Source organism: Prevotella aff. ruminicola Tc2-24 (genome assembly GCF_900110895.1).
In the GTDB taxonomy this organism is placed as follows: Bacteria; Bacteroidota; Bacteroidia; order Bacteroidales; family Bacteroidaceae; genus Prevotella.
In genome coordinates this window covers 288,358-346,028 of the sequence record NZ_FOIQ01000001.1, presented here as the reverse complement: position 1 = coordinate 346,028, position 57,671 = coordinate 288,358, and the positions used below count along the sequence as shown (strand labels likewise).

The window sequence follows — 57,671 nt, the reverse complement described above, 5'->3', positions numbered from 1 at the left end:
GTGGATTCTACAACGGTAAGAGCGGTTCAGAGCTGCTGGGCAAGAAACTCGGTATCCTTGCTTTCGGAAATGTAGGCCGCAATGTAGCCCGCATCGCCAAGGGCTTCGGTATGGATGTCTATGCCTTCGATGCTTTCTGTCCTGCAGAGGTGATCGAGAAGGCCGGTGTTCACGCCGTTGCTAATCAGGACGCTCTCTTCGAGACCTGTGATGTTGTCTCACTGCATATCCCCGCTACCCCTGAGACCAAGCAGAGCATCAACTACGCTCTGGTGGGTAAGATGAAGAAGGGTGGTATCCTTGTGAACACAGCCCGTAAGGAAGTGATCAACGAGCCCGAGCTGATCAAACTGATGGCCGAGCGCGAGGATCTGAAGTTCGTTACCGACATCATGCCCGATGCCAACGACGAGTTCGCGAAGTTCGAGGGGCGTTATTTCTCAACCCCGAAGAAGATGGGTGCTCAGACAGCCGAGGCAAACATCAATGCCGGTATCGCTGCCGCCAAGCAGATCAATGCCTTCTTCAAGGATGGCGATACGAAGTTCCAGGTGAACAAGTAAAAACACTCCTAAATAAAGAAGCCTCCCAAACCGGGAGGCTTTTTTTTTATTTCATCACGACCTTTCGTCCGTTTTGGATATATATTCCTTTCCGAGGATTCGAGACACGCTGGCCATGGAGGTTGTAGATGGCATCGTCGGCCTCGGCCTTTTGGAACCGGATGCCTTGGATGGCGGTGGTCTTAGGGGTAGACTCTGAGCTGACGGTACATCCCCAACCTACGGTTACTGATCCGGAAACCTCCGTATCATCCGTCTTAATCAGTTTCACATCATTCAATTTGGCTGTCAGGGCTGTTCCTTCAAGCGCCTGGAGTGTGATGCGATAGACGCTTGATCCCAGTTTGGTGGCGTCGAAGTCGAGTGTCGAGGTGGCGGAACCAGCCTGCAGAGCAATGTACTGTTCATTGTGCTTGGCGCTACCGTCGTCGTTTTTGCCAATGATGTCACCATACACCTTGATCTGTAGCTTGTCAGAATAGTCGTTGTCTAATTCCACGCGAATACTCTTGTAGTCGCTCAGTTTGAACGAGGTGGTATTGTTCCATCCGCCATAGAGAAACAGCTCTCCCCACTGACTGTTATAGTTGATGGTATATACCGTCTGATAGTCATCAGGCGTGGGATACTTATAACCGTCGGTACTGCCATAGTAGGCCTTGATGAGGGTCTGGGCGAGATCAGCTTGATGGAAAGCGGGTAGGGTGCGGTAGGTGCCATCTGAGAGTCCCATCCAGTAGAAGGTCCCGACACCATTCTCCTTGGCCTTCTTGACGAGATAGTCCATGGCATAGAGAGCCACCTTACGATCCGTATTGTAATAGTCGATATTCGAAGGCCATGTGGTGAATGTCGCATATTCTCCGATGATCACAGGAGCCCTGTTCAGCAGATTCTTCTTGATATTATTGAGCAGGTTGTCGATCTCATTCTTCGCATTGCTCTCACTCGTCCAGTTAGGATAGCTGTGCAACTGGAAGATGATATGCCCTGTTTCTTCTGGCAGCTCCAGTTGTTTCATGGCGTCACCGGTGCTGCTGGCAGAGTAGGTGTTCACGACCAGATTGCGATCCTTGTTATTGCCACCAGTAGCACGGACGATGGTCACGAAACTCTTGGCATAGTCGTTGATGGCCTTATAGCCATCCGTCTTGTCAACAGGCTCGTTCCAGGTGTTCTTCTCGTCAAGCATCTCGTTGAATGCCTCGAAGAGCAGCTTCTGGTCATAGTCCTTGAATGTCTCGGCAATCTGTTTCCACAGACCTTCGTATTTTGCCTTGTTCGTGTTGTAGTTGTTGCCTGATGCCTTCAGCCACGACTTGTAGGTGTTGCTGTCCGCACCTGTATCGTGATGTACATTGAGGATGCAGTACATGCCCTGGTCGATCACATAGTCTACCACCTCTTTGACGCGATTCATCCATGCGGCGTTCACCTTGCCGTTGCTATCCATCTCCTGATACCAGGTCACGGGCACACGGATGGCACTGAATCCTGCCTCTTTCATCATCTTCAGGAGCTCAGGCTTTGTAACGGGCTGTCCCCAGCAGGTCTCATGCTCAGCCGTGGTCGTCCAGGTCTTCGAAGCGTCATTTGCATCAAGGGTGTTGCCAAGATTCCAGCCCACGCCCATGTTCTTCACGGCATCTTTGGCCGTCTCGAAATCAGCGGCCTGTGCATACGAACACATCACCAGGCCACACAGTAATAGTAGAGTTTTCTTCATACAAAATGTTTTTGGGTCATATTTATAGTTTTATCTCCCGCAAAGATACCATTTATTTGTGAAGTGGGCAAATAATATTCCGAAGATTTTGAGAATTCGGAACTTTTGAGTAATTTTGCAGTCCTATCTATCAGTAACTTCATTATAAATATTAGAATATGGCAATTATCAAACCTTTCAAAGGTATCCGTCCACCCAAGGAACTGGTGGAGAAAGTGGAAAGCCGCCCCTACGACGTCCTTAATTCCGAAGAGGCACGCGCAGAGGCCGGCGACAACGAGATGAGTCTGTATCACATCATCAAGCCTGAAATCGACTTCCCTGTAGGCACTTCAGAGTATGATCCCCGTGTCTATGAGAAGGCCGCCGAGAACTTCCAGAAGTTCCAGGACAAGGGTTGGCTGGTGCAGGACGCTGGCGAACATTATTATATATATGCCCAGACCATGAACGGCAAGACGCAGTACGGTCTTGTGGTATGCGCCCATACCGATGACTATATGGCCGGCCGTATCAAGAAGCACGAGCTGACACGCCGCGACAAGGAGGAGGACCGCATGAAGCATGTGCGTGTGAACAATGCCAACATCGAACCGGTGTTCTTCGCTTATCCCGACAACAAGGTACTCGATGATCTGATCATGCGCTATGCCGCTACCGAGCCCGAGTACGACTTCATTGCGCCCATCGACGGTTTCCGTCATCAGTTCTGGATTGTCTCTGATGATAAGGATATTCAGATTATTACCGAAGAGTTCGCAAAAATGCCTTCTCTGTATATCGCAGATGGACACCATCGTAGTGCTGCTGCTGCTCTTGTTGGCGCAGAGAAACAGAAACAGAATGCCAATCATAAAGGAACCGAAGAATATAATTTTTTCATGGCAGTATGCTTCCAGGCTTCTCAACTTACTATTCTCGATTACAACCGGGTTGTGAAGGACCTCAATGGTCTTTCGTCAGAAGAGTTCCTCGCATCACTGCAGGTTAACTTCGAGGTTGAGGATAAGGGCATCGAGATTTATAAACCTCAGCAGTTGCACGAGTTCTCGCTTTATCTTGACCAACATTGGTATAGTCTGAAAGCAAAGGAAGGAACATATGACAACAATGACCCCATTGGAGTTCTCGATGTGGACATTTCCAGTCGATTGATTCTTGATGAGATTCTGAACATTGGCGATTTGCGCTCATCTCAGCGTATTGATTTTGTGGGAGGTCTGCGTGGTCTTGGAGAATTGAAACGTCGTGTAGATTCTGGTGAGATGCGTGCAGCTTTGGCACTTTATCCTGTCTCTATGCAACAGATTATGGATATTGCCGACAGTGGAAAGATTATGCCGCCGAAGGCTACATGGTTTGAGCCGAAACTTCGTTCTGGCTTAGTCATTCATAAACTCAGCTAATTATAATATGGAAGAAGGGAACCGCACGGGTTCCCTTCTTTTTTTATGCGGAGAGTGAGGGATTCAAACCCCCGATACCCGAAAGGGGTATACCGGATTTCGAGTCCAGCGCGATCGATCACTCTGCCAACTCTCCAAATGCGAATGCAAAGGTACTACAAATATCTGAATCCACCAAAATTATTCGAAAGAAAGTTTATTCAGTCTATTTTGTAGTTGTTCTGCCTCACTTTTACGGATGCTAAGTCTAATTTCACAGGTATTATCATAGGTTTGCGAGATAATGCGTGGTTGCATCTCTTTAACGATACGCATTACTTCGTTCATTAATGGGTAGGCAAAAGAATATGTAATTACCTCTTCGACCAAACGGGTCACGATCTCAGAGTGGGCTATAGCGTCGGAGGCCGCCTCTCGATAGGCAACAATGAGCCCGCTTGTGCCAAGGTTTACACCGCCATAGTAACGTACTACTACAACAAGAATGTCAGTAAGTTCATGACTGTTAATCTGTCCTAGAATAGGCTTACCTGCAGTCGAAGAAGGTTCTCCATCATCGTTTGCGCGGAAATCTGTGCGTTCAGGACCAAGCATATATGCATAACACACATGACGGGCATCATAATACTTTTTTCGATATCCCGCCAGTATTTCCTTGATTTCATCGACAGTTGAAACATGATGAGCGAAGGCGAGAAACTTGCTACGCTTATCAGTGTAGTAGCCCTCGCCCTCGCTTTTGATCGTTTTATACTCGTCGAGCATATTAATTGTTATACTCCTGCCAAGATTTTATCTTTACATCCTCAAGGTTCATGGCTGTGAAAGCTTCGATGAAAGCTTTGGCCAAACGAACGTTGGTCATCAGGGGGATGTTGTGGTCAATAGCGCCACGACGAATCTTATAACCATTGGTCAGTTCGCGACTAGTATGGTTTTTGGGGACATTGATAACAAGACCAACCTTGTGCTGACTGATAAGATCCATCACGTTATTGTTGCCATCCTCGTCGGGCCATGCCACAGCTATGGCCTTCACACCATTGTCGTTAAAGAACTTAGCTGTTCCTGCAGTCGCATATATTGTATAACCTTTCTTGGCTAATTGCTGAGCTGGCTCAAGCAGGGAGACTTTTCCTTTTGCTCCACCAGAAGATATAAGAACAGCTTCCTTTGGAATACTATAACCTGTTGCAATCAAGCTATTTAAAAGAGCCTCGTTCAAGTCATCTCCTAAGCAGCCAACCTCACCTGTTGAACTCATATCAACACCTAATACCGGGTCTGCATTTTGAAGACGGGCGAAAGAGAACTGTGATGCTTTTACACCGATTCTATCGATATCGAACTCACTCTTATCTGGTTTCTGATAGGGTGCATCAAGCATGATTTTTGTGGCAGTCTCAATAAAGTTCCGTTTAAGAATCTTCGATACAAACGGGAACGAGCGAGAAGCGCGGAGATTACATTCGATAACCTTTACTTCGCGATTCTTCGCCAAGAACTGAATATTGAACGGGCCGCTGATGTTCAGTTCGGCAGCTATCTTACGTGCAATCTTCTTAATCTGTCGAATGGTTGAGAAGTAGATGTTTTGAGCAGGGAAGACCATTGTAGCATCTCCAGAGTGCACACCTGCATATTCAACATGTTCTGAGATGGCATATTCAATCACCTCACCTTTATCAGCAACAGCATCGAACTCTATCTCCTTAGTCTCTGTCATAAACTTAGAAACTACCACAGGGAACTCCTTTGAAACTTCCGTGGCCATGTTAAGGAATCGATGTAACTCTTCCTCGTCGTAACAAACGTTCATCGCAGCACCTGAGAGAACATAAGAAGGACGGACTAATACGGGATATCCTACTTTAGCCACAAAACCTTTTACGTCGTCGAAGGATGTTAGGGCCTGCCATGCAGGCTGGTCAATTCCCAATTTGTCGAGCATAGCCGAGAACTTATCACGATTCTCTGCACGATCGATATTTACAGGTGATGTTCCTAATACGGGTACACCCTGACGATGTAACTTCATGGCGAGGTTATTGGGTATTTGTCCACCAACAGAGACAATCACGCCACGAGGCGTTTCCAAATCGATGACATCAAGTACACGCTCCAATGACAGTTCGTCAAAATATAAACGGTCACACATGTCGTAGTCGGTTGAGACGGTCTCTGGGTTATAGTTGATCATTATTGACTTATAACCTAATTTACGGGCGGTATTGATGGCATTCACCGAGCACCAATCAAACTCAACGGAAGAACCGATGCGATAGGCTCCCGATCCAAGCACGACTACTGACTTTTCATGAGAATAATAGTTTATATCGTGTGCTGCAACATATTTTTCACCTTCGGGATTACCGAAAGCAGGGATATGCGTGTAGGTGAAATAGAGATAATTGGTCAGCTCTGGGTGCTCAGATGCAACAGTCGGTATACGCTTCACACTTGGTACAATACCACGTTGTTTACGATACTTACGTACCTCCAGATTCTCCTTCTCCATATTTGTTGCTTTTGATTTTAGAACAAAACGAGCAATCTGGAAATCGCTAAATCCACAGCGTTTTACCTCTAGCAACAACTCATCAGGCAACTCTTCAAGTTTATTATATTTCTGAAGTTCCTGTTTTAAATCTACGATATGTTTCAGGCGCTCCAGGAACCAGACGTCAATCTTTGTGAGCTCTTCAATACGTTCTATAGCATAACCTTCTTCAAGAGCCTGAGCGATAGCAAAGATACGAAGATCAGTTGGATTTGCCAACTCCTCCTCAAGTTTATCAAACTTCGTATGATCGTTGCCGACAAAGCCGTGCATGCCTTGTCCAATCATGCGGAGACCTTTCTGTATCATTTCCTCAAATGAACGTCCGATAGACATGATTTCACCGACAGATTTCATCGAAGAACCAATCTGACGACTTACACCGGCAAATTTAGTAAGGTCCCAACGCGGAATCTTGCAAATCATATAATCAAGACTCGGAGCAACGTAGGCACTTGAGGTCGTACCCATTTCACCAATCTGGTCAAGTGTATATCCGAGCGCTATCTTGGCAGCAACAAAGGCGAGGGGATAGCCTGTTGCCTTTGAAGCCAAAGCGGAAGAACGTGACAGACGAGCATTAATCTCAATGATACGGTAGTCGTTAGTCTCTGCATTGAATGCGAACTGAATATTACATTCACCAACAATACCAAGGTGTTTTACACACTTAATGGTAATTTCTTGTAACATCTTCACCTGCTCTTCTTTTAAAGAACATGTCGGCGCTACAACAATTGATTCGCCCGTGTGAATGCCTAAGGGATCAAAGTTCTCCATCGAGGCAACAGTGAAACAACGGTCGTTTGCATCACGAATACACTCGAACTCGATTTCTTTCCATCCCTTCAGTGATTCCTCAACCAAAATCTGGGGAGCGAAAGTGAAGGCCGACTCAGCCAGTTCAATAAACCTTTTCTCGTCGGGACAGATACCCGAACCAAGACCGCCGAGCGCGTAGGCAGAACGAATCATGATCGGGAAACCAATCTCGTGAGCTGCCTTCAAGGCATCTTCCATCGACTCTACAGCATGTGATACAGGTACTTTCAGATTAACTTCTGCCAGCTTTTTAACAAAAAGGTCGCGGTCCTCAGTATTCATGATGGCCTCGACGCTTGTACCTAAAACTTCAACTCCGTACTCCTTAAGTGTGCCATTTAAATAGAGTTCTGTACCACAGTTTAAGGCAGTCTGGCCTCCGAATGCCAATAGAATACCATCGGGACGTTCTTTTTTGATAATCTCAGTTACAAAATGGGTATTTACCGGTTGGAAGTATACCTTATCAGCAATACCTTCACTTGTTTGGATAGTAGCGATATTGGGGTTTACGAGCACAGACGAAATCCCCTCTTCGCGGAGTGCTTTCAGTGCCTGTGAACCGGAGTAGTCAAATTCTCCTGCTTGTCCGATTTTCAAGGCGCCTGAGCCGAGGACAAGTACCTTCTTCAGTTCTTTCTTCATATTATGTATTGGGTTGATTTGAGATTTCTTTTTTTAGTCGTTTGCAAAGGTACAAAGTTTTTGCGAAACCACCAAACATCAGACTGCCGTTATTTGTTAAAAACCATGGCCTTTTCATATTATCATAGCAGGCCGTATTCAAAGAGTATATTTATACAAATAGAACGGAGAACCTATGGAATTTAGGATCTCCGTTCTTATGAGATGAAAATACTATCTATACAGTTATTGATAATATGTGATAGTACGTGTGGTTACCATCTCCTGGCCCATCATGCTAGCCTTTCTGCTGATCCAGTTCCCATGGTCATCAAATTCATAGTCAGTATACGGAGATTCCATTTTCTGACCACCCATATCAATTGTTTCGGATGTAACAACACCATTTTCGTCGTAGTTAGATGTTGTCTTGATGTCCTGTCCCATCATGTTAATAGTCTGGCTCTTTACACGACCGTCTTCCCATGTGTACTTCACGTCTGTGGACTGTCCTTGCATGCTCATCGTGGCAGACTGAAGATAACCATTCTCATCATACACCACGTTGGAAATCTCAGAGGATTTCATTTGACCGTCTTCAGTGAACTCGATGGTGCGTGTCATACCCATCATACTTGTACTAATCGACTTGACGGGACCTTTTGCACCATTGGCCTCTACGTCATGGAACTTTGTTTGTGCCTGCATAGCGAAAGGAAGCGCCAGCATGGCAATCATCATCATTACTTTTTTCATTTTACTTGTTAGTTAGGGTTTATAATAATAAATGTTGATGGGGCAAAGTTAGTTTTTCTTTTTTAAATGACAAAATTATCTTCTTATTTTTTTGTTTTATTAAACGTAAGCATGGAGACAGTAACTGTCTGCGTGCGTTTTTTATGAAAAAGGAATCTTATTTCAACAATTTTTGATTATCTTTGCACACTAAACATAGCATGACAACATGAACAACGACATACTAAAACAACTAAATGATAGTCAACGTGATGCCGTATTATATTGTGATGGAGCATCATTGGTAATAGCGGGTGCAGGCTCGGGTAAAACACGTGTTTTGACCTATAAGATTGCATGGCTTCTGGAGCAAGGAATGAAACCTTGGAATATTCTGGCACTGACATTTACGAATAAAGCGGCAAGGGAGATGAAGGAACGAATAGGGCGACTAGTTGGAGAGGAACAGGCAAGATATTTGAACATGGGGACTTTCCATAGTGTCTTTGCCCGAATTCTAAGAGCAGAAGCAGAGCATATCGGCTATAATACGAACTTCACGATATATGACCAAGCAGATGCTCGTTCGTTGGTTAAGACGATAATAAAGGAGATGCAACTTGACGATAAAGTATACAAACCATCATCTGTGGCCGATAGAATCTCTATGGCTAAGAATCATCTTCTTTTGCCACTTGCATATGCTGAGAGTACATGGGCGAAAGACGATGCGACACAGAAACGTCCTCAGGTGAGTGCTATTTATAAAAGGTACGCGGAAAGGTGTCGTCAAGCAAATGCGATGGACTTTGATGACTTGCTCGTCCAAACATTCGTATTATTCAAGAATCATGAGAGTATTCGTAGGAAATACGTAGATAAATTTCATTTTGTGCTTGTCGACGAGTATCAAGATACTAATTTCGCTCAACAGTCTATAGTCTATCAGTTGACCAAGGAACGCCAGAAAGTGTGTGTAGTTGGTGATGATGCGCAGAGCATCTATTCTTTCCGGGGTGCAAACATCGATAATATTCTGAATTTCCAAAGTCAGTATGATCATGCGATGCTCTTCAAACTGGAACAGAACTACCGTTCGACACAGTTGATTGTGCAGGCGGCAAATTCATTGATACGTCGTAATGAACAGCAAATACCGAAGAATGTTTTCTCGAAGAATGAACAAGGCGAACGACTCCAACTGAAACCTGCTTATTCTGACAAAGAAGAGGCTATGATAGTGACGCAGGATATCAAACGTATACGACGACAGGACCAAAGCAACTGGAACGATTTTGCCATACTGTACCGCACAAACTCGCAAAGTCGATCATTCGAAGAACAGATGCGTAAGGATAATATTCCATATCGTATATACGGAGGATTGAGTTTCTATCAGCGTAAGGAGATCAAGGACGTCATTGCTTATTTTCGTCTGGTTGCTAATCCTGATGATGAGGAAGCTTTCAAACGTATCATTAACTATCCGGCTCGTGGTATCGGTGATACGACAGTGGGCAAGATTGTTCAAACGGCTCAGAAATACGGTGTAAGTCTTTGGCAGGTAATTAAGGAACCTATTCTTTTCCCGATGGAAGTAAGTAAAAGTACCATGACAAAACTGACAACTTTCAAGAATCTGGTTGAGGGTTGGATCGAAAAACTAAATGTCGAAGATGCCTATTGTCTCGGACATGATATTATCATGCAGTCGGGTATTAGTAAGGATATCTATTCGGGACGTAATCCAGAGGATATGTCAAGACAAGAGAATCTCGAAGAGTTTTTGGGCGGTATGCAGGACTTTGTGGAGAGTCGACGCGAGGAAGATATGGGGGATCATGTCTATTTGCCAGATTTCTTACAGGAGGTGGCTCTGTTAACGGATCTTGATAGTGATAATGGCGAGACGAATGATAAAGTAACACTGATGACAATTCACTCGGCAAAGGGACTGGAATTTCCTACTGTGTTTATTGTCGGACTGGAGGAAAACGTTTTCCCTTCACCGATGTGCACAAATTCCATGCGTGAATTAGAGGAAGAACGTAGGTTACTCTATGTGGCAATCACGCGTGCCGAAAAACATTGTATTCTGACATGTGCACAGAACCGTTTCAGGTATGGACGGATAGAATACGACACTCCCTCGCGATTTATCCGTGATATTGATCCGGAGATGTTAGATGTGCAATCAGAAGTGGGTGGGGGAGAATCTATCTTTAATAATATACGTCCTTATAACCGCTATGACGGAGGGGCATACGGTGCAGGAAATAGCTATGTAGGTAAGCATCGTGGCTTCGAGAGTGAGAAACCGGAGTGGATGCAGAACCCTCGTCCTGTTGCCACACAGTTCCGGGCGGATCCAAAACCAAGAGCTGTGGCGCCAAGAAAGCCAGAACGACCTGTTGATCCTTTTGGTCCTAACTTCAAACGTATTCATCAAGCGGTGGCACCCCGATCAATGACATCATATACTGGAACAAGTAACCTTCATGAGGGGTGCACAATAGAACATCAGCGTTTTGGTATTGGAACAGTCATTAGCATAGAAGGGACTGGAGAAAACACAAAGGCAACTGTACAGTTCCGTAACACGGGAACCAAGCAATTGCTGTTAAAGTTCGCAAAGTTTAAGGTCATCGGATAGAAGTATCTAGTATGTAGACCAAAATAAATTAGAGCGCCTCATCATCGGGGCGCTCTAATTTATTCTTTGCATTCACCTTCGGAAGATGTTTCTTTTTCCGAAGCCAAGCTGCTTTCCTTATTTCATAATCTTCATGGTGTTTCTCCAAATATCCGTCAGCCATCACATTCTACTTCTTAAATTTCGCATATATGACATTAATCTGAATAGGAGAGTTGGGACCACCTACCAACTGGGTGCTTGAAAGTCCCATGTTGTTGCCTATAGCTGATACCGTATTATTTCCATAACTATCTTTTGTGGAAGTGGTGGAAATGGGGACTAATACGACTTTATTCCAGTCGGGGTGTTTTACCAACCAATTAGGGTCTTCATTCACACCTTGGATTCTAAGTTGTTGCATATGGGTGATGAGATTACCAATGTTTGAGAATGTGTATGCGTTGTTCGTAAGCGTAGCGGAATACGAACATATCTGGTCATATAACTTCTCTTGCTCAAAGAATGAATGTAGACTGTCTTTCTGAACCATCAGAATGGTCTTAGGTGTTTGTAACAGATAATCACTATCTTGGAATTTACTATTCTGACGCTGGAATGAAAGACTTGCAGACAGAAGCGAATCACCAACATGGCTTTGAGAAATATCTTCAACAGGCAGAGTTACTTCGGTAAAGATACCAGCCGGTGTCTTGAGGTATGTACAACTTTCGTCAGCTACAAGCCTGGCCAATGCCTTCTGATCATTAGTGATCTTGGTAGTCTGCAAGACCTCTGGTGTCGCAGACATATTCATAACACCATAATAGACTGTGGTATCACCTTGGTAGTGGTAATAGACATTCATGCTTATCTCTGCCAACTTCGCCATAACACCAAGTCCGTCATTCACCTCAAAGAAGAAACCAGGACAGACATTGTGGATAAAAGTATACGAATTTTTAAAATACTCCGGGTGCTCATAGAAATTCCGCATAATATGAGTACCATAGTTGTTATATATTATCCCATTTTTGCCTGTATAACTATCATTCAAACAGATTCGAGCGCAGTCTGTATAGCCGGAAAGATTTCGAATACTATCCTTATATGTAAGATTCGCCATCGTGAACACATGACTTTTTATGACGTCGCTAGTTTTCACGTAGCCTTCGCTTTTAGGATCGAAGTTACTGTAATACCGCCTCATATCGCTCATGGGTTCATTTAGCTCATAGATGTCTAATTTTACCGGTGCGAGTGAATCTCCATAACTCTCCGACTTGTTAAAATAGAGTATTATTTCACATGAGTCGGCTGCAACACCATTCGCATAACTTCCAAGAATCTTACTCTTTTCAGGCATCCGATAATTCTCCAGCATATTAAACTGGGTCATAAACTCACTCTTCACGTATGCTCCAGTCTCAGGATCTTTGATCTTTCCGATATAACTGGTAGAACTATGCGCATATACTGAATCGGCAAATATGGATCTGGATATAGCGTGGAAGACTCCCGTCGACATGTCCAGTTGGTCTGTATGACCAGTTAACGAGGAGCCGATAGTTTCTGTGTCTTCATTACAAGAAATTATCGCCATTGCGGTAAATGCAATCGCTGTAAACAATCTTAGTTTCATGTGTTATAATGTTTAATCTTCTTCTACGGTCTGCTCCTCCTCAGGGAAGAGTTGCGCATAGAATTTCTCGTATTCATCTGCAAAATCTCTGTGGTAACCAAGTACAGGTATATTTCTACCTTTTGCGTAATCAAGCAATTTCTTGTTGACAACTTCATCTGCCTGAACGACACCATCACTATAATCAATAGCCAACTTCACTAATTCGTTGATATCAAAGTTGTCGTTATATCCCTTTAATAGTTCTGCCTTGGCTTCACGGAATTCAAGACATTTCTTGAAGTTTGTTCCAAGATCTTTTTCTAAGCTCTTGGAAAACAGAGAAGTGACAACCTTTGTCTTAGCGAAAGAAGGCTCGTCATGGTAGGCTGTCTTTACGTAAAGAGGTACGACAGCGCTCATCCATCCTTGGCAGTGTATGATATCTGGTACCCAACGCAGTTTTTTTACTGTCTCCAGTACACCACGAGCGAAAAAAATAGCTCGTTCACCATTATCAGGATAATCTTCTCCTTGTTCGTCTTTTTCCATCAGACGTTTTCCGAAATAATCGTCATTGTCTATGAAATAGACTTGAACCCTGGCGGATTGTATTGATGCCACTTTGATAATCAACGGGTGGTCTGTATCATTAATAATCAGGTTCATTCCTGATAGGCGGATAACTTCGTGCAACTGTCCGCGACGTTCATTGATCGTCCCCCATTTGGGCATAAATGTACGAATCTCATGATTGAGTTCTTGCATAGCCTGTGGCAGATCCTTGCCCATGAGCGACAATGAGTTGTCTGGAACATAAGGAGATATCTCCTGGTTGATGAATAGTATTTTTTTCTTTGCCATCTTGGATGATTTTACCTTGCAAAGATACAAAAAAAGTTGCACTAAAAAGACTTTCTGTGCATGTTTTTAGCAAAAAGTGACATTTTATGGCCTTTTTTTTGTTTCTTTTTCCCTTTTTCTTAAAATAATTGTAGTTTAGGTATGACTTTATACGAACCTGTTAATAAGTGCGACAAAGCGTGCTCCATACTTTTGCTTTTTATAATCTCCTATTCCGGAAACGTTGCCGAACTGCTCTAATGTGGTTGGCTTGATTGTAGCCAAAGTATGGAGGACCTTATCGCTAAAAACAATATACGGTGGAAAGCCTTCCTCATTAGCACATGTCATACGCAAGACACGCAAGGCTTCAAATAATTTTGCATCCTCGACTCCTGTTGTCGAAGGTAGACCAGGAATGGTGATAGTTGGTATCTCCAGTTTTAGTTTTGGTCTATTCTGTGATTCGTTTACATGATGGTCTACGACACAGAGTTGTACTGTCTTTCGTCCATATAGGACATCATCACCCATCTCTGTTATCTTAACTTTGTTCTTGTCATTATAAGCTATCTCAATATAGCCCATCTGCATCATCTGTAACAGATAATCTTGCCAATCATTTGTCGTTATTTCTCTTCCAACCCCAAAAGTCTTAAGGCGGTCAAATCCATGTCGGACAATAGTGGGCGAATGCATGCCTTTCAGGATCTCAATAACAGTTGCGATACGGATATTTTCCTCTGTACGTTTGATAGCACTCAGCGCCATCTGCACATAGCGGGTTCCGTCGAATCGTTGCGGTGGATTTTCACAGATATCGCAGGCGCCACAATCATGGTCGGTCTGTTCGCCAAAATAATTGAGTAGAATCCGTCTACGACAGACGGTTGACTCTGCATATTCCCGCATCCGCCGGAGTTTGTCCATGTTAATATCTTGCTGTCCACTCTGTTTGGCGAATTCCGTCAGTTGGATGATATCAGCCAAGGAATAGAACAACACCGTATCGGCTGGTGCACCGTCTCTGCCTGCTCTTCCGATTTCCTGGTAAAAACTCTCAATACTCTTTGGCATATTGTAGTGAATCACCCATCTGACATTGCTTTTGTCAATCCCCATACCAAAGGCAATCGTCGCACAAACTACTGATAATCGGTCGTTCTTAAACAATTCTTGCGTCTGACTCCTTTCTGACGGAGAGAGTCCAGCGTGGTAGGGGGCAGCGTTAATGCCTTTTTTTCTTAAGTCGGCGGCAACCTTTTCCGTCGTTTTTCTACTAAGACAATAAATGATACCAGCATCTATTGGACGTGCTTTAATGAAGTTGAGGATAAAGTGCATCTTCTCTGCCGCTTTGTACCCACGTTTGACCGTGAGCGTAAGATTGGGACGATCAAAACTTGACACAAATTCATGGGCGTCTTTGAGTCGAAGCTGTTGTATAATGTCATGTCGTGTTATCTTATCTGCTGTTGCAGTTAGAGCCAGGACCGGCGTGTCGGGAAATTTATCCCGGAGTTGTCCCAGCTGTGCGTATTCCGGACGGAAATCATGTCCCCACTGACTGATACAATGTGCCTCGTCAATGGCGAAGAGTGAGATCTTGATATAACGGAGCAGTCTATCAATCTCTGACAACACCTTTTCTGGAGAGATATATAGAATCTTAATTTCACCAGCAGCGCATCGGCGACGGATTAAGGTGTCCGCAGTCAAATCGTTCACACTGTTCAATGCTTCTGCTTCAATCCCGTTCGCACGCAGGGCTTCCACCTGATCTTTCATTAAACTGATCAACGGCGAGATCACGATAGCTGTTCCAGTAAGAGCCAATGCAGGAATCTGGTAACAGAGGCTTTTTCCTCCACCTGTCGGCATTAGAACAAGGGCATCACCGCCTTGTATGACATGTTTGATGATCACCTCTTGGTTTTGTCTAAAAGAATCATAACCAAAATACCGTTTCAGGAGCTCATAGATGTCCATAAAATTGAAATTTTCTACAAAGATAGTCGTTTTTTTGAAAAAAAACGGAAAAAATAGTTGCTTATTTGTTTTTTTTGTGTATATTTGCGCAATAAATGATTCTTAATCATCATAACCGGTAGGAGTATGGGAAAGTATAACATTACTGAGAAGAAAGAAAAAGAGGCTGCCTATAGGAGTCTAGTCAGCCCCAAGATGATGGATGAGATGCAGGAGAAAATCCTGAACATCATCGTGATGCAGAAAAAGTACCGTGACAAGGACTATTCTGCAAAAAAACTTGCGGAAGACTTGGGTACAAACACTCGTTACATCTCTGCAGTTGTCAATGTTCGTTTCCATATGAATTACACATCGTTTGTGAACAAGTATCGTATTGACGAGGCCATGAGTATTCTTGTTGACAAACGCTATCAAGATCTTCGTATGGAGCAGGTGAGTGATATGGTTGGTTTTGCTAACCGCCAGTCTTTCTATGCATCGTTTTACCGGGTTGTTGGCATTACTCCCCGTGAATATCGCCTTCAGCATCTGAAGCAGCATCCTGCGATGAAGGCAAAACGGCCTCGCAAAACTAAAGCATAAGGAGGAGAGGATTTAGTGGATTTTGAATATCGTGATGAGCGGTTTGCGGATTTGCAACTGCTAAGATATCGTTTGAACGGGTTTGAGAAGTTAACGCTCCAGCAGAAGGAGTTAGTATATTATCTAGCCAAGGCGGCCCTGTCCGGACGAGATATAACATTTGATCAGTTTGGAAAATATAACCTCCGCATCAGAAAGATGTTGGAGGTTATCTATGTTGATAAAACAACTTCGCATGAATCTGAAGAATTCAAGGCGTTGGAAGTCTACTTGAAACGGATTTGGTTCTCAAGCGGAATTCATCATCATTATGGCTGTGAGAAATTTAAGCCTGGTTTTTCTCCAGAGTTTCTACGTGCTGCATTAGTGAAAGTTGATTCGAGAAAACTGCCTTTGAAAGAAGGGGAGACAGTTGCCAACCTGTGTGATGAGCTCTTTCCTGTTATTTTTGACGATTCAGTGTTGCCAAAACGAGTCAATAAGGCAGATGGCGAAGATTTACTATTAACATCGGCATGTCATTTTTATGATGGGGTTACTCAAGAAGAAGCAGAGCAGTTCTATGCTGATATGAAGATACAGCATGCTGATACTAATGCACCTATTTCTTATGGTCTTAATTCCACTTTGGTGAAAGAAAATGGCATATTGCAGGAACAGGTATGGTGCGCTAGTGGTAAATATGCCAATGCCATTCAGCATATCATATATTGGTTGGGAAAAGCACGGGATGTAGCAGAGAACAACCAACAGAAAAAGGTAATTTCTTTGCTTATAAAATACTATGAATCAGGAGATCTTAGCATATTCAATGAATATTGCATTGAATGGCTAAAAGAGCACGATTCCGTCGTTGATTTTATCAACGGTTTCATCGAGGTTTATGGTGATCCGTTAGGTCTGAAAGGCTCTTGGGAAGGATTGGTGGAATATATTGACGAAGAAGCCACGCAGCGTACACAGACTATCAGTCGCCATGCACAGTGGTTTGAAGACCATTCTCCTGTTGACCCGCGTTTTCGTAAGCCGGTAGTTAAGGGCGTTTCTGCCAACGTGATATGCGCAGCAATGTTGGGAGGCGACGAATATCCTTCTACGGCCATTGGCATCAATCTGCCAAATGCCGATTGGATCAGGGCCGAATATGGAAGCAAAAGCATTACGATCAGTAATATAACGGAGGCTTACAACAAGGCATCGCGTGGTAACGGTTTTAAAGAGGAGTTTGTTATCGATAAAGATACTCTCCAGTTGATTGATAAGTATGGTGACATCTGCGATGATTTGCATACTGATCTGCACGAATGCCTTGGTCATGGAAGTGGACAGTTGCTTGCTGGGGTTGACCCAGATGCGCTGAAGGCCTATGGGAACACCATTGAGGAAGCACGCGCTGATCTCTTTGGACTTTATTATATTGCCGATAAAAAACTCATCGAGTTGGGACTTCTTCCTGATAGTGAGGCCTATAAGTCACAGTATTACACTTACATGATGAACGGCTTAATGACCCAACTCATCCGTATTAACCCAGGAAACCATATTGAGGAAGCGCATATGCGTAATCGAGCGCTCATTGCTCATTGGTGTCTCGAAAATGGGCATGCGGTCAAGTTGGTCAAACATAAAGGTAAAACATACGTTGAAATCACAGATTATGAAGAGTTACGTGCCCTTATCGCTCGTTTGTTAGCAGAGGTTCAACGTATCAAGAGCGAAGGAGATTATGAGGCGGCCCGACAGTTGGTTGAAAAATATGCTGTAAAGGTCGATCCTATACTCCATGAGGAAGTGTTGGAAAGATATAAACGCCTGGATTTAGCTCCATATAAAGGTTTCATTAATCCGATGATGCTTCCCGTATATGACAACAACGGTTGTATTACTGATATCCAACTGAATTATGGAGAGAGCTATGCACATCAGATGCTACGCTATAGCTCGGAATATGGGACTCTAATCTGATAATTGTAATGGATGTTAATAATCAGGTAAAAGAAATCAAGCAATCATTCCGCCAAATGATGGACGGGATGGTCTCTAAATCTATGCGCGACAAGGGGGTGACATATAAACTCAATTGGGGGGCGACGATACCTAGACTGAAAGAGATGGCAGACGGGCTGGGGAAGAATTACGACTTGGCGATTGCTTTATGGAAGGAGAATGTCCGTGAGTGTAAGATTCTGGCTACGATGGTGATGCCAGCAGAACAGATGCTGCCAGAGGTGGTAGACATTTGGATGGAACAGACCGACACCCTGGAAATTGCAGAGCAAGCGGCCTTTAATCTGTATCAGTATCTGCCTTGTGCACCTGAAAAAGCATATACTTGGATGGCATCAGGCAAGGAACTCTTTCAATTATGTGGCTTCCACATTTTATCTCGTCTATTTATGAATGGGCAAGAACCAAATGAGCGCGGTATCAATGAGTTTATCGACCAGGCATTGGCAGCTTTGCAAGGCGATAGTATTCCCGTAAAAAAAGCCGCATGGTCGTGTCTTCAAAGATTCGCAAGTTTAGGACTGGTCTACGAACGACTAACAAAAAGCGCACTTAAAACAATCAATTTAGATTTTTTATAAATTAACTCTTTTTTATCTGATTAAAAAGTAGTACCTTTGTGCGGTTTTCGAGAATTCAGATGAAAGAAAGTGTGTTGACGGCGGTGGAGCGTATTCTGGATAACTATCTTGAGATGAATAATCATCGCAAGACACCTGAGCGTTACACCATACTGAAAGCCATATACAGCATGAATGGACATTTCACACTGGAAGAGTTGAATGAGAAACTTTCGTCGGAATTGAACTTCCCAGTAAGTAGGGCTACACTTTACAATACATTGAATTTATTCTTGGAACTGCGTCTGGTCATCCGGCACCGTTTCCAGGGAACCACAAAGTATGAGGCATGCTATGATAATAATAGTCACTGTCATCAAATATGTACCATGTGTGGAAAAGTAACAGAGGTAAAGTCGCCTGAGATCATCCAGGCTGTCGATAATATGCATCTGCGCCGTTTCAGAAAAGACGGCTTCACTCTTTATGTGTATGGTGTATGCAGTACCTGTCAGTCGAAAATCACCAGACGAAAGAAACTGGAGAAGGTGAAAAGAGTTAAAACAGAACAATAATAGTTATGAACAAAGGAAAAGTTGATGTCCTGCTCGGGTTGCAGTGGGGCGACGAAGGAAAAGGTAAAGTGGTCGACGTGCTGACCCCGAAGTACGATGTGGTTGCCCGTTTTCAGGGCGGTCCTAACGCTGGTCATACGTTGGAATTTGAGGGACAGAAATATGTACTGCGCTCCATCCCGTCAGGAATCTTTCAGGGAGGAAAGGTGAATATCATCGGTAATGGTGTTGTACTGGCTCCGGATCTCTTTATGGAAGAGGCCAAGGCGCTTGAGGCTAGCGGTCACAATCTGCATGCCCGTCTGCATATCTCCAAGAAGGCTCACTTGATCATGCCAACGCATCGTGTCCTTGATGCGGCCTATGAGGCACAGAAAGGCAAGGATAAGGTGGGTACAACAGGAAAAGGTATTGGTCCGACTTATACCGACAAGATTTCTCGTAACGGCCTGCGCGTAGGTGATATCATTGAGAATTTTGAAGAGAAATATGCTAAGGCTAAGGCACGTCATGAAGCTATTCTGAAATCGCTGAACTTCGAGTATGATATCACGGAGGTCGAAAAGAAATGGCTCGAAGGTGTCGAGTATCTTCGTCAGTTCCCCATCGTCGACTCAGAACACGAAATCAACAATATCCTGAAAAGTGGCAAGAGTGTGCTGTGCGAGGGTGCACAAGGAACGATGCTCGACGTCGATTTCGGCAGCTATCCTTTTGTTACTTCTTCGAATACAATCTGTGCAGGTGCATGTACCGGTCTAGGTATTGGTCCTAATAAGATCGGTGATGTCTATGGTATCATGAAAGCTTATTGCACACGAGTAGGTGCAGGACCATTCCCTACAGAATTATTCGATGAGACGGGGAAAAAGATTCGTGACCTTGGTCATGAGTATGGAGCCGTGACTGGCCGTGAGCGCCGTTGCGGCTGGATAGACCTCGTTGCTCTGAAATACTCTATCATGGTAAATGGTGTGACACAGTTGATCATGATGAAGAGTGACGTGCTCGACGGTTTTGACACCATCAAGGCCTGTGTGGCATATAAGCAGAATGGCGTTGAAATCGATTATTTCCCCTACAATATAGAGGAAGGCATCGAACCTGTATACAAGGAACTCCCCGGATGGAAGACAGATATGACGAAGTTTACTTCTGAGGATCAGTTCCCGAAAGAGTTCAGCGATTATATCTCTTTCTTGGAGAAAGAGTTAGAGACGCCGATTAAAATTATTTCTATAGGTCCTGATCGCGACCAGACAATCGTTAGAAAATAATGGCACAGAAACCGAGTATACCCAAAGGAACGCGCGACTTCTCTCCAATGGAGATGGCAAAGCGCAACTATATCTTCGACACCATCAAACAGGTGTATCAACTCTATGGCTTTCAGCAGATAGAGACACCGGCCATGGAAACATTGCAAACACTGATGGGAAAGTACGGAGAAGAAGGAGACAAACTGCTTTTCAAAGTGCTGAATTCTGGCGATTTTCTCAGCAAGGTTACCAACGAAGAACTGCAAGAACGTAACAGTCTACATTTGGCAGCCAAGCTATGTGAGAAAGGTCTCCGCTATGACCTGACCGTTCCTTTTGCACGTTATGTGGTGATGCATCGAGAAGAGTTGCAACTGCCGTTCAAACGTTATCAGATGCAGCCCGTATGGCGTGCGGATCGCCCCCAGAAGGGACGTTATCGTGAGTTCTGGCAGTTTGATGGCGACATTGTCGGTTCCGACTCATTGTTAAACGAGGTGGAACTGATGCAGATTGTTGACACGGTGTTCTCACGTTTTGGTGTCCGGGTACAGATCAAGATTAATAACCGAAAGATCCTGACCGGTATTGCCGAAGTCATTGGCGCTGCTGATAAAATTGTGGATATCACCGTCGCTATCGATAAGCTCGATAAAATCGGGCTTGATAATGTAAATGCCGAACTTCGCGAAGACGGACTTAACGAGGAACAGATCAGTAAACTTCAGCCTATCATCTCATTAGAAGGGACGAACGAGGAGAAGTTGAATGTGATTGCTGAAGTTTTGGCGTCTAGTGAGACGGGACTAAAGGGAGTAGAAGAGACTCGTTTCATTCTTGACACCCTGAAAACACTTGGGTTGAAGAATGAGATTCAACTTGATCTCACGTTAGCTCGTGGCCTTAACTATTATACAGGTGCTATCTTCGAGGTAAAGGCCCTGGATGTTCAGATTGGTTCAATCACAGGTGGAGGTCGTTACGATAACCTTACTGGTATCTTTGGCATGCCGGGCATTTCTGGCGTAGGCATCAGTTTTGGTGTCGATCGTATCTTCGACGTGCTCAATGCTCTTGACTGCTATCCTAAGGATGCCACTGACGGCACGCAATTGCTCTTCATCAATTTCGGTGAGAAAGAAACGGCCTATTGTCTGCCCATTGTAGCAAAAGCTCGTGAGGCGGGTATCCGCACAGAGATTTTCCCCGATTCAACGAAGATGAAGAAACAGATGTCGTATGCTAATGCCAAACAAATTCCGTTTGTTGCCCTCGCAGGTGAGAACGAGATGGCTGAAGGCAAATTCACTTTAAAGAATATGTCGACCGGTGAACAACAACTCCTTTCTGGTGAGGAAATTATAAAACTCGTAAAAGATTAAGGCAAGATGTTGAAACGTTAGACAGAGTATAAATTGAAACGAAATCCCACAAAAAACTTGTGGGATTTGTTTTTTCTACGTATATTTGCAAACGAAGCTATTTTGACCATATAGAAATACAATTAATAAACTAAAAACAAATACGATTATGAAAAAGAAGTTTATTTGCGCCGTTTGTGGATATATCTATGAAGGCGACGCTGCTCCTGAGAAGTGCCCAATCTGTAAAGCGCCTGCTTCTAAGTTCTCCGAACTCAAGGAAGATGCAGAGATGACATATGCGACTGTTCATAAAATAGGTGATGGTAAGCCAGAGGGCGTTAGTCAGGAAATGATCGATGATCTGCGTAACCATTTCAACGGTGAATGCAGTGAGGTCGGAATGTATCTGGCCATGGCTCGTCAGGCCGATCGCGAGGGGTATCCTGAGATTGCAGAGGCTTTCAAGCGTTACGCCTTCGAAGAGGCAGATCATGCAAGTCGTTTTGCCGAACTACTCGGAGAATGTGTATGGGACACCAAGACTAATCTGGAGAAGCGTGCTGCAGCAGAGGCTGGTGCATGTGAAGACAAGTTCCGTATTGCCAAAAACGCGAAGGCCGCTGGTTTTGACGCTATCCACGACACTGTTCATGAGATGGCAAAAGACGAGGCTCGTCATGGTGCCGGTTTCGCAGGTCTGTTGAAACGTTATTTCAAGGCATAAAAGTACAATAAATCGACAGATAATCCGTTTTGTCAATACGATGAAACGGATTTTTTGTTTTCTTGTAGTTACTTTACTACTTTTGGCATGTGCGGATGATGACTCGTTCAGCACCGATTCATCCTTACACCTTCGTTTCTCGACAGACACATTACATCTCGATACAGTCTTTAGTCGTACGCCTTCATCGACTTATTCGTTCTGGGTATATAACCCTCATAACGATGGAGTCCGCATAGAAAGCGTCCGTTTGAGGCGTGGAAATCAGTCAGGTTATCGAGTGAATGTGGATGGTATCTATCTTGACAACTCCAATGGTTCTCAGACACAAGATGTGGAGATACGTCGTAAGGATAGTGTGCTGGTGTTTGTCGAATTGACGGCACCGGAGACAACTCAACGTAAACCAGTATTAATCGAGGACGAACTATTATTTCTCTTGGAGAGTGGGGTGGAGCAGAAAGTATGCCTACAGGCATGGGCTTGGGATGCCATCAAGCTCTACTCTCCTGTAATCACAACCGATTCAGTTATAGAATCCGATCGCCCTGTGGTTGTATATGGTGATCTTCGTGTGGAAACTGGCGCCAGATTAACCGTCAGAAATACGACATTATTCTTTCATGATGGATCTGGTATAGATGTTTATGGGCAGATAAAGGCAGAAAACTGCGTATTCAGGGGTGATCGACTTGATCGTATGTTTCCATATCTGCCATACGATCGTGTTAGTGGTCAGTGGAATGGCATACACTTACATGCTTCATCAACAGAAAACCATCTGCGATGTACGGAAATACGAAATCCAACCTATGGCATCATTTGCGATCCTGCCACCATTGATACGTCGCTCTATCGCTTGGAGATGAAGGATTGTATCATACACAACTGTCAGGCAAGTGGCTTATCAACAACCAACGCGCATGTCAGTCTGGATCACTGTCAGATTACAAACACTGGCGGAGATTGTATATCGGTGATCGGTGGATTGGTTGATATCAGCAACTGTACTCTGGCACAGTTCTACCCGTTTTCTGCTAGTCGTGGTGCTGCACTTCGCTTTTCCAACCATCAGGGAGATACAGATTATCCTCTCATACACCTTTCCTGCCAAGGCTCAATCCTGACCGGTTATGAGGATGATGTGATGATTGGCGAGCATGGAAGTGATGAAGCCATCTTGAACTATCTATTCCAGGATTGTCTGCTCCGATCGCCGGTAATAGACGATTCCTTACATTTTAGAAAGATTATCTGGGAGAACCCTCATGATGAAATTGAAGGGAAGAAACATTTCCGGGTGATTGACGAGGAGAATCTGTATTACGATTTCCACCTCGACTCACTTTCAACGGCAAGTGGACTTGGTCGCTATTAGAATTCCGAAAAAGTAAGCGGCATGAGCTTTTCTATGCCATCAATAACATAGATACACTTTTTGCCGTATAGCAGAATACGAATGGGATGCTTGGCCCGTGTCTCTGCCTCGATGATCACCTGGCGACAACTTCCGCATGGAGCAATGGGCTCATATTGCAACTCTCCGTCAGTCCCCTTGGCAGCGATAGCCAACATCTCGACAGGCGTATCAGGGTACTGGGCACCAGCGGAGAATAAGGCTGTTCGCTCGGCACAGAGTCCCGATGGATAGGCGACATTTTCCTGATTACAGCCAACCACTTCCACACCGTTCGCTAATCTGACAGCTGCTCCGACACAAAAACGAGAATAGGGGGCATAACTGCGATTAGTAGCTTCAATGGCAAGTTCTACGAGATGCTGTTCCTCTGTGGTTAGTTCTTCCAAGTGGCATGCCATGATTACGGATTTTAGTTCTATTGATTCCATCGCTGCTGATATTTTTCTGCAAATATACGAATAATTCGAGAGAAATCATTACTTTTGCAACAATAAAATACGGACATGAGAAAGATATTTATCATGATAGCGATGGTACTGTCGTTGGGCGCACAAGCTCAGATACGATGGAATCAGGCATATCAGCAGTATATAGATCAATATAAAGATATTGCGATTGAGCAGATGCGGCAATGGCATATTCCGGCATCTATCACCCTCGCGCAAGGTCTTTTGGAGAGCGGAGCCGGTAAAAGTGAGTTGGCCCGCAAAGGAAACAATCACTTTGGTATCAAGTGCAAGGGGTGGACTGGTCGTACCACCTATCATGATGACGATGAGCGGAATGAATGTTTCCGGGCATATAACTCAGCTTATGAGTCGTACACCGATCATTCGCGTTTCTTAGCAGGCAGTGCCCGGTATCGCTCGCTGTTCTCTTTGGGGACCACCGACTACAAGGGGTGGGCAAAAGGGCTGAAGGCCGCCGGTTATGCTACCAATCCGCAGTATGCACAGAAACTGATAGAGATTATCCAGTTGTATAAGCTCTACCAGTATGATACGGCGAAAGACTACGATCGCTTTATGAGTGACCGTGCCAAGGAACCACACGTAGGTGGAATGGATCTGCATCCTATTAAGATTTTCAATAAGAACTACTACCTTATTGCACGACGGGGCGATACTTTCAAGTCTATAGGCGAGGAGGTCGGTATCAGCTATCGGAAGATTGCCGGCTATAATGAGCGCCATCGGAAAGATCGTCTCGAGGAGGGAGAGGTCATCTGGTTAAAGAAGAAACAAAAGAAAGCCCCGAAGGAATATAAAGGACGTATCCACGAAGTACGTGAGGGCGAATCGATGTATTCCATCGCACAAGCGTATGGTATCCGTTTAAAGAGTCTGTATAAGATGAATCATCTGTCGCCAGAACATCAAATCAGGGTAGGCGAAAGATTGAGAGTAAGATAGAGCGGAATACGGGAATCGAACCCGCCTCCCAGGCTTGGGAAGCCCGTGCACTACCGATGTGCTAATTCCGCATAAAGTAAGTTTCCTGATTCTATTTCTGAGCCGATACCCGGACTCGAACCGGGGACCTACGCATTACGAATGCGTTGCTCTACCAACTGAGCCATATCGGCAACCTTTTGTCTAGTACGCCTGCAGGGGGTCGAACCCTGGACACCCTGATTAAGAGTCAGGTGCTCTACCAACTGAGCTACAAGCGCATGTTTTTCAAAAAGAAAGGAGGTCGTTCCCTCCTTTTGTACACCCGCAGGGGCTCGAACCCTGGACACCCTGATTAAGAGTCAGGTGCTCTACCAACTGAGCTACGGGTGCATCGTTTGTTTTGCGGGTGCAAAGGTACGCACTTTTTTTGATACTACCAAACTTTTTCGTAATTTTCTTTCTGAAAAATTATTGTCTAGTTGCATGAAAGCCTTCTAAGTTCTCGTATCTACGCGCCATCATACGTTTATAGATGTTTCTTATCCATATGGGATGGGTCAGGATAAATCCTAATCCCAGAACGATCATGAACACGTAAGTCCAAGTCATGCCGATTAACAACCCACCCACAGCTGCAATGACACCAGGGCAAAGCAGGGCTGCCGTTTCTATAACAAGCTGGATACCGTTTTCGATATTACCTTTACTAGTCAGCTTGGTCTGAAGAGGTAATGTTTGTTTGTTATATACAGCCAATTGGAAGATGATAAAATGAACCAGACCGGCCGTGGTGAACATATATGCCAACAGCATAAGCAAGGTGTATTTCCCAGAGAATAGAGCCGGCATCATAATCAGGAAGGGAATGCCCAGCACCGCACTATAAAACCAGTATTTGGCCTCCAGCAAAGTGATGATATTCTCCTTGTGTGTCATCAGTAGGTCTATATAGTTACCTTCCTGTCCCATGATCTTAACGAGAGTTATTGCGCTGTAAATAGCAAAACAATACATACACCAGTAGTTTCGTGATACCGTATCGTTGTATAAACCCGTGTATGTGATAAGAAAACTGAATACGGTCACAACTGCGAGACTTGAGATACAACGACTTTTCATCGTTTTATTCCGCATATTTGACTTCATCTCAATCTTCAGATACTCACCCACAAGACCGAATCGGTTGAGATACGAGAACTGGGATACGTGTTTTAGGGCCTTCTCACTCTTCTTGGAGATCTCTTCATAGACATATTTGAATTGGAAATGCCTGTTTATTGCGAATAAGAGGATGAGGAGTATCAAGATAACGGGAATGACATACCATTCTCCTGCCAGTTCTGTATACGTATCAAGCAGTGATCTGAAGGAATTGCCTTTTCGACTAAACAGAAGAGGTGCGAAAGGAATGGCATATAACAGTACAACACCCAAGAACCAATATACCTTACGGTTGATAAGGGTGCGGAAGAACAGATATATCTGACTGTTTAAAATAATGAGCAGGATTGAGGCGATAAACTCGAGCAAGATTGCCCCGAAGCCTGCTCCCGCAAAGAACAGAATGACGGAGTAGGGGATGAACATCGCCAGCCATAGGAAATTATAGCCGCTAACATGCGATGATACCAAGAAACACTCGATAGCCGTATATCGTGAGATGGGTTGTAGGATATAGGGCTTGACCATCATACTGGGTGTTGTCTGGAAGATGAGTCGCAGATAGAAATCTACGGCAAGGATGATCGGCATGTACGAAATCATTCTGCCAGCCTCGCCTTTGGCTTCCATGGCAATAATAGAACCGATCATGATTAAATAGAGCACAAATACTGCGCCTCCGAAATAGGTCAGAACCTTGGCCCATTTGTTCTGCTCAAAAATAGGACTACGCTTGTAACTGATATTAATATTCTTCCGGAGCAACCGGTATAGTTGGAATCTGTTCATTATCTAAATCTTAATAATACTCAATTATCTCAAGTCGATAACCTCTGCTGTCGGGAAATCCTTAGCGTTAAAACGGAACTGTGAATCGGGAATTCTCTGTTTCTTCAGGTCAGAGATGTCGAAGATGCTCCATTTCTTGCCTTGAAGCAGTTTTACCTGTGTCGGATGGTAGGTTTTCTTATCAATAGTGATGAAGAGCTCTTTGATCTTTCGCTCCTTCGAGGTGGCTGTTAGATGAACCACATAATCCTTGCCTGTCTTATTAAGGGTACTCTCGTAACCTTTTTTGTACAGATTGATAAAGTTGTAGGGGTTGATGGCCTGCAATTGTGCTTCCGTCGGGGTACTGACGTTTACCTCATCGTTATTCTTCATATACGTCCATTGTGTCTTGCCGTCGAACCAGATGGTAGCCTGTGGGGTGGTGGCATGAAACTTCTGTCCTTTGATGGCAATGGTACCACTCGTATTCCCATAGCTACCAGACGTCCTGAAATTAGCCTTTACACCCTCTTTCGCAGTAATGGCGGCTGCGGCCTTATCGAGCACCGTCCTAGCGGTCTGGGCCGATGCAGTAGCACAGAGGAGAGCTGTCGTTATCAGAAAACAAATCTTTTTCATATTCATTTATTATAAACTGTATTATCTCATATTACTGAGGAGGTTGTTAAGACTCACCTCGTCTTGTATCATCACCTCACGTGGTTTTGAACCCATGGCGGCTCCAACCACACCAGCCTTCTCCAACTGATCCATGAGACGACCGGCACGATTATAGCCGATGGCGAATTTCCGCTGGATCAACGAGGTCGAACCACTTTGGTTGAGTACAATCAGACGAGCAGCATCCTCAAAGAGTGGGTCAAGATGCATCATGTCCACTTCAGCGCCACCGCCCTCACCAAAATCGACCTCTGGCGTATCAGGCTCTGGTAGTTCGAAGGCCGTACCATAGCTCTGCTGTGAGGAGATGAAATCATTGATACGCTCGACCTCTGGGGTATCGACAAAAGCACATTGTACACGTACGGGTTCTGCCCCTCCAACAAGTGCCAACAAGTCACCTCGTCCGATAAGCTGTTGGGCACCTGTACGGTCGAGGATGGTCTTAGAGTCGATACCCGCACTCACCTTAAAGGCGATTCGAGCAGGGAAGTTCGCCTTGATATTACCCGTGATAATCGTCGTCGTCGGGCGCTGGGTAGCAATAACCATATGGATACCAACGGCACGCGCCAACTGGGCGATACGGGCGATAGGTAACTCGATCTCCTTACCGGCTGTCATAATCAGATCGCCGAACTCGTCAATGATCACAACGACGTATGGCATGTAGCCATGACCGCCGCGAGGCGGAATCCTACGGTCAATGAACTTCTTATTATACTCCTTGATGTTTCTGGCGCCCACCTCTTTCAGAAGGTCATAACGGGTATCCATCAACTTACAGAGAGAATTCAGCGTACGAACCACCTTCGTCACGTCTGTGATGATAGGATCCGCATCCTCGTCAGGAACCTTCGCAAGGAAGTGATTGATGAGCGGATTATAGATTGAGAACTCGACTTTCTTCGGGTCTACAAGCACAATCTTCAGTTCCGCCGGATGTTTCTTATATAATAAGGAGGTGACAATGGCATTCAGACCGACCGACTTTCCCTGACCAGTGGCACCGGCCACAAGCAGGTGAGGGGCCTTGGCCAGATCGAACATAAAGACCTCGTTGGTGATCGTCTTTCCCAGCGCACATGGCAGTTCCATCTGTGTCTCCTGGAATTTCTTCGAGTTGAGGATAGACTCCATAGATACAATCGATGGCTTGGCATTCGGTACTTCTATACCCACGGTTCCCTTGCCAGGAATAGGGGCAATGATACGGATACCGAGAGCCGACAGACTCAAAGCGATATCATCTTCCAATGAACGGATCTTGGAAATACGTACACCTGGTGCCAGCGTAATCTCGTAGAGTGTGATGGTTGGACCAACAGTTGCCTTGATACTACTTATCTCAACACCGAACGTCTGCAGTACTTCCACGATACGGTTCTTATTAGCCGTCTGCTCGGCCATATCGATATAGGGTTTGCCGTCGTTGTCGTATTTCTTCAGCAGATCAAGGGTCGGATACCGATAGTTCTCCAGGTCGCGTTTGGGATCGTAGGGTTCCAAATCCTCAATGGCCGTAAGAGCAGATTTCGTATCAGCAGTCTCGTCGCCCTTGGCTACCTCAACACCAAACTCCACATCATCATGCCTCTGTAATCTGTCGATTTCTTGAGTAGTCTCAGCATGATTAGACAGTCCCACACTCTCAGCTGCGGCCTTGTAGCCATCATCTAATACGACGGCCTTTCCGTCTTTTCTGAACTCCACCACCTGCTCGGCAGGGTCATCAAACACCTCAGGATCCTCTTCCATATCCATCTGTTGCTCATACGATTCCTGGGGCTCATCGGGATCGTCGTTTGTGATCTTGAACTTCACCTTGTTAATGAATTTCGTCGGATTCAGTAATTTACGAATCACGAGGATGGTCTCTGCACTCAGATAAGTCAGAAAGGCAATGGCTGTCAGCGCCAGGATGGCTGTCAGACCTGGAGCACCGACGAGATTCTCCGTATACTGACAGATATACAGTCCGTGATCGCCGCCCGGACTAAAACTGGCATCTTCAAAGAATGGAGCCAGGAACTTGGCAAAGGTGACAGATGCCCAGATCATCAGAATCATCAGGGCCAAAAACCATTTCAGAAGGTTCACACGGTATGCCTTCATAAGGTGAATGCCCAATAATAGCAAGAAGAGGGGTACGATAAAGGCTGGCAGACCAAAGCAACGCTTGATAAAATACCATGCAGCATATGATCCAAGGCTACCACAGGTATTACTGAACTCCTGATGGGCGTTGAGCACCTCTCCTTCCTTGGGGTCCTCAATCATGCTCTGATCGGCCGCACCTGTAGAGAAATAGGAAATAAAGGCGAGCGTCAGATAGATTGCCAGACCAAACAGCAGTAAGCCAAGGCAGAAATTCAGCTTTTCGTTGTGGAATATATGATTGAATCCCAAGATGCCGGAGATACCGGAACCGCTTTGGGACCTTTTTTCTTTCCTTTTCTTAGCCATACGAAGTTCTTTTTCTCTATTTTGATGCAAAAGTAGCTGAAAAAACTTAGATTTCACCATAAAATGAGGTTTTTTTTGTAATTTTGCACCAAGAAATGAAAAAGTTAATATATAATAAGATTGATAAGAAGGCTATCGTTGATTTACCGAGAGTCACCTTTCCCGGACGTATCTACGTCGTGCTGACCTCAGAGGAGGCAGAGCGTTGTGTAGACTATCTGTTAACACAACCTGTCTTAGGCTTCGACACAGAGACACGTCCGGCATTCACGAAAGGACGACGTTTCAAATGCTCCCTGCTTCAAGTAGCCACCGCCGACAGTTGTTTTCTGTTCCGTCTGAATCACATGGGGATGGCCCCGGCCGTGGTACGTCTGTTGGAAGATACCACGGTGACGAAAGTAGGACTGGCATGGAGTAACGACATGCTCTCTCTGCACGAATTGGGTGACTTCAAGTCGGGGTCATTTATTGATCTTCAGGATCTCGTGAGAAAACTCGGCATCGAGGATCAGAGTCTGGTGAAGATCTATGCCAACCTCTTCGGTGAGCGCATCAGCAAGAGCGACCGTCTATCAAACTGGGAGCGCGATGTATTGAAAGATAGTCAGAAAGCCTATGCCGCTATTGATGCGTGGGCTTGTGTGAGGATCTACCGAGAGGTACAGAATCTAATGGAGACCGGTGATTATGAACTGGTAACTGTTCCTGAAGAAAACAAACAGAATGATGAAACAAGTATATCTTAAAAGAGGCAAAGAGGACAGTCTACTGCGATTCCATCCGTGGGTGTTCTCTGGTGCCATCCAGCGTGCTGACGATGGTATAGAAGAGGGTGAAGTAGTGCGTGTGCTGACCGCCAACGGTGATTTTATCGCTATCGGGCACTTTCAGATCGGTTCTATTGCCGTCAGGGTACTCTCGTTTCGTGATGTGGCCATCGATGCTGATTTCTGGGCATCACGACTGGCTTCGGCGCTGAAGATGCGCCAGGCCATCGGTATCGCCGATAATCCGAACAACAACACCTACCGACTGGTTCATGGAGAGGGCGACATGCTACCAGGACTGGTCATTGATGTGTATGGTAAGACTGCGGTAATGCAGGCTCATAGTGTGGGCATGCATGTCTGTCGCATTGATATTGCGGAGCAGTTGATGAAGGTGATGGACTCCCGACTGGAGAATGTCTATTATAAGAGTGAGACCACCTTACCGTATAAGGCCGACCTCGGTCAGGAGAACGGTTTTATCTATGGTGGTTCCGATGATAACACCGCGATAGAGAATGGTTTGATGTTTTATGTCGACTGGCTGCGTGGTCAGAAGACCGGTTTCTTCGTTGATCAACGTGAGAACAGATCATTGCTGGAGCGCTTTGCAAAAGGGAAGAGAGTTCTAAACATGTTCTGTTATACTGGTGGCTTCTCTTTTTACGCTATGCGTGGCGGTGCCAAACTGGTTCATTCCGTCGACAGTAGTGCTAAGGCTATCGAACTGACCAACCGTAACGTGCAATTAAACTTTCCCGGCGATCAACGTCATCAGGCTTTTTGCGAGGACGCGTTTAAGTATCTGGAACAAGCAGGCGACCAGTACGATCTGATTATTCTCGACCCACCGGCCTTCGCTAAGCACAGAGGGGCGCTCCATAATGCTCTGAAAGGTTATACCCGTCTGAACATGAAGGCCTTCCAGAAGATTCAGTCAGGCGGTATCCTCTTTACGTTCAGCTGTTCACAGGTTGTCTCGAAGGATCATTTCCGCAATGCGGTGTTTACGGCTGCCGCTCAAGCTGGCCGTAAAGTGCGTATTCTTCATCAGCTTCATCAGCCTGCCGATCATCCCATCAATATCTATCACCCAGAAGGAGAATACCTGAAGGGACTGGTGCTGTATGTGGAGTAATGTAAAAAACAAAGTATCTGATTTCATCGGGAAGCATCAGCTTCTTTCTCGCGACAGTCTTCATATTGTCGCCCTTAGTGGTGGTGCCGACAGTGTGGCTCTGTTGCATATATTATCTGAGTTGGGCTATCGGATTGAGGCTGCACATTGTAATTTCCATTTACGAGGCGAGGAGAGCAACAGAGATGAGTTATTTGTAAAAGAACTCTGTGAGAAGAACAATATTCCTCTTCATTTAATTCACTTCGACACAGAAGAATACGCATCATTACATCAAGTAAGTATTGAGATGGCGGCCAGAGACCTGCGCTATCGTTATTTTAGTCAACTTTGTCAGGATATCGGTGCTGCGTCTGTATGTGTTGCCCATCATCGGGATGATGCGGTAGAGACTTTATTAATGAATCTGCTGAGAGGGAGCGGTATTCATGGACTGACCGGCATTCGCCCCCAAAACGGTCTGGTTGTCCGTCCTTTGCTATGCCTGAGTCGGCAGGAAATAGAAGACTACCTCCATTCCATCGGACAGGAGTATGTCGTAGACTCTACAAATCTGACGGACGACGTGTTAAGAAACAAGATCCGCCATCATGTTATTCCTCTTCTGAACGACATGAATCCTAAAGCCATTGAGAATATCGATAAAACAACGGGATATCTTCAAGAGGCAGAGAAAATCTACAATCAGGCTATTCGTGAACAATTGGAGGAGCTTGTGACGAACGACAAGACGCCGGAAACACAGACGGTGTCGCTCGTACGATTGACAGAACTGCCATCACCACTGGCTTTTCTGCATGAGTGGCTGAGTCCATTCGGCTTTAACTCCACACAGATACAACAGACGTATACATGCCTTGGAGGACAGTCTGGTAAGGAGTTTAGAAGTTCTACGCACATCTTATTGGTCGACAGAGACGTCGTGGCCGTGGAGCCTTTAGGCGCACCGATGAAAGCGATGAAATTGCCAGAGCATGGGCATTATGTATATAAGGAAGATATACATTTTAATGTAGAAATATCCAACGATATATCAATCTCCAAATCAGCGGATTGTGCAACATTAGATGCAGAAAAGGTTCAATTCCCGTTAACGGTACGTCCAGTCTGCACCGGTGATGTTTTCGTACCATTCGGCATGGATGGTCATAAGCTTGTCAGCGACTATCTGACCGACCGGAAATGCACGCTCTTTGAAAAACGACGTCAGCTTGTGGTAACCGATTGCCATGATCAGATTATATGGCTTGTAGGACAGCGAACAGACAATCGATATCGGGTCACAGAACAGACAACATCAGTCTTACGCATCACGCTCAAATAACCGGCCATCTTTCATTCAAAGAGATAGGCTCTATGAGTCATGGAGATAGGACTTACGAGTGAAAGAGATAATCCCTATACCCTATAAGACCCTATCTCCATGAGTCGTAAGTGCCATCCCTTTCACTCATGGAGATTATCTCTTTAACCTAAAGAAGGGGGTAGGGCGAAAACACTGGTTTGACAACCAAAATCACATTCATCAACGAAGTTTGATAAAGAACAAATCACTATAAAATGTGTTAATTTGGTAAATTCATCGATGAAACAATTAAATAATACAATCCATGAAAAACATATAGAATAAAGAAAATGCCAGAGAAATGCAAAAGAAAAAATTGTTTTCTTTTCATTTCCGAGTGCATAGTAACAACAAAGCCAAAGTAAAAAAACGCTGACATTTCAAAAACCCATCAAAAAATATGTAATTTCATAGAGGATACCTTTGACTGATTGCAAAAAGACGTGAAATAATTTGGAAATTTACATGATTTACCCTATCTTTGCTCCCGAAAAATGAACTAACGTGTGTTCATGTACCTGAAAACAGAAACAAACTATGGGGTTATTCTATAAACTGTTTAACTGGTATTTCAGCCGTAATGCGCTGCCATATTGGTGTATATTTATTATTGACGGTCTGACTCTACTGGTATCTGGCATCGCTGCCTTTTGGATTTTTGAGAGTGGAGAGTGTGTCAGTCGTCATTTCTGGCCGCTGATTGCGACCTTGATGATATATCTAATGCTGAGTGTTTTTGGTGTTAGACTTTTCCATACCTATACGGGTGTCATCCGATTTACTTCTTTTGTTGACCTCAGACGTGTGGCATATGCGAACATCTTATCGCTGGGTCTGTCGTTATTAGTTCACTATATCTTATTAGAGGTAAATATAACAACGTCGCTGCTTATACCGCTTCACTCGCGCCACTTAGTTACGATGTTCATAATAGCCACCCTTTTGATGTGGGCTATTCGTATCTTGGTGAAAACGATGTTCGATGTGATTGCCTCGTCAAAGCGCGGTAAGCGCGTACTGATTTATGGAGCCATGTCTGGTGGTGTCGGATTGGCGAAGAATATCCGCGACCAGCATCCAGTACGGTTTATAGTGAAAGGTTTCATCACACACAACCCAAGTCTGAGACACAACCAATTGATGGGTGAGAAGGTTTACACGCTTGATGATAACCTGATGAGTATCATCCGTAAAGAAGGTATTGAGGGAATCATCGTCTCACCGGTTCGGGCGCAAGATTTCCGTAACCAGCAGGGACTACAAGATATGCTGATCAGTGCGGGTGTGAAGATATACATGGCTACCACGGCACAGGAATGGACCGGCGACGAGAACGAGAAGGCGGTATTCCAGATGACCGAGGTGAGTGTGGAGGATCTGCTGCCACGTGCAGAGATCAACGTCGACATGAAGTCGGTTGGCGAACTGCTGAAAGGGCGACGTGTACTGATCACGGGTTCGGCAGGAAGCATTGGCTCGGAGATGGTCAGACAGGTGGCTCTGTTCAATCCTGCTGCCATGCTGTTAGTTGACCAGGCGGAGACGCCGGAACATGATATCCGACTGATGATGTCCAAGGATTTTCCTGACATCGATGCGGAGACGGTGGTAACATCCATCTGCAACCAGTCCAGGATGGAGAAGATCTTCGATGAGTTCAGACCCGACTACGTATTCCATGCCGCAGCGTATAAGCATGTACCGATGATGGAGGACAACCCCAGTGAGGCCGTGCATAACAACATCTATGGCACGAAGGTGATTGCCGACCTGAGCGTGAAATATGGAGTGAAGAAATTTGTGATGGTGTCTACAGACAAAGCTGTAAACCCGACGAACGTGATGGGTTGTTCGAAGCGTATCTGTGAGATATACGTGCAGAGTCTGGATCGTGCTATCAAAATGAGTCGTTTTGGCTTGAATGGACTACCTAAGGTGACCGCAGGTGTGGAACATCCCGTGACGCAGTTCGTCACCACACGTTTCGGTAATGTGTTGGGTTCCAACGGCTCGGTTATCCCTTTGTTCCGTGAACAGATACGTAACGGTGGACCGGTGACTGTGACACATAAAGATATCATCCGTTTCTTCATGCTCATTCCTGAGGCCTGTAAACTAGTGCTTGAGGCTGGCACGAAGGGTTGTGGCGGAGAAATTTTCGTGTTTGACATGGGTAAACCGGTACGCATCGCCGATCTTGCACAGCGTATGATTCGATTGTCGGGTGCCAAGAACGTAAAAATCGAATATACGGGTCTTCGCCCAGGTGAAAAGCTGTACGAGGAGGTGCTCGATGATATGGAAAACACGAAACCAACATTCCACGAGAAGATCCGTATCGCTGAGGTGCGTGAGCGTGACTATGCCGAGGTACGACGTGAGGTCGACGAGTTGATCGCTATTGCGGAGCAATACGACAATATGGCAACGGTCAAGAAGATGAAAGAGATTGTTCCAGAATATAAGTCGAACAATTCGATCTATGAACAGCTTGATGAAGCCAAGGTCGTGAATATCTCATGATTATCTTAACTAAAAAGGTGATATTGGTGACGGGAGCTGCAGGGTTTATTGGCAGTTTCCTTGTAAGACGTCTCTTCCATGACGAGAAAGAAATAACCATTATCGGTATTGACAATCTGAACGACTATTACGATGTTCGTCTGAAAGAACACCGGCTGGCTGAGATTGAGAAGGTCGCTACTGCTCAACATCAGTCGTGGGTGTTTATTAAGGGGGATATCGCTGATAAAACGACCGTCAATAGCATCTTCGAGTCATATCGTCCTCAGATTGTGGTGAATCTCGCAGCACAAGCAGGAGTGCGGTACTCCATCACGAATCCAGATACTTTCATACAATCGAACCTGATTGGGTTTTATAATATCCTGGAGGCTTGCCGCCACTGGCCAGTAGAGCATCTGGTCTTTGCGTCATCATCAAGCGTCTATGGTTCAAACAAGAAAGTACCTTATTCACCAGATGATCGCTCTGATTTCCCTGTTAGTTTATATGCTGCAATAAAGAAGTCTAACGAGTTGATGGCTCATGCTTATTCTGTATTGTATGACATCCCAACCACAGGTCTGCGTTTCTTTACGGTTTATGGTCCTGAAGGTCGTCCCGATATGGCGTATTTCAGTTTTACGAACAGACTTGTGAAAGGTGATACGATTCAGATCTTCAACTATGGCCATTGTGCCCGTGACTTCACTTATGTTGATGACATCGTGGAGGGGGTTGTCCGTGTCATACATGGTGCTCCGGAGAGACATTCCGAGGAGGACGGTTCTCAATTACCGCCGTTTGTCGTATATAATATCGGAAATAGCACACCCATAAATCTGTTGGTTTTCGTGGATACACTGCAACAAGAGTTGATACGGGCCAAGGTGTTACCCGAGAACTTTGATTTCAGAAGTCATCAGGCATTAGTACCCATGCAGCCAGGGGATGTCCCGGTGACGTTCGCCGATACCCATGGATTAGAGCGGGATTTCGCTTTCAAACCGAAAACACCTCTTCGCGTCGGTCTACGAAAATTTGCCGAATGGTATTATGATTTTTACTGCAAAGAATAGCTAAGGCAAGATTTTCTTATTGTATTCAAAGTGCTGGTAGTCTTTGGACGACTTCCAGTCGCCACCCCATGCGAAACCATACTTGATGAATAACCTGTAGCAGAGATCACCCTTCAGAATGATGTAAGGATGAGGGCTGTTCCGTTTCACATACGGTCTGGCTGTCACAGGTTGGACTTCTATACTGCCGTCTTTTCTCTTTCGTATAAAAGGATTATAGAGAGGGTTGATGTCGATGGCGAGACCGCGAGCGTGGTACGACAATTTCTGTGAGCCTGACACCGTACGGTAGTTGAAACAACTGGTGTTGTTGTCACGCATCTGACGTTCGTCATCACCGTCATAGTCATCGGTCAATCGGATTCGTTGAATCGGGTAGTGGTGAATATATAGCTCCTGGAAGATTTTCAGGACTTTGTCAGCGATGAGCCGGTTGCATATGATCTCTCCATCGTGGGTTTTACCATCATAGTCGTAATGACGCACTCTCAAGTATCGCAGATCGGCACGACCAATATGAGGATTAGGACGATAACTCTTTCCCTGCATATGTTGCCAGATGCTATCGGGTATCGCCTGTACGGAAAAACCATCAGAAATGTCCTGGCTCTGCACAGGAGAATGCCAGGAGAGCCAGGACAGGATGATTAAAAGTTTAATAAGTGTCATTGTCAGTAAACAACTTTCCGACCGTCCTGAATATAGACGCCGGGGGGTGAGGGACTGTCAACACGAATGCCCTGGAGGTTGTACACCGGTGCCTCAGACTGTTCGGCACGAACATCACGGATAGCCGATGTTCCTTTATACTCCTGTCGGGCCAGTTCGAGTTGTTCGAGGAACGCAGTATTAGTATGCAGACGTGCATAGATGGCTGACGCTACGAGGCGCCCCATGTCAACATCACTCTGCCAATGGTAGCCGGATACGACACGGCCCTGACCAAACAGATAGGCACGCGCCAGTAGAGCCTCCTCGGCATCAGGATTAATTTCCGCTAACACGAGAGCATGAAGCCAACTGCCAGAGGCATGACCAGAGGGATAGGAACCGGTATCACGGAGATGGTCCTCGTCGGGGGCGTAGAGTGTCAGTTCGTTCATCTGCACATAGGGACGCGGTCGCATATAATAAGCCTTGCATGTCTGAGTGGCACCGTTGCCCAACGGGTGCACTAACGACATGAGTTTATAGAGTTGCGGTGTGGCTGTCGCAGAGATTTCCTTACCGAAGATAGGGGAATAGACCTTACAGAAGTTATCGGCCGAATAGGTAATATCGGTCAATGCCTGCTGTCCAGTCTCCGTCAGGTCTCCGTAGACGTCTTCACGTGCAGCCTTGCCTTGTTCGTAGGCACTCAGGTCGCAGGCGAAGAATGGAGAGATGGTCTCGGGAGGAGCAGGCAGATACTTATAGGCATCAGGTAACTCACTGATGGCAAAATAGGCCTCGTCGCTATTACCTGCTGTGGGATTCTTGACACCCGTCTTCTTCTCGTATTCCGTCCGAGCGGCAGTAATCATACCACTGAACCCGGGGAAAGTGTGCAGACGTGAGACAAGTGCCGACGCCAGAAGAAAGCCTGCATAGACATCGCTATCCCAGTGGTAGCCGGAGATGACAGAGCTGGCACCAAAATCATAGCCACGTGCCAGGATCTCATTCTGACGGTCGGGGGCTATCTCGGTTAGCACCATCGCATACATCCAACCGAAGAGCGCCTGACTAGCGGGATAGGAACTGACATCCCGATAGGTATCTTCAAAGGCAGGAATGAGCGTCTTGTCCTTGAAACGAGCATAGGGACGACGATAAGAATAGCTTTTCTGGGCTTGATTCTGCATTCGGATGCCGTAGTTCATACAGTACTCGAACAAAAGGTTCAACTTAGGCATATCACTCGTAAGGTCGGTATTCAGCACCTTAGAGTAAGCCTTCAGATAGGTTGAAATCTCCGTACTGAAGTCACTCACGGCCTGCTGACCGCGTGTGCTGTCACGTAAACTCTTTCCCCATACATACTGGAGGTAGTCTTTGATGTATTGCACAGAGGTTGTCTCAGGCGGCCCAGGCAGAAACCTACTGGCATCGGGCAGGTCTTGCGCATGACTACTGACACACAGCAGTATGGCAGTCATCACAAAGCATATTCTTCGTCTCATTTTTATCATTTTTTATGTCCACTATGCAAAGGCGACAGTCAGACCTGCCATCACGATGCTTACCATGGACATCAGTTTGATCAGAATGTTCAGAGAAGGACCGGAGGTATCTTTGAACGGGTCACCGACGGTATCACCGACGATACAGGCTTTATGGGCAAAGGAACCCTTACCACCGAAGTTTCCTTCCTCAATATTCTTCTTCGCATTATCCCAGGCACCACCGGCATTTGCCATGAATACAGCAAGAGTGAAGCCACCAGCGAGACCACCAACAAGCAGACCCAGGACACCAGCCACGCCAAGAACGATTCCCACGATAATAGGAATAATGATGGCAAGGATAGAGGGGATGATCATCTCATGCTGAGCTGCACGGGTAGAAATCTCCACACAACGACCGTAGTCGGGAGTGCCTGTTCCCTCAAGGATACCAGCAATCTCACGGAACTGTCGACGTACCTCTTGTACCATTTTCTCAGCGGCACGACCTACAGCCTCCATGGTCATACCACAGAATAAGAATGCAGCCATGGCACCGATGAAAGCGCCCACAAGCACCTTCGGGTTCATGAGGTTCACTTGGAAATAGTTCATAAAGTCGGGAATCGTCGCGTTTGAAGCAGCAATGACATCACCACTCACATTCGTCAGCGTCTGACCGGCACGAACCATGGCGATCTTAATCTCCTCGATATACGAAGCAAGTAGAGCCAAGGCTGTGAGTGCAGCCGAGCCAATGGCAAAGCCTTTTCCTGTTGCAGCCGTCGTGTTTCCCAGAGCATCAAGGGCATCTGTGCGATGACGCACCGCCTCACCAAGACTAGACATCTCTGCATTACCACCAGCATTGTCGGCGATAGGACCGTATGCGTCGGTAGCCAGAGTGATACCCAAGGTGGAGAGCATACCCACGGCAGCGATACCAATACCATAGAGACCATGTGCCAAAGAAGTCGATGACATAGAGAGGTCGAAACCGTTAGCACACAGATAGCTGAGCATGATAGCCACACCGATGGTAATAACAGGGATACACGTGGAGATCATGCCGGTACCAATACCTTTGATGATGACAGTGGCAGCACCTGTTTGTCCGGCCTCAGAGATCTTCTGAGTAGGTTTGTAGCTGTGTGAGGTATAATACTCGGTGGCCTGACCGATGATGACACCAGCAGCCAGTCCGGAGATGACGGAGAAGGAAAGTCCCAACCAGTTGTCAATACCAAGCAGGTAGAGGATGGCGAAAGTAGCTATAGCAATGAGCACAGCACTGATGTTCGTGCCCAAAGAAAGCGAACGCAGCAGATCCCTCATCGTGGCACCCTCTTTCGTGCGGACGAGGAAAATGCCTAACAGGGAGAGAAATACACCTACAGCAGCAATGATCATCGGTGCGATAACCGCCTTGATCTGCATGCCGTCAACAGCACTGGCCGCAAAGGCAGAGGCGCCAAGTGCTGCAGTAGAAAGTACCGAACCACAATAGCTCTCGTATAGGTCGGCTCCCATGCCGGCCACATCACCCACATTATCTCCGACATTATCAGCGATGGTTGCAGGGTTACGTGGATCATCCTCAGGGATATCGGCCTCAACCTTTCCCACGATATCGGCACCCACATCAGCGGCCTTCGTATAGATACCACCACCCACACGGGCAAAGAGTGCCTGTGTCGAAGCGCCCATACCGAAGGTGAGCATCGTGGTAGTAATGGAGATCAATCCATCGGCGTCGAACTGGTTCAGAACGACAAACCAGATGGCGATATCGAGCAAGCCCAGACCGACGACGGTAAGTCCCATCACGGCACCAGAGCGGAACGCGATTTTCAGACCGGCATCGAGACTCTCACGGGCAGCATTAGCCGTACGAGCAGAGGCATAGGTGGCAGTTTTCATGCCGAAGAAGCCTGCCAAACCGGAGAAGAAACCACCGGTGAGAAAGGCAAAAGGCACCCACGGATTCTGGACGTGTAGCCCGTAGGCCATAAAGGCGAAGAGGGCACAGAGCACGACAAAGACAATAGTGACCACGCGATACTGTTGTCTAAGGTAGGCCATAGCTCCTTTGCGTACATACAGTGCAATCTCTCTCATACGGGGCGTACCCTCGTCAGCTTTCATCATCTGAGTGAAAAACAGATACGCCATGCTCAGTGCCACGACCGATGCGACGGGCACGAGCCAGAATACAGTGGGGATGTTCATGTTAATAATCTTAGGCTTTTTATTGGTTTATAATATATGTGTGCTATTCGTCGGAGAAGTCAATCATACCGGCTGCCTCGTCGTCGGGATCCTCACCACCCAGATCCATCATCGTAGAGTAGTTATCCTCGGTGATATCTTCATCTTTAGGATCCTCCACCACTGAGTCATCCTCATCATGTGAGCTATAGTTGTCCTCAACCTCATAGTCCTCATCATCGTCGAGATCCTCGTCACCACGCCCCTTGCTTGAGAACTGCATACGGATCTTTTCTTGCTCAGGCTTCAGTTTTGCGAAAATGGCTTCAACCCAGCCGCCTTTTTCCACCTCCAGCACATCATAGCCATCGGCCACTTTCTTCTCGTACATGCCACCTTTCTTGTGAAGACGGTCCTTGGGAAGGGTAGTGGTGGAGATATCGAAACCGCTCAGGATAATGTCCTGGATTGACTGGGACAGAGAATCCCAACCACCGCCGAAATTACGGTCGATGACCTCAAGCAATTTCGTAGCGGAAATATGACGGATATTCTCGTATGTAAGATCGGTGACGCGCATGATAGGACGTTTCTTGATGGCCCATGCAAATTTCATGTTTTCATCAAACTTGATCTGTGCCACCTTAAAACCACGTTTCTCATAGCTTTTCTTCACGAGCAACACGTCTTCCTTGATCTCCTCAACAAGAAAGGCGCTCTTGAAAATATCGAGATAGTGATGAATGTTTTCCTTAACTTCTGTGTCTTTTGCGGCCGCATCCCACATGCGGAACACATCGTTCTCCTGAATATCCCAGACACTGCTCTTTGTAATAGACTTAATAGACAGTGTTGAGTTGCTTTCCTGTAGTGTTTGTTTTGTTCTTGCCATGTTTTCTCTGATTTTTACTGCAAATGTATATACTTTATTTTTTATTAGCAAGTTTTTAGGGCATATTTTTTCGATTTTCTCTTCATATATAAGAATTATAGAGTTTTTTCGAGACCCTTCGCAAGCACCGCCCACCACATCATCATTTCACACTTACCACGAACAAAGGTAATCAATCACACGGCGTATACGGAGACTCGTCGTAAAACGCTTCGCCTGTAGGTACAAAACGCATTTCTCCATCACATGGCCAGATTCCACATAAACAATCCCTCAGAGACAGCCAATGAGTCTATTAGTTTTTTTGACTCCTCCGTTGGATTATAGACAGTCATATAGGTGTTATCACCGCTGACTGTTATTAGGGCATCAGCTGATTTCAAAAGGATGTAAAGCATCTGCTTGTCGGTCATACATGCCAACAATGCATTCTCCAGTTCATGTGGGGCTGGATTCGTAATCCATTCATCACCGTCATGACTCACATTGATATCTTCATAACAATTCAGTTTCAGCAGGATATTGGTGAACTTTCTGTAGATGATGTCAATCTGAGGATGCTCCAAAAAGTATTTCTCAACCCTGAAGTACTGCTCTCTGCCATCGGCGGGAACTTGCTTGGGCAGTATGTCTATTACCCAATATGGCTTATTCAAATACTCTTCTATTGTCATAATTGCAAATCTTTTGTTTCATCTCGTTGGCAAAGATACGATTTAATTTTCCAATTATCGACTCACTTTGGGTTTAAAATGAATAAATCTGAGCCGATTCAACAATAATAACCTATAGACTGGAAGGAAGGCGAGAGAAATGAAGGAATAAATTTGGGATTTCAATCGAGTTTTTGTATTTTTGCAAGCAAAAACCAAAAATGGCAGAACCTTTAGCCGAACGACTACGACCTCGTACCCTTGACGACTACATCGGCCAAGAGCATCTGGTGGGCGAGGGCGCTGTCCTGCGGAAGATGATTGACGCAGGACGGATATCGTCGTTTATCCTATGGGGACCGCCGGGGGTGGGCAAGACCACCTTGGCGCAAATTATCGCTCACAAGTTGGAGACACCGTTCTTCACGCTGTCGGCAGTAACTAGCGGAGTGAAGGATGTGAGGGACGTGATAGAGAAAGCCCAGAAGGGACGCTTCTTCAATGAACGGTCTCCCATTTTGTTTATCGACGAGATACATCGTTTTTCGAAGTCACAGCAAGACTCCCTGCTTGGTGCAGTGGAGAAAGGTATCGTTACCTTGATAGGTGCCACGACGGAGAACCCTTCGTTCGAGGTAATCCGACCGCTGCTCTCACGTTGTCAGCTCTATGTATTGAAATCGTTGGAGAAAGACGATTTGCTGAAACTGCTCGATCGGGCAATCCATACTGATACTTTTCTAAAGGAACGAGATATCCAATTAAAGGAAACTGATGCACTGATTAGATATAGTGGTGGCGACGCTCGTAAACTACTGAATATATTAGAGTTGGTCGTAGATGCTGAAGCATCTAAGGAAGTTATAATCACCGACGAGACCGTAGTAAACCGTTTGCAGCAAAACCCATTAGCCTATGACAAGGACGGGGAGATGCACTACGATATTATATCAGCTTTTATCAAGAGTATCCGGGGCTCAGACCCTGATGCCGCACTCTATTGGTTGGCACGGATGATTGAGGGTGGGGAAGATCCGCAGTTTATTGCCAGACGATTGGTAATCAGTGCCGCTGAGGATATCGGACTGGCAAATCCTAATGCCCTATTATTAGCCAATGCCGCCTTTGACGCTGTGATGAAAATCGGCTGGCCGGAGGGACGAATACCTCTGGCAGAGGCGACGGTCTATCTAGCCACTTCACCGAAGAGCAACAGTGCCTATCTGGGCGTTGATGCAGCCTTGGCAACCGTGAAACGAACGGGAAATCAGCCGGTGCCATTACCTATTCGTAATGCACCTACGGAACTGATGAAGGAGTTGGGCTATCACGACGGTTATAAGTATCCCCATGATTTTCCCGGCCATTTCACGCCCCAGCAGTATCTGCCTGACGCTCTGACAGAAGAACGTTTCTGGCATGGTCAGCATAACCCTACCGAGGAAAAGATGTACCAACGGATGGTGAACTATTGGGGGAAAAGATATGAATAATAGCAGTTATAATTGATAACACCGATTGCCGAAATCCAATATGGAACAAGAAGTAATTATTAAAATAATAGAGCTACTGGGTACGTTTGCCTTTGCTATATCAGGTATCCGACATGCAGCTGCCAAACAGTTCGACTGGTTTGGTGGTTATGTGTGTGGTGTAGCGGTGGCAATCGGTGGCGGTACCATCCGTGACGTGATGCTTGGTACGACACCGTTCTGGATGACCACTCCCATTTATCTGATATGTACGGCCGTGGCTTTGTTGACGGTGGCTTTCTTCGGAAAATGGATGGAGCCATTGAAAAATGCATGGTTCGTGTTCGACACACTAGGCTTAGCACTCTTTACCATCGCCGGTATACAGAAGAGCATAGCACTCGGACAACCGTTCTGGGTAGCCATCATCATGGGATGCATCACCGGATCGGCAGGTGGCGTCATCCGTGATGTACTACTGAACAACGAACCTGTGATTTTCCATAAAGAGATATACGCCATGGCGAGTGTACTCGGTGGACTGGTTTACTGGCTGCTAATCAGTGTGGGACTATCGGTGGAATGGAGTGCGGTGATAAGTTTCGTCGTGACATGTATGACACGATTTCTTGCCGTTAGATACCATATATCACTACCGGTACTGAAGGAGACACCAAAGACAAACAGCTAACAGAAAAAGATTATGCCTGAACAAGAAAATACGAACAGAAGAAGACAGCGCAGGCAGCAACCTGTGGATAATACCTACGGACACCTGCAGCCGCAGGCGCTGGAAGTTGAGAAGGCAGTGCTGGGTGCACTGATGATTGACAAGGATGCGTATGCCGTGGTATGCGAACTGCTGCATCCAGAGAGTTTCTATGAGCCAAGGAACCAGATGGTATATACTGCCATTCGCGACCTAAGCATGGAAGAAAAACCCGTAGACGTGCTGACAGTCACGGAGCAGTTGGCGAAGATGGGACATCTCGAAGAAGTAGGTGGACCAGGATACGTAGCTGAACTGAGCTCACGTGTGGCCTCGTCGGCGAATATCGAGTATCATGCAAACATCGTAGCGCAGAAGTCGTTGGCACGACAACTAATATCCTTTGCCAGTGTTATTGAGACAAAAGCCTTCGATGAGACCATCGACGTGGAAGATCTGATGCAAGAGGCGGAAGGATCGCTCTTCGAACTGAGTCAGCGGAATATGAAGAAGGATTATACTGCTATCGACCCAGTGATTAAACAAGCGTTGGACGTGATTTCAAAGGCTGCACAGAACACAGATGGTCTGACGGGCGTGTCGACAGGCTATTATAAGCTTGATGATATCACCAGTGGTTGGCAGGCCTCCGATCTGGTAATCATTGCCGGTCGTCCGGCCATGGGTAAGACTTCGTTTGCTTTGTCTATGGCAAAGAATATCGCAGCCGACATGCATGTACCGATGGCATTCTTCTCTTTGGAAATGTCGAACGTGCAGTTGGTTAACCGACTCATCTCCAATGCATGCGAGATACAAGGTTCAAAAATTCTGAATGGTCAGTTGCAGCGGGACGAGTGGGATCGTCTAGATAAACGTATCAACAACTTGCTCGGTGCTCCTTTATATATTGACGACACACCGGGACTCTCGGTGTTTGAATTACGAACGAAGGCGCGTCGATTGGTTCGTGAGCACGGTGTGAAGCTCATCATGATTGACTACCTGCAGCTGATGAACGCCAATGGTATGCGGTTTTCCTCCAGACAAGAGGAGGTGTCGACCATTTCACGATCATTGAAAGGACTGGCAAAGGAATTGGATATACCTATCCTCGCACTGAGTCAGTTGAACCGTGGTGTTGAGAGCCGTGAAGGATTGGAAGGAAAACGACCGCAGTTGTCTGACCTCCGTGAGTCGGGTGCCATTGAGCAGGATGCCGATATGGTTATTTTTGTACACCGACCAGAGTATTATCATATCTACCAGGATGATAACGGTCGTGATCTGCATGGTATGGCTCAGATTATTATCGCCAAGCATCGTAAGGGTGCTACGGGCGATGTACTGCTGACCTTCCGTGGCGAATATACACGTTTTGAGAACCCAGAGGACAAGAACCTTGCTAATCGTCCACCCATCGGTGGAGAGATTGTCGGCTCGAAAATTAATGGCGACGGACAGATGCCTGATATTGCATCTGGTTATGATCCATTCGGCGGTGCTCCTCTGCCACCACCAACAAACGACGGGCCGCTACCGTTTTAATGCGTTGCATCGGGTTATACAAATATAAAGAATCCCACCAAATGGTGGGATTCTTTATTGTAGGGAATATCAAATTCTAACAACGACCTCCAAACAGTGTATTACTGGTATCTCTCAATGAGTGCTTGTGCCTGCGGGTCGCCCATTTCCTTGGCTTTCTGCAGATTCTTAATACCTTCCTGTTTATCACCTTTCAGGCACTGTGCCAAACCAAGGAAGAGAAAGCCATCGCTGTTGTCGGCATTAATGGCAATACACTCCCGGGCTGTGGCGATAGCATCGTCATAATGTCCCACACGGATCTCAAGTGAGGCCTTCTCAGCATAGTAGAGAGTCTCATTCGGATTAATCTGAATGGCACGATTGATATCGTTGAGTGCTTGTTGGTAGAGACGTCCCTGTATTTCTGTCTGATGACGGAGATAGTAGAAATTATCGTTGATCGAGGCTTTCATCAGTTCCTCATATTCATTCATGTCGCTGACGGCATCACGGAACTTACCGGCATCACGGCGTGCTTCGGCACGCGTCCACAGATATACAGCAGCCTCTTTCAGATACGGTTTACTAAACGTGTTCATCGTACTGTCGAGAAGTGCCAGACGAGCGGTGGTGTCGTTAAGTTGCTGCTTACAACTAGATGCAGAAAACCACAGTTCTGCGTTATTGGACTCTCTGGCTAAGGCCACAAAGAGATCACACGCCTCCTGATAGTGTCTCTGGGCATAGAGAATGTTTCCTTCCATCTGTCGATAGGTGAGCAAGGGGTTAATACTATTGGCCTCACGAATCAGTGTCAGAGCCTTATCGAGATTCCAGTTGGCATATGGCTGGTTACTCTGATAAATCTCCTTGTTGTAGATCAGACGCGCATAGTTAAAATACGCATCGTCTTTTTTGTCCGACACCTTGATAGCCCGTTCCATATCTTGTTCTGCACCAGAAAAGTCACCAGCAGCACTCTCCTGTTGAGCACGATAGATATATCCATCGGGAGCATTGGGGAACTGGCGTACGAAATCATTGATCATGGTGGCATAAGAGACCGAGTCGGTATGCGAGGCCGCGAGAAAGAGTAGGAGTGTGGCCTCCTTCACATCCATGGGCAGTTCTTTCTTGATATTGGTAAGACGAAGAGTTGCATCGTTGAAGCTCAGAGCGCTAATTTTCAGAGAGTCAACGAAACGGGCACTTACGGCATAGCTCAGAGAGTCACCGACAGAGGCCGGCTGCTGCATCATGCCGATTACCTCGCCAGCATTGTTGAGAAGTGGACAGCTGACCAGTCCATCCGACATTGTCACGGCTACCGTATAATATGCATTATCGTCTTGGAATACCTCCGCCTTACGAATCAGTCCATTACGGAGATTCTTCTGTTCTCGGTAGGGAAGTAGCCATGCCTGACTACCGACAGGTGCTACTGTTGCACTGATGATGAGTGGTTGTGTTTTTCCATTAACCCGGAACTTGACGACATCATACATATCATTAGCTCCGAGGATGCCAACCACGTCCATCTCTTTTCCCTGGGCATCGATGATAACAGCCCGTGAAGCACCCTTGAATGGTGTAAAATTACTGATGGCCTCACCATTGAATCCTGTGAAGAAACCATTGGTGCTAGCTATCAGCGAACCGTCAGCGGCGAAAGTCTTCAGGGTGAACACCGACCGAGATGCTTTCTTCACCCAGGCAGGCTGAGCAAAACTCATCGTCAGTGAGACAAGACAGGTCATTAAAAGTAGTATTCGTTTCATTTTCATATAATCTTGTATGATATAATTCCTTAGTATATTATTGAGTAATCTATTCTATTGTCAGAGATGGAGCAGTTGACGAGCATTCTGCATGGCGGCCTCGGACACATTACTGCCGCTGAGCATCTGGGCAATCTCCATGACACGCTCATCAGGCAGTAACTCGGTCATCCGACTAGTGGTTCCCTCGCTCGTATCTTCTTTCTCAACCCGATAGTGGGTGGTTCCCAAGGCTGCAATCTGCGGCAGATGGGTGATGCTGATGACCTGACGACCATGACGCCCCATCTCTTGCATGATTTCTGCCATCTTTTCCGCCATCTTACCACTGACACCTGTGTCTATCTCGTCGAAGATGATGGTAGGAAGTTTGACGGCACCACTGATCATCGCCTTCAAAGCCAGCATGACACGGGCGATTTCGCCACCAGAAGCCACTTGTGAGACAGGCTGGAGTGGGGTGGAGGTGTTAGCACTAAAAAGGAAGGACACTTTATCCTGTCCATCGGGTCCTGGCTCTGTCGGAGTGTTGGTAATAGCAAAGCGTACATTCGGCATACCCAAAGATATGAGGCGTGTCTGTATCTCTTTCTCGATCTGTCGAGCTGCCCCTTCTCTAAGTTTGGTTAGTACAGCAGCCTCTTTCTCGACCTGTACCTGCCACTGATCTACCTGATGACGGAGGACAGCAAGTGCCTCGTCGCTGTTTTCAATACTATTAAGTTGCCGTTTCAGTTCATCACGCTTCTGAATCAAAGCATCTATGGTCTCCACGTGGTATTTCTTCTCCAAATCGTAGAGACGGTCAAGACGAGCATTTACGATATCGAGTTCTGCAGGGTCAAAATCAACGCTCTCCAGACGACAGGTAATGTCTTGAGCGATATCTTTTAATTCGATATAACTACTGTCGAGACGCAGTATCAATTCCGACACATCCGGAAAGACCCGTTCGATGCTTTTCAGAGCGTGGATAGCCGTACGTATGGATCCCGTGACACCTGTCTCCTCTGCAGACAAAGCCTTATCTGTCTCAAAGAGAGCCCCTTTAATCTCCTCGGCATGTGACATGGTCTCACTTTTCCGTTCCAGTTCTTCCAGTTCTTCAGCCACAAGGTTGGCATCAGAAAGTTCCTGACACTGGAACTTCAGGAAATCTATATTCTGTCGATTCTGCTCAATCGTCTCCTGCATGAGCGTGAGCTCTTTCCGTACCGTCTGGTACTGACGGAAGGTCCGACGGTATTGTGACAAGGCCTTGGCATCATCAGCGATGATATCGACCACACTGAGTTGGAAGTCCTGTTTATTAAGCAACAGATTCTGGTGCTGTGAATGTACGTCGACCAGTCGTTCGCCGAGTTCCTTCAGCATGGAGAGTTGTACGGGCGTGTCGTTGATAAAAGCACGACTCTTGCCAGCGGATGTCAACTCACGACGTACAATACAGTCATTCGGGTCGTAGTCGATATCGTTGTCAGTAAAAAAAGCCTGCATGTCATAGCGCGCGAGGTCGAAATGAGCCTCAATGACACAACGGTCGGCTTCTGGGCGCATGACCTTCGTGTCGGCACGCTGCCCAAGCAGTAGACCGATGGCGCCCAGGATGATGCTCTTACCTGCACCTGTCTCTCCTGTGATAACCGAAAAACCCTGATGCAGTTCAATATCGAGTTCATCGATTAACGCGAAGTTCTTGATATATAAATGTTTCAGCATATCAATCAGCTATCAATTCTTAATCTTTTCCCAACTACCGTTCTGTGAGGCATTGATACTCATCAAGAGGCCATAGATACGTTCTTTCTCTTTCTGGGTACCTTTGCCTTGGTAGATGTTTACAAGTTCATCACGCTTGTAGTCGGTCCATATCTGCGGCAACATGCTCAGTGGCTTATTACTGCGTGCAGTCTTCAGTCCATCCTCCAGAGCCTGTGATATCTCCGTCCGTCCCCGTTCGGCATTGTTAGCCATCTCGTCAAGCCCTTTACGATAGTAATCGTACTGGAACTGTCGGAATGGACGCATAGCCTCGTCAAGATAGTCGTTGATAATGGCAAAACGGTTGCGATTGTTCTCGAACGATTTCCAGCCAGGGAAAGCAAGGCTCTGTGCGTTGTTCACGAGATACATGCACCGCTGGAGTATATCCGTTCCGCCCATCGGAGCGAAACTGTCAAGGTCGAGGCCTATGATCAAGTAGGCATAGTAGGCGAGGAGAGCAGTCAGTTGGTTGTCAACCTGCTCGTCACTGAAGTTCAGCTGGTCGAACTGAGCAAAGGTGAAATGGAAATTCTCGTCTTTATTATTATATAATGTAGACGTGTAAGATGCATTATACACAGGGCGGTTAGCCTGGATGAGAGCCGTACATTCGAACCGGTTTTCCTCACGGATATATCTGTCGACAGTGATGCTCAAGTTACATCGGATACGTTCGTTCTTCTGGAACTGCAGTTCTGTCCAATGGCGTTCGTTAATGAACTGTTCGATAGTCTGCCGGAGGTTGTCGAAGATATCCACATCGGTACCTTGTATCTGACTGTGGTTGATGTTCACCCTAACTTGCAACTCCTGGGCACTCACAGAAAAAAATGACATATGACCTATGATAATGGATAAAGCGACCAGCACCTTTCTTACTGATAGAAATCCCTGTCGCATATTCATCATCATTATCTTTGGATCATTTATCATCTATTATATATACACTCCTGCAAATCATCTAACGAAGCGCCTGCGCCTCACGTAGACGAATACGTGTCAGGACCTGCTTGGTGTTGTACGTAAAATCACCAGCGAGAATCCAACTATAATAGCCAGGGTCGATATGCAGTACATCAGCCACTGGCACGCCTTTATGCTTGCCAAAGTTAAACACCTCGGTGAGACGCGGGTTACCGTCTTTGTCGAGTAGGGGCTTACCGTAACGGTCTTTCATCTCGCCCCAGACGATTCGCCCTGCGAAATCAATGTTGTTGTTCGTCTTTGAGAAGGCGGCCAACTGTTCCATATCGTTTTCCAAAACTTTCTCAGGATCCTCATTAGCACCTGGCGCATACTTGTCGAGTTCTCCCATAAGCACACGATAGGTTGCCTCTGTATCTTGATCGGCACGATGCGCCTCGAAATCGTCCTCCATTTTCCGTCCACAATAGAACTTATAGGCGGCTGCAAGGTTTCTGCGCTCCATCTTATGAAAGATGGTCTGAACGTCAATCAGTCGGCATCTCGAGAAATCAAAGTCGATGCCTGCACGCAGGAATTCTTCTGCGAGTAGGGGAATATCGAAGTGATTAGAATTAAAACCAGCAAAATCGCAGCCCGTAAAGGTTGTTGCCAACCGCTGTCCTATTTGCTTAAATGCCGGCTTGTCTTTCACATCGTCATCACTGATGCCCGTGAGTGCCGCCACCTCTTCGGGGATGGGGCGCTCAGGATTCACCAGTTCATTGCCTCTTATCTCCTCACCATTCGGACAAACTTTAATATAGGATATCTGGATGATGCGGTCTTTCACCAAGTCGAGCCCAGTCGTCTCCAAGTCGAAGATCACCAGTGGCTTCGTCAGATTCAGTTTCATGGATTCACGGTTGTCGATTAGTCGTTGATCAGCATCGGCATCATCAGCATCAGCACATCCTGGTTCTCTGGCTGCTCTGATGGCAGTACAAGACCGGCACGACTGGGGTCTGCCAATTGGATGATTACCTCGGGACAATCGAAATTACTGAGAACCTCGATAAACGAGGAGCCCTTAAAGCCAATGCTCATCGGCTGCCCGTTGTATTCGCATGTCATACGCTCCGTAGCAGTCTTTGAGAAGTCATAGTCCTCAGCGTCGAGTTGCAGGGTCGTACCTTCCACATGGAAGCGGATAAGATTGCTAGAGTCATTGGCAAACGGCTGTACACGACGGAGTGCTGCCAGCAAACCAAGGCGGTCGGTGCGGAGTTCATTGGGATTACTCTGTGGAATGACAGAGTTATAGTTGGGGTAGCGTCCCTCAATCAAACGGCATTGGATGGTACCATCGCCATAGTTCACCTCGGCATTTCGCTCATCGAAGCGGATGATCACATCACCACCATCCTTACCAAGAAGGTTACGAAGGAGGTTGGCAGGTTTCTTCGGCAGGATGAATGCGGCAGGCTGGTCGCTCTTGATAGTATAGATCTTATTACGCACCAGTTTATGACCATCGCTGGCTACCACGGCGAGACAGTCGGCCGTCAAGTCAAAGTAGATACCGTTCATGACAGGGCGCAACTCGTCCTGAGCAGTCGCAAAAATACTACGATTGATATTCTCAGCAAGAATAGCGTTTGGAATCGTGATGGCATGGGCGTATTCGCTCACAGGCTGAGCCATCGGAAACTCGTCCGCACTCTCGATTGGGAGCGAGAACAGACCGTTCTGATAAGAGATCTTTACAATATTCTGCTCCTGATTAACATCAAAGGTAATCGGCTGCTCTGAGAATCCTTTCACAGCCTCCAATAGGTCATGGTTGCCAATGGCAAAACGGCTGTTGCCATCGCTCTCTGTTAACTCCATTTGTGTTTTCATCACATTCTCACTGTCTGACGCAGTCAGATAAAGTACGTTGTCTGTGATCTCAAACACGAAGTCGCCCAAAATCGGCAGGGCGTTCTTACTGTTAATAACTTTTGAGAGGGCAGAGAGCTTGTTGCTCAGTGCGGTACTTGATAATGTAAAACGCATAATTTTATAGTTATTTTGTTCTTAATTACAACTTATATAATTGAGCACAAAATTACAAAAAAACGTTGTAATCAACAAAATTTTTAGGAGAAAATGATGCGATTCAAACTATTTTTAGTAATTTCGCCACGTGAAAACGAAAAAATCAACAAATAAAAACAATTGAAATGGAATTAACAGGTAGAATTATTGCCGTGATGCCTGCCCAGAGCGGTGTGTCAGCACGTACAGGCAACTCATGGATGTCGCAAGACTATGTGATCGAAGTGCCCGGCCAGTATCCTAAAAAGTGTCTCTTCAGGATCTTTGGCGAGGATCGCATCAAACAGTTCAACATCCAACAGGGAGAGGATCTTACTGTGCAGTTCGATATCGATGCCCATGAGTTTAATGGACGTTGGTTCAATGATATCCGTGCTTATAACGTGATTCGTGGTCAAGTTCAACAGCCCGTAGCTGGTGCACCTCAGGCTGCGCCATTCCCACCGACAGGAGCAACAGCACCATTCCCTCCAGCACAAGAGCCTGCTGGTGAGGGCAGTGCTGACGACCTGCCATTTTAATATTTAAGAAATCATTTAAAGCGTGCTGTGTTATTTGATAAGAACATAGCACGCTTTTTGTATGAAGTGGGTTGGTTCTCGTTTCTTTTATTTATCATAATGCCGATTCTAATCCAAAGAAGGTTTAGTCCGTACCTTCAAAAATTATATGCCGGGGAAAGTCCGAGTTTCCTCCGAGGAAAGTCCCACTTTGCTCCGAGGAAACCTCCAGAGTCAGCTATAGGATATCGCGATCGTCTAAAACTCGGAATTTTCTACGATAATGGCGGAGCGATTCCAAATCCAGTTCAAATGATGCAACATCTGCAGTGTTTTGTCTGCAAGCAGCCAGTGTCTTTCCAATTGGACTGATAATGGCACTCAATCCGCGATAATGTCCATCAGCATCGTCACCAACACGATTACACGCAATGACATAGGCCTGGTTTTCCATAGCTCTGGCGCGAGTCAGAATCTGCCAAGTATTCTGGCGTTTTTCTGACCAGCTGGCCCCAATAACAATCGCATCATAGTTCTGAGCATCTGAATAACGGCACCACACAGGAAAACGTAGGTCATAACATGTGAGCAACAACAGTCGGAATCCCTCGTATTCAACAACCGTTGGTGTCTCGCCTGCTGTATAGAACAGGTCTTCCTTGCCATATTTGAACAGATGGTGTTTATCATAATATTCAACTGAATGATTCTTACCATTCACAAAATAATGTCTGTTTCGATAGATTCCATCGGCAGTTCTGACGGCCATACTACCCACAATGGCACAATGTCGTTCCTTTGCCGTAGTACGCATCCATTCAAGAGAGGGACTCTCACCTTCATCCTCAGCAATACCTTGGGGTTCCGTGACAAATCCAGTGTTCCACATCTCTGGCAGAACATATAGATCACTGCTGGGGGCCTTTGCCATCAGTTGCTCTACCCTGCGGATATTCTCCGACGGACTCCCCCACTCGATGTCCAGTTGTATTACAGTCACTTTCATATTAAAACATCTTAGAGATAGAATTCAGCAGTCAGACGTTGATACCAATCACTCCTAACACATGGTGCTTCTTCAATAATTCCATCTTCTATATCTATTTCATTTTTAATGTGTTTTACAAATTCAATCATGCAACGCTTCGGTGCCTTACGAGGCGTCGTTTTGACCATACAGACACGACTTAGAAATAAGCCGTTTAAGTAGGCTGCCGTTTCAAGTGCAGAGCGACTATCTACGGGTATCACCACAGAAAACAGCCCCTCTGTAGTCAGTAGTCTGGCAACCCTCTGCATAAGTCCTTCGTAAGAGAGGCTAACAGTATGACGCGCAGTGGTACGTTGCTGGTCAGGACATGTCAGGGCATTTACGAAATACGGAGGATTACAGACGATAGCATCAAATTTCCCTTCGTCGTCGAACTGCAGAACATCAGCCTGCCGAATGGTTATCCGCTGTGCGAAAGGTGATTCCTCAACATTCTCCTGTGCCTGAGCAACGGCTTCGGCATCTATGTCGATCCCCATAACTGATGATTCAGGAAAACGTTGGGCCATCATCAAGGCAATCAGACCAGTACCAGTGCCAATATCAAGGATTCGACAACGTGGCATCGGCGTCTGTGCCCAGGAGCCAAGCAGTGTCCCGTCAGTACCCACTTTCATGGCACATCGCTGTTGACGAATTCGGAATTGTCGGAATTGAAAATAATCGTTCGACATTAAAGTTTCTTACAAATGCATCTTTTTCGCCACAAAGTTACGAATAATTTGTTAATTCTTAATCCTTCATTCTTCATTCTTAATTAATTTTAGTACCTTTGCACCCAAATTCGCTAATAGAATAAGATTAAACGAAACATGAGTAATCAGAATAAAAATTCGGCATTCCAGATGATTGCTGACATTGACGGAGATTTTCAGGATTTCTTTAACGTGAAAATGCCCGAGTCAGTTCCTATCTTGCCAGTCCGTAATCTGGTTCTTTTCCCTGGTGTTGTCTCTCCCATCCTGATTGGACGAGAGTCAAGCAAGAAACTCATCAGAAAAGCAGAGAAGAAAGGCCAGATTATCGGTGTGCTCAGTCAGCGTGACCCTGACGTAGAGACACCATTACAGGATGATCTTCATGAATATGGCGTTTATGGACGTGTTGTCAAGCAGTTGACACTCCCGAATGGAAACATTACAGCAATCGTACAGGCAATGGGACGCATGCGCCTGAATACGCTTGTGAAATCGCTCCCATACCTTGAAGGTGAGGTGGAGGCTGTTCCTGATATTGAACCCGAAAAGAACGACAGGGAGTTCAAAACTGCCATGGATAACCTCCGTGAACTGGTAGGAGAATACATCAATGTGACAGAGGAGATTCCTGACGAGGCTTCGTTTGCCATCAAAAATATCTCTAACGATTTCATGGCATTGAACTTCGTCTGTTGTAATATGCCATTCAGCATGAAGGAGAAAATGAACTTGCTGACGGCAGAGACGGTCAAGACGCGTCTTTTCGAGACGATGAAGATCATCAACCGTGAGATTAATCTCCAGAACCTCAAAGCAGATATCCGTAATAAAACACGTGAGGACATTGACGAACAGCAGCGTAACTATTTTCTGCAGCAGCAGATCAAGAACATGCAAGCAGAGATGGGTACCGGGGAGTCGATGGAGAAGATAGAGCTAATGAACAAGGCCGAGAAGAAACATTGGCCTTCGGAAGTGGCAAAGACCTTCTATAAGGAAGTCGACAAGTTGGATAATCTCAATGCACAAAGCCCGGAATTCAATGTGCAGTTGACCTATCTTCAGACGTTGGTCAGTCTGCCATGGGGAGAATATACAAAGGACGATCTGAACCTGCAGCGTGCTCAGAAAATTCTTGATCATGACCACTATGGCATGGAGAAAGTAAAAGAGCGTATCCTCGAGTATATGGCAGTACTGGCTCTGCGTGGCGATCTGAAGAGTCCCATCATCTGTCTGTACGGTCCTCCGGGCGTTGGAAAGACATCCCTGGGCAAGTCTATCGCCGCAGCTATGAAACGCAAGTATGTGCGTGTGTCTCTCGGCGGTCTCCATGACGAGGCAGAAATCCGTGGACACCGTCGTACATATATTGGCGCCATGCCTGGTCGAATCATTAAAAGCATTCAGAAAGCCGGCAGTTCTAATCCGGTGTTCATCCTGGACGAGATTGACAAAGTGACACAGATGACCCAGAATGGTGATCCTGCCAGTGCTCTTCTGGAAGTGCTTGACCCTGAGCAGAACAATGCTTTTCACGACAATTACCTCGATGTAGACTATGACCTGTCCAAGGTTCTCTTCATTGCTACGGCCAATAATCTCGGCACAATACCGCGTCCACTTCTTGACCGTATGGAGATTATCGAGGTGAGCGGCTATATTACAGAGGAGAAGATTGAGATTGCCAAGCGTCATCTCATCCCCCGTGAGTTGGAGAATACAGGCCTGAATCTCTCCAAGCCCAAACCGACATTCAACAAATCAGCCATTGAGATGATCATCGAGCGCTATACACGTGAGAGCGGTGTCCGTCAGTTGGAGAAGCAGATCGACAAGGCTCTTCGAAAGATTGCCTATAAACGACAGTTGGATGGCAGCGACGATTATCAGAAGATTACTCCTAATGAACTGGAGGGACTGTTAGGCAAGCCACCATTCTATCGT

At 45.9% G+C, this 57,671-nt stretch carries 46 protein-coding genes and 5 tRNA genes (2 of these 51 only partly in view); 22 read left to right on the top strand and 29 right to left on the bottom strand.

Annotated elements, in window-relative coordinates; all coding sequences use genetic code 11:
* Positions 1-563, top strand: partial view of an NAD(P)-dependent oxidoreductase gene (locus BMY63_RS01520; protein ID WP_091899404.1) — the 3' portion only. It extends 355 nt beyond the left edge of the window; only the last 563 of its 918 coding nucleotides appear in the window; its start codon lies off the left edge, out of view; it ends in the stop codon at positions 561-563.
* 46 nt (positions 564-609) lie between these two features.
* On the opposite strand, the gene BMY63_RS01515 is transcribed toward BMY63_RS01520, so the two are convergent.
* On the bottom strand, positions 610-2,289 hold the full coding sequence (locus BMY63_RS01515) for a glycoside hydrolase family 5 protein (protein WP_091899403.1): 1,680 nt from the start codon (positions 2,287-2,289) through the stop codon (positions 610-612).
* A 158-nt stretch (positions 2,290-2,447) separates the two neighbouring features.
* Here BMY63_RS01515 and BMY63_RS01510 point away from each other — a divergent pair, with 158 nt between their 5' ends.
* Positions 2,448-3,695 (top strand): DUF1015 domain-containing protein, encoded by a 1,248-nt coding sequence (locus BMY63_RS01510; protein WP_091914261.1) that lies wholly within the window; start codon positions 2,448-2,450, stop codon positions 3,693-3,695.
* A 48-nt stretch (positions 3,696-3,743) separates the two neighbouring features.
* Here BMY63_RS01510 and BMY63_RS01505 read toward each other — a convergent pair.
* From BMY63_RS01505 to BMY63_RS01490, 4 genes are all read right to left on the bottom strand, one after another.
* Positions 3,744-3,831 (bottom strand) — tRNA-Ser (locus BMY63_RS01505).
* 44 nt (positions 3,832-3,875) lie between these two features.
* Positions 3,876-4,460, bottom strand: a complete 585-nt coding sequence (locus BMY63_RS01500) for an IMPACT family protein (RefSeq protein ID WP_091899401.1) — start codon at positions 4,458-4,460, stop codon at positions 3,876-3,878.
* Between the two features lies 1 nt (position 4,461).
* A complete protein-coding gene (gene carB, locus BMY63_RS01495) occupies positions 4,462-7,722 on the bottom strand; it encodes a carbamoyl-phosphate synthase (glutamine-hydrolyzing) large subunit (RefSeq protein ID WP_091899400.1) in 3,261 nt (1,086 codons plus the stop codon).
* A gap of 225 nt (positions 7,723-7,947) precedes the next feature.
* The gene (locus BMY63_RS01490; RefSeq protein WP_143065686.1) at positions 7,948-8,457 is read right to left on the bottom strand and encodes a hypothetical protein; all 510 of its coding nucleotides are present in this window, start codon (positions 8,455-8,457) and stop codon (positions 7,948-7,950) included.
* Between the two features lie 208 nt (positions 8,458-8,665).
* Here BMY63_RS01490 and BMY63_RS01485 point away from each other — a divergent pair, with 208 nt between their 5' ends.
* Positions 8,666-11,089 carry an ATP-dependent helicase gene (locus BMY63_RS01485; RefSeq protein WP_091914259.1) on the top strand — a complete coding sequence of 808 codons (2,424 nt, stop codon included), beginning with the start codon at positions 8,666-8,668 and terminating at the stop codon, positions 11,087-11,089.
* A gap of 28 nt (positions 11,090-11,117) precedes the next feature.
* On the opposite strand, the gene BMY63_RS01480 is transcribed toward BMY63_RS01485, so the two are convergent.
* From BMY63_RS01480 to recQ, 4 genes are all read right to left on the bottom strand, one after another.
* Complete coding sequence (locus BMY63_RS01480; protein WP_091914257.1) at positions 11,118-11,252, bottom strand: dehydrogenase; 135 nt, start codon at positions 11,250-11,252, stop codon at positions 11,118-11,120.
* Positions 11,253-11,258: 6 nt separating this feature from the next.
* A complete protein-coding gene (locus BMY63_RS01475; protein ID WP_091914255.1) occupies positions 11,259-12,710 on the bottom strand; it encodes a DUF4270 domain-containing protein in 1,452 nt (483 codons plus the stop codon).
* A 12-nt stretch (positions 12,711-12,722) separates the two neighbouring features.
* Positions 12,723-13,553, bottom strand: a complete 831-nt coding sequence (locus tag BMY63_RS01470) for a glycogen/starch synthase (RefSeq protein WP_091899395.1) — start codon at positions 13,551-13,553, stop codon at positions 12,723-12,725.
* Between the two features lie 147 nt (positions 13,554-13,700).
* Positions 13,701-15,521, bottom strand: coding sequence for a DNA helicase RecQ (gene recQ / locus BMY63_RS01465; RefSeq protein ID WP_091914252.1), 1,821 nt, complete (start codon positions 15,519-15,521; stop codon positions 13,701-13,703).
* Between the two features lie 126 nt (positions 15,522-15,647).
* Here recQ and BMY63_RS01460 point away from each other — a divergent pair, with 126 nt between their 5' ends.
* The 8 genes from BMY63_RS01460 to BMY63_RS01425 all read left to right on the top strand — a co-directional run bounded on the left by BMY63_RS01460 (position 15,648) and on the right by BMY63_RS01425 (position 23,973).
* A complete protein-coding gene (locus BMY63_RS01460) occupies positions 15,648-16,106 on the top strand; it encodes a helix-turn-helix domain-containing protein (protein ID WP_091899393.1) in 459 nt (152 codons plus the stop codon).
* Positions 16,107-16,121: 15 nt separating this feature from the next.
* Positions 16,122-18,071, top strand: a complete 1,950-nt coding sequence (locus tag BMY63_RS01455) for a dipeptidyl-peptidase 3 family protein (RefSeq protein ID WP_091914251.1) — start codon at positions 16,122-16,124, stop codon at positions 18,069-18,071.
* Between the two features lie 8 nt (positions 18,072-18,079).
* Complete coding sequence (locus BMY63_RS01450; protein WP_371113565.1) at positions 18,080-18,694, top strand: DNA alkylation repair protein; 615 nt, start codon at positions 18,080-18,082, stop codon at positions 18,692-18,694.
* Positions 18,695-18,753: 59 nt separating this feature from the next.
* Positions 18,754-19,248, top strand: coding sequence for a Fur family transcriptional regulator (locus BMY63_RS01445; RefSeq protein ID WP_091899390.1), 495 nt, complete (start codon positions 18,754-18,756; stop codon positions 19,246-19,248).
* 5 nt (positions 19,249-19,253) lie between these two features.
* Positions 19,254-20,525, top strand: coding sequence for an adenylosuccinate synthase (locus BMY63_RS01440; protein WP_091899389.1), 1,272 nt, complete (start codon positions 19,254-19,256; stop codon positions 20,523-20,525).
* A complete protein-coding gene (hisS, locus tag BMY63_RS01435) occupies positions 20,525-21,889 on the top strand; it encodes a histidine--tRNA ligase (protein WP_091899388.1) in 1,365 nt (454 codons plus the stop codon). The genes BMY63_RS01440 and hisS overlap by 1 nt, the downstream gene beginning before the upstream one ends.
* 148 nt (positions 21,890-22,037) lie before the next feature.
* On the top strand, positions 22,038-22,595 hold the full coding sequence (locus BMY63_RS01430; RefSeq protein WP_091899387.1) for an NADH peroxidase: 558 nt from the start codon (positions 22,038-22,040) through the stop codon (positions 22,593-22,595).
* A 40-nt stretch (positions 22,596-22,635) separates the two neighbouring features.
* Positions 22,636-23,973 (top strand): right-handed parallel beta-helix repeat-containing protein, encoded by a 1,338-nt coding sequence (locus BMY63_RS01425; protein WP_143065685.1) that lies wholly within the window; start codon positions 22,636-22,638, stop codon positions 23,971-23,973.
* On the opposite strand, the gene BMY63_RS01420 is transcribed toward BMY63_RS01425, so the two are convergent.
* Positions 23,970-24,443 carry a cytidine deaminase gene (locus BMY63_RS01420; RefSeq protein ID WP_091914244.1) on the bottom strand — a complete coding sequence of 158 codons (474 nt, stop codon included), beginning with the start codon at positions 24,441-24,443 and terminating at the stop codon, positions 23,970-23,972. The genes BMY63_RS01425 and BMY63_RS01420 overlap by 4 nt on opposite strands.
* Positions 24,444-24,518: 75 nt before the next feature.
* Here BMY63_RS01420 and BMY63_RS01415 point away from each other — a divergent pair, with 75 nt between their 5' ends.
* Entirely contained in the window at positions 24,519-25,427 is a 909-nt protein-coding gene (locus BMY63_RS01415; protein WP_091899384.1) for a glucosaminidase domain-containing protein, read from the top strand.
* Here BMY63_RS01415 and BMY63_RS01410 read toward each other — a convergent pair.
* From BMY63_RS01410 to BMY63_RS01380, 7 genes are all read right to left on the bottom strand, one after another.
* Positions 25,428-25,498: transfer RNA gene (locus BMY63_RS01410), tRNA-Gly, on the bottom strand.
* A gap of 29 nt (positions 25,499-25,527) precedes the next feature.
* Positions 25,528-25,600 (bottom strand) — tRNA-Thr (locus tag BMY63_RS01405).
* A gap of 14 nt (positions 25,601-25,614) precedes the next feature.
* Positions 25,615-25,687: transfer RNA gene (locus BMY63_RS01400), tRNA-Lys, on the bottom strand.
* A gap of 39 nt (positions 25,688-25,726) precedes the next feature.
* Positions 25,727-25,799 (bottom strand) — tRNA-Lys (locus BMY63_RS01395).
* A 78-nt stretch (positions 25,800-25,877) separates the two neighbouring features.
* A complete protein-coding gene (locus BMY63_RS01390; protein ID WP_091914242.1) occupies positions 25,878-27,359 on the bottom strand; it encodes a DUF5687 family protein in 1,482 nt (493 codons plus the stop codon).
* A 24-nt stretch (positions 27,360-27,383) separates the two neighbouring features.
* On the bottom strand, positions 27,384-27,980 hold the full coding sequence (locus BMY63_RS01385; protein WP_091899914.1) for an outer membrane lipoprotein periplasmic chaperone LolA1: 597 nt from the start codon (positions 27,978-27,980) through the stop codon (positions 27,384-27,386).
* A gap of 21 nt (positions 27,981-28,001) precedes the next feature.
* Positions 28,002-30,488, bottom strand: a complete 2,487-nt coding sequence (locus BMY63_RS01380; RefSeq protein ID WP_091899382.1) for an FtsK/SpoIIIE family DNA translocase — start codon at positions 30,486-30,488, stop codon at positions 28,002-28,004.
* Positions 30,489-30,583: 95 nt separating this feature from the next.
* Here BMY63_RS01380 and BMY63_RS01375 point away from each other — a divergent pair, with 95 nt between their 5' ends.
* The 5 genes from BMY63_RS01375 to BMY63_RS01355 all read left to right on the top strand — a co-directional run bounded on the left by BMY63_RS01375 (position 30,584) and on the right by BMY63_RS01355 (position 37,322).
* The gene (locus tag BMY63_RS01375; RefSeq protein WP_091914240.1) at positions 30,584-31,237 is read left to right on the top strand and encodes a 3'-5' exonuclease; all 654 of its coding nucleotides are present in this window, start codon (positions 30,584-30,586) and stop codon (positions 31,235-31,237) included.
* Positions 31,215-32,396, top strand: coding sequence for a class I SAM-dependent rRNA methyltransferase (locus BMY63_RS01370; RefSeq protein WP_091914238.1), 1,182 nt, complete (start codon positions 31,215-31,217; stop codon positions 32,394-32,396). The genes BMY63_RS01375 and BMY63_RS01370 overlap by 23 nt, the downstream gene beginning before the upstream one ends.
* A complete protein-coding gene (gene tilS, locus BMY63_RS01365) occupies positions 32,386-33,720 on the top strand; it encodes a tRNA lysidine(34) synthetase TilS (protein ID WP_091914236.1) in 1,335 nt (444 codons plus the stop codon). The genes BMY63_RS01370 and tilS overlap by 11 nt, the downstream gene beginning before the upstream one ends.
* A 558-nt stretch (positions 33,721-34,278) precedes the next feature.
* Positions 34,279-36,264, top strand: a complete 1,986-nt coding sequence (locus tag BMY63_RS01360) for a polysaccharide biosynthesis protein (protein WP_091914234.1) — start codon at positions 34,279-34,281, stop codon at positions 36,262-36,264.
* Positions 36,261-37,322: an NAD-dependent epimerase/dehydratase family protein gene (locus tag BMY63_RS01355; RefSeq protein ID WP_091899377.1), complete on the top strand. Its 1,062-nt coding sequence runs from the start codon at positions 36,261-36,263 to the stop codon at positions 37,320-37,322. The genes BMY63_RS01360 and BMY63_RS01355 overlap by 4 nt, the downstream gene beginning before the upstream one ends.
* Here BMY63_RS01355 and BMY63_RS01350 read toward each other — a convergent pair whose 3' ends face one another.
* From BMY63_RS01350 to BMY63_RS01330, 5 genes are all read right to left on the bottom strand, one after another.
* Positions 37,323-37,991 (bottom strand): M15 family metallopeptidase, encoded by a 669-nt coding sequence (locus tag BMY63_RS01350; protein WP_091914232.1) that lies wholly within the window; start codon positions 37,989-37,991, stop codon positions 37,323-37,325.
* 2 nt (positions 37,992-37,993) lie between these two features.
* Complete coding sequence (locus BMY63_RS01345) at positions 37,994-39,484, bottom strand: phosphatase PAP2 family protein (protein WP_177178353.1); 1,491 nt, start codon at positions 39,482-39,484, stop codon at positions 37,994-37,996.
* Positions 39,485-39,505: 21 nt separating this feature from the next.
* On the bottom strand, positions 39,506-41,695 hold the full coding sequence (locus tag BMY63_RS01340; RefSeq protein ID WP_091899374.1) for a sodium-translocating pyrophosphatase: 2,190 nt from the start codon (positions 41,693-41,695) through the stop codon (positions 39,506-39,508).
* 43 nt (positions 41,696-41,738) lie between these two features.
* A complete protein-coding gene (locus BMY63_RS01335; RefSeq protein WP_255397404.1) occupies positions 41,739-42,566 on the bottom strand; it encodes a hypothetical protein in 828 nt (275 codons plus the stop codon).
* Positions 42,567-42,808: 242 nt separating this feature from the next.
* Positions 42,809-43,240, bottom strand: coding sequence for a hypothetical protein (locus BMY63_RS01330; RefSeq protein WP_091914228.1), 432 nt, complete (start codon positions 43,238-43,240; stop codon positions 42,809-42,811).
* Between the two features lie 200 nt (positions 43,241-43,440).
* Here BMY63_RS01330 and BMY63_RS01325 point away from each other — a divergent pair, with 200 nt between their 5' ends.
* Genes BMY63_RS01325 through dnaB form a run of 3 tightly spaced genes read left to right on the top strand, consistent with a single transcriptional unit; the run spans position 43,441 to position 46,948 of the window.
* The gene (locus BMY63_RS01325; RefSeq protein ID WP_091899372.1) at positions 43,441-44,712 is read left to right on the top strand and encodes a replication-associated recombination protein A; all 1,272 of its coding nucleotides are present in this window, start codon (positions 43,441-43,443) and stop codon (positions 44,710-44,712) included.
* A 40-nt stretch (positions 44,713-44,752) separates the two neighbouring features.
* Positions 44,753-45,382, top strand: coding sequence for a trimeric intracellular cation channel family protein (locus BMY63_RS01320; RefSeq protein WP_091899371.1), 630 nt, complete (start codon positions 44,753-44,755; stop codon positions 45,380-45,382).
* 12 nt (positions 45,383-45,394) lie between these two features.
* Positions 45,395-46,948: a replicative DNA helicase gene (gene dnaB / locus BMY63_RS01315; RefSeq protein ID WP_091899370.1), complete on the top strand. Its 1,554-nt coding sequence runs from the start codon at positions 45,395-45,397 to the stop codon at positions 46,946-46,948.
* 101 nt (positions 46,949-47,049) lie between these two features.
* On the opposite strand, the gene BMY63_RS01310 is transcribed toward dnaB, so the two are convergent.
* The 5 genes from BMY63_RS01310 to dnaN all read right to left on the bottom strand — a co-directional run bounded on the left by BMY63_RS01310 (position 47,050) and on the right by dnaN (position 53,433).
* Positions 47,050-48,708, bottom strand: a complete 1,659-nt coding sequence (locus BMY63_RS01310) for a tetratricopeptide repeat protein (protein WP_143065684.1) — start codon at positions 48,706-48,708, stop codon at positions 47,050-47,052.
* 60 nt (positions 48,709-48,768) lie between these two features.
* Positions 48,769-50,427 (bottom strand): DNA repair protein RecN, encoded by a 1,659-nt coding sequence (gene recN / locus BMY63_RS01305; RefSeq protein ID WP_091914224.1) that lies wholly within the window; start codon positions 50,425-50,427, stop codon positions 48,769-48,771.
* A 12-nt stretch (positions 50,428-50,439) separates the two neighbouring features.
* Positions 50,440-51,309: a type IX secretion system protein PorD gene (locus BMY63_RS01300; protein WP_091914933.1), complete on the bottom strand. Its 870-nt coding sequence runs from the start codon at positions 51,307-51,309 to the stop codon at positions 50,440-50,442.
* Between the two features lie 124 nt (positions 51,310-51,433).
* On the bottom strand, positions 51,434-52,291 hold the full coding sequence (locus BMY63_RS01295; protein WP_091914223.1) for a 3'-5' exonuclease: 858 nt from the start codon (positions 52,289-52,291) through the stop codon (positions 51,434-51,436).
* 17 nt (positions 52,292-52,308) lie between these two features.
* A complete protein-coding gene (dnaN, locus tag BMY63_RS01290) occupies positions 52,309-53,433 on the bottom strand; it encodes a DNA polymerase III subunit beta (protein ID WP_091914221.1) in 1,125 nt (374 codons plus the stop codon).
* Between the two features lie 167 nt (positions 53,434-53,600).
* On the opposite strand from dnaN, the gene BMY63_RS01285 reads away from it, so the two are divergent.
* Complete coding sequence (locus tag BMY63_RS01285; protein ID WP_091914219.1) at positions 53,601-53,996, top strand: DUF3127 domain-containing protein; 396 nt, start codon at positions 53,601-53,603, stop codon at positions 53,994-53,996.
* A gap of 217 nt (positions 53,997-54,213) precedes the next feature.
* Here BMY63_RS01285 and BMY63_RS01280 read toward each other — a convergent pair whose 3' ends face one another.
* Both BMY63_RS01280 and BMY63_RS01275 read right to left on the bottom strand, forming a co-directional pair.
* Complete coding sequence (locus tag BMY63_RS01280) at positions 54,214-54,981, bottom strand: nitrilase-related carbon-nitrogen hydrolase (RefSeq protein ID WP_091899364.1); 768 nt, start codon at positions 54,979-54,981, stop codon at positions 54,214-54,216.
* 11 nt (positions 54,982-54,992) lie between these two features.
* On the bottom strand, positions 54,993-55,700 hold the full coding sequence (locus BMY63_RS01275; protein ID WP_091899363.1) for a tRNA1(Val) (adenine(37)-N6)-methyltransferase: 708 nt from the start codon (positions 55,698-55,700) through the stop codon (positions 54,993-54,995).
* 138 nt (positions 55,701-55,838) lie between these two features.
* Between BMY63_RS01275 and lon the strand changes: the two genes are divergently transcribed.
* Positions 55,839-57,671, top strand: the 5' portion of a protein-coding gene (lon, locus tag BMY63_RS01270; protein WP_091914217.1) for an endopeptidase La. It continues 618 nt past the right edge of the window; the window shows 1,833 of its 2,451 coding nt (coding positions 1-1,833); it begins with the start codon at positions 55,839-55,841; its stop codon lies off the right edge, out of view.

Coding starts and splice junctions, on each gene's coding strand:
- BMY63_RS01460 (WP_091899393.1), top strand. CDS start 15,648: ATGGGAAAGTATAACATTACTGAGAAGAAAGAAAAAGAGGCTGCCTAT.
- BMY63_RS01415 (WP_091899384.1), top strand. CDS start 24,519: ATGAGAAAGATATTTATCATGATAGCGATGGTACTGTCGTTGGGCGCA.
- hisS (WP_091899388.1), top strand. CDS start 20,525: ATGGCACAGAAACCGAGTATACCCAAAGGAACGCGCGACTTCTCTCCA.
- BMY63_RS01360 (WP_091914234.1), top strand. CDS start 34,279: ATGGGGTTATTCTATAAACTGTTTAACTGGTATTTCAGCCGTAATGCG.
- dnaN (WP_091914221.1), bottom strand. CDS start 53,433: ATGCGTTTTACATTATCAAGTACCGCACTGAGCAACAAGCTCTCTGCC.
- BMY63_RS01295 (WP_091914223.1), bottom strand. CDS start 52,291: ATGAAACTGAATCTGACGAAGCCACTGGTGATCTTCGACTTGGAGACG.
- BMY63_RS01325 (WP_091899372.1), top strand. CDS start 43,441: ATGGCAGAACCTTTAGCCGAACGACTACGACCTCGTACCCTTGACGAC.
- dnaB (WP_091899370.1), top strand. CDS start 45,395: ATGCCTGAACAAGAAAATACGAACAGAAGAAGACAGCGCAGGCAGCAA.
- BMY63_RS01430 (WP_091899387.1), top strand. CDS start 22,038: ATGAAAAAGAAGTTTATTTGCGCCGTTTGTGGATATATCTATGAAGGC.
- BMY63_RS01370 (WP_091914238.1), top strand. CDS start 31,215: ATGATGAAACAAGTATATCTTAAAAGAGGCAAAGAGGACAGTCTACTG.
- BMY63_RS01355 (WP_091899377.1), top strand. CDS start 36,261: ATGATTATCTTAACTAAAAAGGTGATATTGGTGACGGGAGCTGCAGGG.
- BMY63_RS01470 (WP_091899395.1), bottom strand. CDS start 13,553: ATGGCAAAGAAAAAAATACTATTCATCAACCAGGAGATATCTCCTTAT.
- recQ (WP_091914252.1), bottom strand. CDS start 15,521: ATGGACATCTATGAGCTCCTGAAACGGTATTTTGGTTATGATTCTTTT.
- recN (WP_091914224.1), bottom strand. CDS start 50,427: ATGCTGAAACATTTATATATCAAGAACTTCGCGTTAATCGATGAACTC.
- carB (WP_091899400.1), bottom strand. CDS start 7,722: ATGAAGAAAGAACTGAAGAAGGTACTTGTCCTCGGCTCAGGCGCCTTG.
- BMY63_RS01425 (WP_143065685.1), top strand. CDS start 22,636: ATGAAACGGATTTTTTGTTTTCTTGTAGTTACTTTACTACTTTTGGCA.
- BMY63_RS01335 (WP_255397404.1), bottom strand. CDS start 42,566: ATGGCAAGAACAAAACAAACACTACAGGAAAGCAACTCAACACTGTCT.
- BMY63_RS01280 (WP_091899364.1), bottom strand. CDS start 54,981: ATGAAAGTGACTGTAATACAACTGGACATCGAGTGGGGGAGTCCGTCG.
- BMY63_RS01380 (WP_091899382.1), bottom strand. CDS start 30,488: ATGGCTAAGAAAAGGAAAGAAAAAAGGTCCCAAAGCGGTTCCGGTATC.
- BMY63_RS01320 (WP_091899371.1), top strand. CDS start 44,753: ATGGAACAAGAAGTAATTATTAAAATAATAGAGCTACTGGGTACGTTT.
- BMY63_RS01385 (WP_091899914.1), bottom strand. CDS start 27,980: ATGAAAAAGATTTGTTTTCTGATAACGACAGCTCTCCTCTGTGCTACT.
- BMY63_RS01300 (WP_091914933.1), bottom strand. CDS start 51,309: ATGTCATTTTTTTCTGTGAGTGCCCAGGAGTTGCAAGTTAGGGTGAAC.
- BMY63_RS01285 (WP_091914219.1), top strand. CDS start 53,601: ATGGAATTAACAGGTAGAATTATTGCCGTGATGCCTGCCCAGAGCGGT.
- BMY63_RS01480 (WP_091914257.1), bottom strand. CDS start 11,252: ATGGCTGACGGATATTTGGAGAAACACCATGAAGATTATGAAATAAGG.
- BMY63_RS01275 (WP_091899363.1), bottom strand. CDS start 55,700: ATGTCGAACGATTATTTTCAATTCCGACAATTCCGAATTCGTCAACAG.
- BMY63_RS01345 (WP_177178353.1), bottom strand. CDS start 39,484: ATGAGACGAAGAATATGCTTTGTGATGACTGCCATACTGCTGTGTGTC.
- BMY63_RS01330 (WP_091914228.1), bottom strand. CDS start 43,240: ATGACAATAGAAGAGTATTTGAATAAGCCATATTGGGTAATAGACATA.
- BMY63_RS01475 (WP_091914255.1), bottom strand. CDS start 12,710: ATGAAACTAAGATTGTTTACAGCGATTGCATTTACCGCAATGGCGATA.
- BMY63_RS01500 (WP_091899401.1), bottom strand. CDS start 4,460: ATGCTCGACGAGTATAAAACGATCAAAAGCGAGGGCGAGGGCTACTAC.
- BMY63_RS01390 (WP_091914242.1), bottom strand. CDS start 27,359: ATGAACAGATTCCAACTATACCGGTTGCTCCGGAAGAATATTAATATC.
- BMY63_RS01450 (WP_371113565.1), top strand. CDS start 18,080: ATGGATGTTAATAATCAGGTAAAAGAAATCAAGCAATCATTCCGCCAA.
- BMY63_RS01445 (WP_091899390.1), top strand. CDS start 18,754: ATGAAAGAAAGTGTGTTGACGGCGGTGGAGCGTATTCTGGATAACTAT.
- BMY63_RS01375 (WP_091914240.1), top strand. CDS start 30,584: ATGAAAAAGTTAATATATAATAAGATTGATAAGAAGGCTATCGTTGAT.
- BMY63_RS01420 (WP_091914244.1), bottom strand. CDS start 24,443: ATGGAATCAATAGAACTAAAATCCGTAATCATGGCATGCCACTTGGAA.
- BMY63_RS01485 (WP_091914259.1), top strand. CDS start 8,666: ATGAACAACGACATACTAAAACAACTAAATGATAGTCAACGTGATGCC.
- BMY63_RS01350 (WP_091914232.1), bottom strand. CDS start 37,991: ATGACACTTATTAAACTTTTAATCATCCTGTCCTGGCTCTCCTGGCAT.
- tilS (WP_091914236.1), top strand. CDS start 32,386: ATGTGGAGTAATGTAAAAAACAAAGTATCTGATTTCATCGGGAAGCAT.
- BMY63_RS01310 (WP_143065684.1), bottom strand. CDS start 48,708: ATGAAACGAATACTACTTTTAATGACCTGTCTTGTCTCACTGACGATG.
- BMY63_RS01340 (WP_091899374.1), bottom strand. CDS start 41,695: ATGAACATCCCCACTGTATTCTGGCTCGTGCCCGTCGCATCGGTCGTG.
- BMY63_RS01490 (WP_143065686.1), bottom strand. CDS start 8,457: ATGAAAAAAGTAATGATGATGATTGCCATGCTGGCGCTTCCTTTCGCT.
- BMY63_RS01515 (WP_091899403.1), bottom strand. CDS start 2,289: ATGAAGAAAACTCTACTATTACTGTGTGGCCTGGTGATGTGTTCGTAT.
- BMY63_RS01510 (WP_091914261.1), top strand. CDS start 2,448: ATGGCAATTATCAAACCTTTCAAAGGTATCCGTCCACCCAAGGAACTG.
- BMY63_RS01440 (WP_091899389.1), top strand. CDS start 19,254: ATGAACAAAGGAAAAGTTGATGTCCTGCTCGGGTTGCAGTGGGGCGAC.